This window comes from Embleya sp. L77 (assembly GCF_055557415.1).
In genome coordinates this window covers 172,798-226,647 of record NZ_CM145710.1, presented here as the reverse complement: position 1 = coordinate 226,647, position 53,850 = coordinate 172,798, and the positions used below count along the sequence as shown (strand labels likewise).

At 69.5% G+C, this 53,850-nt stretch carries 61 protein-coding genes and 6 pseudogenes; 29 read left to right on the top strand and 38 right to left on the bottom strand.

The genetic code is table 11. From position 1 onward, the window contains the following. The first annotated feature begins 439 nt into the window (after positions 1-439). From ACZOOI_RS30915 to ACZOOI_RS30905, 3 genes are all read left to right on the top strand, one after another. Positions 440-637, top strand: a complete 198-nt coding sequence (locus tag ACZOOI_RS30915; RefSeq protein ID WP_465282862.1) for a hypothetical protein — start codon at positions 440-442, stop codon at positions 635-637. A gap of 101 nt (positions 638-738) precedes the next feature. Then, positions 739-1,461, top strand: a complete 723-nt coding sequence (locus ACZOOI_RS30910) for a DUF2637 domain-containing protein (RefSeq protein ID WP_465282861.1) — start codon at positions 739-741, stop codon at positions 1,459-1,461. A gap of 265 nt (positions 1,462-1,726) precedes the next feature. Continuing rightward, complete coding sequence (locus ACZOOI_RS30905) at positions 1,727-1,966, top strand: hypothetical protein (protein ID WP_465282860.1); 240 nt, start codon at positions 1,727-1,729, stop codon at positions 1,964-1,966. 114 nt (positions 1,967-2,080) lie between these two features. Here the strand turns inward: ACZOOI_RS30905 and ACZOOI_RS30900 are convergent, their stop codons facing one another. Beyond that, positions 2,081-2,479 (bottom strand): hypothetical protein, encoded by a 399-nt coding sequence (locus ACZOOI_RS30900; protein WP_465282859.1) that lies wholly within the window; start codon positions 2,477-2,479, stop codon positions 2,081-2,083. A 646-nt stretch (positions 2,480-3,125) separates the two neighbouring features. Between ACZOOI_RS30900 and mihF the strand changes: the two genes are divergently transcribed. Continuing rightward, a complete protein-coding gene (mihF, locus tag ACZOOI_RS30895) occupies positions 3,126-3,479 on the top strand; it encodes an integration host factor, actinobacterial type (protein ID WP_465284184.1) in 354 nt (117 codons plus the stop codon). Positions 3,480-4,163: 684 nt separating this feature from the next. Here the strand turns inward: mihF and ACZOOI_RS30890 are convergent. Beyond that, entirely contained in the window at positions 4,164-4,700 is a 537-nt protein-coding gene (locus tag ACZOOI_RS30890) for an isoprenylcysteine carboxyl methyltransferase family protein (protein ID WP_465282858.1), read from the bottom strand. Positions 4,701-4,909: 209 nt separating this feature from the next. Here ACZOOI_RS30890 and ACZOOI_RS30885 point away from each other — a divergent pair, with 209 nt between their 5' ends. From ACZOOI_RS30885 to ACZOOI_RS30860, 6 genes are all read left to right on the top strand, one after another. Further along, positions 4,910-5,836 carry an acyl-ACP desaturase gene (locus ACZOOI_RS30885; protein ID WP_465282857.1) on the top strand — a complete coding sequence of 309 codons (927 nt, stop codon included), beginning with the start codon at positions 4,910-4,912 and terminating at the stop codon, positions 5,834-5,836. A 50-nt stretch (positions 5,837-5,886) separates the two neighbouring features. After that, entirely contained in the window at positions 5,887-6,171 is a 285-nt protein-coding gene (locus ACZOOI_RS30880) for a phosphopantetheine-binding protein (protein ID WP_465282856.1), read from the top strand. Beyond that, on the top strand, positions 6,158-7,381 hold the full coding sequence (locus ACZOOI_RS30875) for a beta-ketoacyl-[acyl-carrier-protein] synthase family protein (RefSeq protein WP_465282855.1): 1,224 nt from the start codon (positions 6,158-6,160) through the stop codon (positions 7,379-7,381). Before ACZOOI_RS30880 ends, ACZOOI_RS30875 begins: the two co-directional genes overlap by 14 nt. A 280-nt stretch (positions 7,382-7,661) precedes the next feature. Further along, positions 7,662-8,747, top strand: a complete 1,086-nt coding sequence (locus tag ACZOOI_RS30870; RefSeq protein ID WP_465282854.1) for a type III polyketide synthase — start codon at positions 7,662-7,664, stop codon at positions 8,745-8,747. Positions 8,748-8,953: 206 nt separating this feature from the next. Continuing rightward, the gene (locus ACZOOI_RS30865; RefSeq protein ID WP_465282853.1) at positions 8,954-9,478 is read left to right on the top strand and encodes a hypothetical protein; all 525 of its coding nucleotides are present in this window, start codon (positions 8,954-8,956) and stop codon (positions 9,476-9,478) included. Between the two features lie 422 nt (positions 9,479-9,900). Beyond that, positions 9,901-10,260: an SDR family NAD(P)-dependent oxidoreductase gene (locus ACZOOI_RS30860; protein WP_465282852.1), complete on the top strand. Its 360-nt coding sequence runs from the start codon at positions 9,901-9,903 to the stop codon at positions 10,258-10,260. Between the two features lie 390 nt (positions 10,261-10,650). Here the strand turns inward: ACZOOI_RS30860 and ACZOOI_RS30855 are convergent, their stop codons facing one another. From ACZOOI_RS30855 to ACZOOI_RS30845, 3 genes are all read right to left on the bottom strand, one after another. Then, a complete protein-coding gene (locus ACZOOI_RS30855; RefSeq protein ID WP_465282851.1) occupies positions 10,651-10,974 on the bottom strand; it encodes a transcriptional regulator in 324 nt (107 codons plus the stop codon). After that, on the bottom strand, positions 10,971-11,432 hold the full coding sequence (locus ACZOOI_RS30850; protein ID WP_465282850.1) for a hypothetical protein: 462 nt from the start codon (positions 11,430-11,432) through the stop codon (positions 10,971-10,973). The genes ACZOOI_RS30855 and ACZOOI_RS30850 overlap by 4 nt, the downstream gene beginning before the upstream one ends. 212 nt (positions 11,433-11,644) lie before the next feature. After that, positions 11,645-12,448: an MBL fold metallo-hydrolase gene (locus ACZOOI_RS30845; RefSeq protein ID WP_465282849.1), complete on the bottom strand. Its 804-nt coding sequence runs from the start codon at positions 12,446-12,448 to the stop codon at positions 11,645-11,647. Between the two features lie 647 nt (positions 12,449-13,095). Here ACZOOI_RS30845 and ACZOOI_RS30840 point away from each other — a divergent pair. The 3 genes from ACZOOI_RS30840 to ACZOOI_RS30830 are packed head-to-tail and all read left to right on the top strand — an operon-like array spanning position 13,096 to position 15,729. After that, positions 13,096-13,716: a helix-turn-helix domain-containing protein gene (locus tag ACZOOI_RS30840; RefSeq protein ID WP_465282848.1), complete on the top strand. Its 621-nt coding sequence runs from the start codon at positions 13,096-13,098 to the stop codon at positions 13,714-13,716. Then, entirely contained in the window at positions 13,709-15,127 is a 1,419-nt protein-coding gene (locus tag ACZOOI_RS30835) for a pyridoxal phosphate-dependent decarboxylase family protein (protein WP_465282847.1), read from the top strand. Before ACZOOI_RS30840 ends, ACZOOI_RS30835 begins: the two co-directional genes overlap by 8 nt. Further along, positions 15,124-15,729: an HAD-IA family hydrolase gene (locus ACZOOI_RS30830; protein ID WP_465282846.1), complete on the top strand. Its 606-nt coding sequence runs from the start codon at positions 15,124-15,126 to the stop codon at positions 15,727-15,729. The genes ACZOOI_RS30835 and ACZOOI_RS30830 overlap by 4 nt, the downstream gene beginning before the upstream one ends. 711 nt (positions 15,730-16,440) lie before the next feature. Here the strand turns inward: ACZOOI_RS30830 and ACZOOI_RS30825 are convergent. Further along, positions 16,441-17,040, bottom strand: a complete 600-nt coding sequence (locus tag ACZOOI_RS30825; protein ID WP_465282845.1) for a TetR/AcrR family transcriptional regulator — start codon at positions 17,038-17,040, stop codon at positions 16,441-16,443. A 70-nt stretch (positions 17,041-17,110) separates the two neighbouring features. Between ACZOOI_RS30825 and ACZOOI_RS30820 the strand changes: the two genes are divergently transcribed. Beyond that, positions 17,111-17,953, top strand: coding sequence for an MBL fold metallo-hydrolase (locus ACZOOI_RS30820; protein WP_465282844.1), 843 nt, complete (start codon positions 17,111-17,113; stop codon positions 17,951-17,953). 610 nt (positions 17,954-18,563) lie between these two features. Here the strand turns inward: ACZOOI_RS30820 and ACZOOI_RS30815 are convergent. The 4 genes and pseudogenes from ACZOOI_RS30815 to ACZOOI_RS30800 form a co-directional block, all read right to left on the bottom strand. Then, positions 18,564-18,779: pseudogene (locus ACZOOI_RS30815) on the bottom strand (integrase core domain-containing protein); the annotation flags it as partial. A 227-nt stretch (positions 18,780-19,006) separates the two neighbouring features. Next, on the bottom strand, positions 19,007-19,138 hold the full coding sequence (locus ACZOOI_RS30810) for an integrase core domain-containing protein (protein ID WP_465282843.1): 132 nt from the start codon (positions 19,136-19,138) through the stop codon (positions 19,007-19,009). Further along, a complete protein-coding gene (locus tag ACZOOI_RS30805; RefSeq protein WP_465284183.1) occupies positions 19,138-19,968 on the bottom strand; it encodes an IS3 family transposase in 831 nt (276 codons plus the stop codon). The genes ACZOOI_RS30810 and ACZOOI_RS30805 overlap by 1 nt, the downstream gene beginning before the upstream one ends. Further along, a complete protein-coding gene (locus ACZOOI_RS30800; protein WP_465284182.1) occupies positions 19,851-20,165 on the bottom strand; it encodes a transposase in 315 nt (104 codons plus the stop codon). The genes ACZOOI_RS30805 and ACZOOI_RS30800 overlap by 118 nt, the downstream gene beginning before the upstream one ends. A 262-nt stretch (positions 20,166-20,427) precedes the next feature. Between ACZOOI_RS30800 and ACZOOI_RS30795 the strand changes: the two genes are divergently transcribed. Together ACZOOI_RS30795 and ACZOOI_RS30790 are read left to right on the top strand one after the other, a co-directional pair. After that, complete coding sequence (locus ACZOOI_RS30795; RefSeq protein ID WP_465282842.1) at positions 20,428-20,721, top strand: hypothetical protein; 294 nt, start codon at positions 20,428-20,430, stop codon at positions 20,719-20,721. Positions 20,722-20,898: 177 nt separating this feature from the next. Continuing rightward, positions 20,899-21,174 carry a DUF6225 family protein gene (locus ACZOOI_RS30790; RefSeq protein ID WP_465282841.1) on the top strand — a complete coding sequence of 92 codons (276 nt, stop codon included), beginning with the start codon at positions 20,899-20,901 and terminating at the stop codon, positions 21,172-21,174. A gap of 3 nt (positions 21,175-21,177) precedes the next feature. Here the strand turns inward: ACZOOI_RS30790 and ACZOOI_RS30785 are convergent. The 14 genes and pseudogenes from ACZOOI_RS30785 to ACZOOI_RS30720 all read right to left on the bottom strand — a co-directional run. Next, positions 21,178-21,258 (bottom strand): annotated as a pseudogene (locus ACZOOI_RS30785) (transposase); the annotation flags it as partial. A 22-nt stretch (positions 21,259-21,280) separates the two neighbouring features. After that, positions 21,281-21,562: pseudogene (locus ACZOOI_RS30780) on the bottom strand (tetratricopeptide repeat protein); the annotation flags it as partial. Beyond that, positions 21,531-21,836: a tetratricopeptide repeat protein gene (locus tag ACZOOI_RS30775; RefSeq protein ID WP_465284181.1), complete on the bottom strand. Its 306-nt coding sequence runs from the start codon at positions 21,834-21,836 to the stop codon at positions 21,531-21,533. The gene ACZOOI_RS30775 and the pseudogene ACZOOI_RS30780, both read right to left, overlap by 32 nt. Next, positions 21,767-22,402, bottom strand: coding sequence for a tetratricopeptide repeat protein (locus tag ACZOOI_RS30770; protein ID WP_465282840.1), 636 nt, complete (start codon positions 22,400-22,402; stop codon positions 21,767-21,769). Before ACZOOI_RS30770 ends, ACZOOI_RS30775 begins: the two co-directional genes overlap by 70 nt. A 151-nt stretch (positions 22,403-22,553) precedes the next feature. After that, positions 22,554-23,450 (bottom strand): AAA family ATPase, encoded by an 897-nt coding sequence (locus ACZOOI_RS30765; RefSeq protein ID WP_465282839.1) that lies wholly within the window; start codon positions 23,448-23,450, stop codon positions 22,554-22,556. Continuing rightward, the gene (locus ACZOOI_RS30760; RefSeq protein WP_465282838.1) at positions 23,447-23,887 is read right to left on the bottom strand and encodes a hypothetical protein; all 441 of its coding nucleotides are present in this window, start codon (positions 23,885-23,887) and stop codon (positions 23,447-23,449) included. The genes ACZOOI_RS30765 and ACZOOI_RS30760 overlap by 4 nt, the downstream gene beginning before the upstream one ends. 215 nt (positions 23,888-24,102) lie before the next feature. Continuing rightward, positions 24,103-25,292, bottom strand: a protein-coding gene (locus tag ACZOOI_RS30755) for an IS3 family transposase (protein WP_465282837.1) whose coding sequence is annotated in 2 segments (ribosomal slippage) — positions 24,103-24,380 and positions 24,380-25,292 — 1,191 coding nt in all. Because the reading frame shifts where the segments join, the coding sequence is not laid out codon by codon here. Between the two features lie 161 nt (positions 25,293-25,453). Further along, complete coding sequence (locus ACZOOI_RS30750) at positions 25,454-26,098, bottom strand: aspartate/glutamate racemase family protein (RefSeq protein ID WP_465282836.1); 645 nt, start codon at positions 26,096-26,098, stop codon at positions 25,454-25,456. A gap of 406 nt (positions 26,099-26,504) precedes the next feature. After that, positions 26,505-26,882 (bottom strand): nuclear transport factor 2 family protein, encoded by a 378-nt coding sequence (locus ACZOOI_RS30745; protein ID WP_465282835.1) that lies wholly within the window; start codon positions 26,880-26,882, stop codon positions 26,505-26,507. Positions 26,883-26,948: 66 nt separating this feature from the next. Beyond that, on the bottom strand, positions 26,949-28,151 hold the full coding sequence (locus ACZOOI_RS30740; RefSeq protein WP_465282834.1) for a site-specific integrase: 1,203 nt from the start codon (positions 28,149-28,151) through the stop codon (positions 26,949-26,951). Between the two features lie 928 nt (positions 28,152-29,079). Continuing rightward, entirely contained in the window at positions 29,080-30,213 is a 1,134-nt protein-coding gene (locus ACZOOI_RS30735) for a tyrosine-type recombinase/integrase (protein ID WP_465282833.1), read from the bottom strand. Between the two features lie 27 nt (positions 30,214-30,240). Continuing rightward, the gene (locus ACZOOI_RS30730) at positions 30,241-30,507 is read right to left on the bottom strand and encodes a hypothetical protein (RefSeq protein ID WP_465284180.1); all 267 of its coding nucleotides are present in this window, start codon (positions 30,505-30,507) and stop codon (positions 30,241-30,243) included. 38 nt (positions 30,508-30,545) lie between these two features. Then, positions 30,546-30,791, bottom strand: coding sequence for a hypothetical protein (locus tag ACZOOI_RS30725; protein WP_465282832.1), 246 nt, complete (start codon positions 30,789-30,791; stop codon positions 30,546-30,548). Between the two features lie 41 nt (positions 30,792-30,832). Continuing rightward, positions 30,833-31,030, bottom strand: a complete 198-nt coding sequence (locus ACZOOI_RS30720) for a hypothetical protein (protein ID WP_465282831.1) — start codon at positions 31,028-31,030, stop codon at positions 30,833-30,835. A 36-nt stretch (positions 31,031-31,066) separates the two neighbouring features. Here ACZOOI_RS30720 and ACZOOI_RS30715 point away from each other — a divergent pair, with 36 nt between their 5' ends. Then, positions 31,067-31,414, top strand: a complete 348-nt coding sequence (locus ACZOOI_RS30715; RefSeq protein ID WP_465282830.1) for a hypothetical protein — start codon at positions 31,067-31,069, stop codon at positions 31,412-31,414. Positions 31,415-31,491: 77 nt separating this feature from the next. Next, complete coding sequence (locus ACZOOI_RS30710; RefSeq protein ID WP_465282829.1) at positions 31,492-31,908, top strand: VOC family protein; 417 nt, start codon at positions 31,492-31,494, stop codon at positions 31,906-31,908. Positions 31,909-32,080: 172 nt separating this feature from the next. Here the strand turns inward: ACZOOI_RS30710 and ACZOOI_RS30705 are convergent, their stop codons facing one another. From ACZOOI_RS30705 to ACZOOI_RS30690, 4 genes and pseudogenes are all read right to left on the bottom strand, one after another. After that, positions 32,081-32,866, bottom strand: a complete 786-nt coding sequence (locus ACZOOI_RS30705) for a DUF2071 domain-containing protein (protein ID WP_465282828.1) — start codon at positions 32,864-32,866, stop codon at positions 32,081-32,083. Further along, positions 32,863-33,201, bottom strand: coding sequence for a metalloregulator ArsR/SmtB family transcription factor (locus ACZOOI_RS30700; protein WP_465284179.1), 339 nt, complete (start codon positions 33,199-33,201; stop codon positions 32,863-32,865). The genes ACZOOI_RS30705 and ACZOOI_RS30700 overlap by 4 nt, the downstream gene beginning before the upstream one ends. Further along, positions 33,176-33,802: a hypothetical protein gene (locus ACZOOI_RS30695; protein ID WP_465284220.1), complete on the bottom strand. Its 627-nt coding sequence runs from the start codon at positions 33,800-33,802 to the stop codon at positions 33,176-33,178. The genes ACZOOI_RS30700 and ACZOOI_RS30695 overlap by 26 nt, the downstream gene beginning before the upstream one ends. Positions 33,803-33,980: 178 nt before the next feature. Further along, positions 33,981-34,442 (bottom strand): annotated as a pseudogene (locus tag ACZOOI_RS30690) (TnsA-like heteromeric transposase endonuclease subunit); the annotation flags it as partial. A gap of 234 nt (positions 34,443-34,676) precedes the next feature. Here ACZOOI_RS30690 and ACZOOI_RS30685 point away from each other — a divergent pair. Further along, positions 34,677-35,816 (top strand): Fic family protein, encoded by a 1,140-nt coding sequence (locus tag ACZOOI_RS30685; RefSeq protein WP_465282827.1) that lies wholly within the window; start codon positions 34,677-34,679, stop codon positions 35,814-35,816. A 250-nt stretch (positions 35,817-36,066) separates the two neighbouring features. Then, positions 36,067-36,477: a hypothetical protein gene (locus tag ACZOOI_RS30680; RefSeq protein ID WP_465282826.1), complete on the top strand. Its 411-nt coding sequence runs from the start codon at positions 36,067-36,069 to the stop codon at positions 36,475-36,477. Here the strand turns inward: ACZOOI_RS30680 and ACZOOI_RS30675 are convergent. Next, the gene (locus ACZOOI_RS30675) at positions 36,471-37,382 is read right to left on the bottom strand and encodes a helix-turn-helix domain-containing protein (RefSeq protein WP_465282825.1); all 912 of its coding nucleotides are present in this window, start codon (positions 37,380-37,382) and stop codon (positions 36,471-36,473) included. The genes ACZOOI_RS30680 and ACZOOI_RS30675 overlap by 7 nt on opposite strands. A gap of 94 nt (positions 37,383-37,476) precedes the next feature. On the opposite strand from ACZOOI_RS30675, the gene ACZOOI_RS30670 reads away from it, so the two are divergent. Next, a complete protein-coding gene (locus ACZOOI_RS30670; RefSeq protein WP_465282824.1) occupies positions 37,477-38,988 on the top strand; it encodes an alpha/beta hydrolase family protein in 1,512 nt (503 codons plus the stop codon). A 105-nt stretch (positions 38,989-39,093) separates the two neighbouring features. Here the strand turns inward: ACZOOI_RS30670 and ACZOOI_RS30665 are convergent, their stop codons facing one another. From ACZOOI_RS30665 to ACZOOI_RS30655, 3 genes are all read right to left on the bottom strand, one after another. After that, the gene (locus tag ACZOOI_RS30665) at positions 39,094-39,660 is read right to left on the bottom strand and encodes an IS630 family transposase (RefSeq protein WP_465282823.1); all 567 of its coding nucleotides are present in this window, start codon (positions 39,658-39,660) and stop codon (positions 39,094-39,096) included. After that, a complete protein-coding gene (locus ACZOOI_RS30660; protein WP_465282822.1) occupies positions 39,618-39,848 on the bottom strand; it encodes a helix-turn-helix domain-containing protein in 231 nt (76 codons plus the stop codon). Before ACZOOI_RS30660 ends, ACZOOI_RS30665 begins: the two co-directional genes overlap by 43 nt. Positions 39,849-40,127: 279 nt before the next feature. Then, entirely contained in the window at positions 40,128-40,739 is a 612-nt protein-coding gene (locus ACZOOI_RS30655; protein WP_465282821.1) for a GNAT family N-acetyltransferase, read from the bottom strand. Positions 40,740-40,920: 181 nt separating this feature from the next. On the opposite strand from ACZOOI_RS30655, the gene ACZOOI_RS30650 reads away from it, so the two are divergent. Further along, positions 40,921-41,871 carry a transposase gene (locus tag ACZOOI_RS30650; RefSeq protein ID WP_465282820.1) on the top strand — a complete coding sequence of 317 codons (951 nt, stop codon included), beginning with the start codon at positions 40,921-40,923 and terminating at the stop codon, positions 41,869-41,871. Here the strand turns inward: ACZOOI_RS30650 and ACZOOI_RS30645 are convergent. Beyond that, the gene (locus tag ACZOOI_RS30645) at positions 41,789-42,064 is read right to left on the bottom strand and encodes a hypothetical protein (protein ID WP_465282819.1); all 276 of its coding nucleotides are present in this window, start codon (positions 42,062-42,064) and stop codon (positions 41,789-41,791) included. The two genes, ACZOOI_RS30650 and ACZOOI_RS30645, sit on opposite strands and share 83 nt — an antisense overlap. A 136-nt stretch (positions 42,065-42,200) precedes the next feature. Between ACZOOI_RS30645 and ACZOOI_RS30640 the strand changes: the two genes are divergently transcribed. Continuing rightward, on the top strand, positions 42,201-42,641 hold the full coding sequence (locus tag ACZOOI_RS30640) for a TetR/AcrR family transcriptional regulator (RefSeq protein WP_465282818.1): 441 nt from the start codon (positions 42,201-42,203) through the stop codon (positions 42,639-42,641). Between the two features lie 223 nt (positions 42,642-42,864). Further along, positions 42,865-43,629 (top strand): SDR family oxidoreductase, encoded by a 765-nt coding sequence (locus ACZOOI_RS30635; RefSeq protein ID WP_465282817.1) that lies wholly within the window; start codon positions 42,865-42,867, stop codon positions 43,627-43,629. A gap of 311 nt (positions 43,630-43,940) precedes the next feature. Here ACZOOI_RS30635 and ACZOOI_RS30630 read toward each other — a convergent pair whose 3' ends face one another. Continuing rightward, a complete protein-coding gene (locus ACZOOI_RS30630) occupies positions 43,941-44,813 on the bottom strand; it encodes a LysR substrate-binding domain-containing protein (RefSeq protein WP_465282816.1) in 873 nt (290 codons plus the stop codon). Positions 44,814-44,839: 26 nt separating this feature from the next. On the opposite strand from ACZOOI_RS30630, the gene ACZOOI_RS30625 reads away from it, so the two are divergent. The 5 genes and pseudogenes from ACZOOI_RS30625 (at position 44,840) to ACZOOI_RS30605 (ending at position 47,187) form a co-directional block, all read left to right on the top strand. Then, on the top strand, positions 44,840-45,022 hold the full coding sequence (locus ACZOOI_RS30625) for a DUF6192 family protein (protein ID WP_465282815.1): 183 nt from the start codon (positions 44,840-44,842) through the stop codon (positions 45,020-45,022). Between the two features lie 12 nt (positions 45,023-45,034). Further along, a pseudogene (locus tag ACZOOI_RS30620) lies at positions 45,035-45,127 on the top strand (DUF6192 family protein); the annotation flags it as partial. A gap of 11 nt (positions 45,128-45,138) precedes the next feature. Beyond that, positions 45,139-45,249, top strand: a pseudogene (locus ACZOOI_RS30615) (DUF6192 family protein); the annotation flags it as partial. A 67-nt stretch (positions 45,250-45,316) separates the two neighbouring features. Continuing rightward, positions 45,317-45,664 (top strand): hypothetical protein, encoded by a 348-nt coding sequence (locus ACZOOI_RS30610; protein WP_465282814.1) that lies wholly within the window; start codon positions 45,317-45,319, stop codon positions 45,662-45,664. A 743-nt stretch (positions 45,665-46,407) separates the two neighbouring features. Next, positions 46,408-47,187, top strand: a complete 780-nt coding sequence (locus tag ACZOOI_RS30605; RefSeq protein WP_465282813.1) for a ferritin-like domain-containing protein — start codon at positions 46,408-46,410, stop codon at positions 47,185-47,187. A gap of 954 nt (positions 47,188-48,141) precedes the next feature. Here ACZOOI_RS30605 and ACZOOI_RS30600 read toward each other — a convergent pair. The 4 genes from ACZOOI_RS30600 to ACZOOI_RS30585 all read right to left on the bottom strand — a co-directional run bounded on the left by ACZOOI_RS30600 (position 48,142) and on the right by ACZOOI_RS30585 (position 53,628). Beyond that, positions 48,142-48,750, bottom strand: a complete 609-nt coding sequence (locus ACZOOI_RS30600) for a P-loop nucleotide/nucleoside kinase family protein (protein WP_465282812.1) — start codon at positions 48,748-48,750, stop codon at positions 48,142-48,144. 330 nt (positions 48,751-49,080) lie between these two features. Then, positions 49,081-49,440: an STAS domain-containing protein gene (locus ACZOOI_RS30595; RefSeq protein ID WP_465282811.1), complete on the bottom strand. Its 360-nt coding sequence runs from the start codon at positions 49,438-49,440 to the stop codon at positions 49,081-49,083. 1,612 nt (positions 49,441-51,052) lie between these two features. Then, positions 51,053-52,230 (bottom strand): IS3 family transposase gene (locus tag ACZOOI_RS30590; protein ID WP_465282810.1). Its coding sequence is split into 2 segments (ribosomal slippage): positions 51,053-51,966 and positions 51,966-52,230, totalling 1,179 coding nucleotides; the frame shifts between segments, so codons are not numbered across the junction. A gap of 441 nt (positions 52,231-52,671) precedes the next feature. Next, positions 52,672-53,628 carry an SCO6745 family protein gene (locus tag ACZOOI_RS30585; protein ID WP_465282809.1) on the bottom strand — a complete coding sequence of 319 codons (957 nt, stop codon included), beginning with the start codon at positions 53,626-53,628 and terminating at the stop codon, positions 52,672-52,674. Positions 53,629-53,850 lie beyond the last annotated feature (222 nt).

The window sequence follows — 53,850 nt, the reverse complement described above, 5'->3', positions numbered from 1 at the left end:
GTGCCGATGGTGTCGAGGATCCGGCGTTCGCGGGCCCGCGCGGTGTCGGTCCGGGGTGACGAGGTGTGCACTCGAATATATGCAGGGCAGAGGATGGGCCGTTCACGAATATGTGCCGGGCCGGAGGATGGGGCCGTGGTTGGCGGGTGTCCCGAATCTTTGCCGACCCGTGAGTTGTTCATGGTGCGGGTAAAGGGCGCCTCGGGTGAACGGTGCCACTTCCTTGTGCGGGCGCGGAATTCGCGTTCCGGCGGCGCGGGTTCCGTCGTGCCGGTGTTCGGAAATGTGCGATGTGTGGTCGGAAAGGATGCGCATTCGGGTCGTCGTTCACCGGTTCGGACCAGCTTCATCGGGGTGGGCGTGTCGTTACCCGGGCGTGACTCCCCGAGCTTCCGTTTCCGCCGCGGCTTCTCCCGCTCTTGCCCAACGTGCCTTTCCCATGGGGGATTGGGTGCTCACCCCTCGCGCGGTGACGTTCCGCAAACGGTCTCCGCACGCGTTCATCGAGCGTGCGGGACATCGCGTCGCGCTTCGTCATTGGTCCGCCGACATGGAGCAGTTCGCCCTGGCGATGGTGTTGATCGCCGCGGAGTACTCGCGCCGACTCGACGACGTCCTGGACGATCCCCGTTCGTGAGTTCCGGGACCGACCGCCCGCCGACCGTCGAAAATGTGTAATCGGCATAGAAATTTGTATCGGTGCCCCGCAGCACCCGATCCCTTGAACGAATCAGGTCCATGTACGAAGGTTATGGATACGACCCGTATCCCCCGTCCGGCATGCAATTCCCCCCGAACGCGGCGTCGTTCCCCCCGGTGGTGGAGTGGCCGCCGCCGGCCGCGGTCGCGCCGCCGGATGGGCTGTCCTCCTCGTTCGCGGTGGTGGGGGACCCGCAGTTCGAGGCCGGCCTCGCCCGGCTGCTGGCCGGCCCGGCCGAGGACGTTCCCCCCACCGTCGAACTCCCGGCCCCGGTCCGGGGGCCGGGTGGTCATCGCCGGCGACCGCCGCAGGCGGTCCGCCCGGTCACGGGCGGGCGGCGGCTGGACCGGCTCAGCCGCACGTTGGTGGTGGTCAGCGTCGTGGTGGTCGCCGCGATCGGCGTGCTCGCCGCGGTGATCACCCTCGCGCCGCTGCGGCACACCGCCAGCGCGACCTCGGGCCCGGCCCGGTGGTGGCCCGTCCTGGTCCAGGGGCCGTGGATCGTGGCCTCGCTGTCGATCCTGCGCTCCAGCCTGCACCGCCGTCGGGCACTGCATTCGTGGATCGTGGTCACTGCCTTCGCCGGCCTGTCCATGGCGCTCTCCCTCACCCACGCCCCGATGACCGTCCAGGGCGTCGTCGTCGCCGTCCTGCCCGCGGTGGCGACCACGGTCTGCCTGCACCAGCTCGTACGCCAGATCACCCTCACCCGACCACCCCGACGATCCATTCCCGGCCCACGCCGCGAACCCCCGCCCTGAACCACGCCCGTCCGCGCGCCGCAAGGCACCACGTCCGAACGCCGGTATGCGGGGCGGCCGTTGCCGCGGGCCGTCGGCCATGCCTTGCGCACGTGGGCGCATCGTGTCCCGGCCGGGGACGGGCGACGACGGCCGGTCGTCCCCGTCCGGGCTCGCCCTCGGGCTGCGTTGCGCCGTTCGGGTGGTGGGGAAACGACCGCCGCGCGGGTTGCCGAAATCCGTGGTCGTCTGTGAGGCGGCCTCTTCGGTCGTGGAAGGAGGACTCGTGTCCGATGCACTCGGTTCGGATGTCGCCGCCTCGCCGGCGGCGGGGGACTCGCGGTTGACCGTGACCGTGTACCGGGTCGGTCCGCACGGCACCCGGCTGCTGCGCGCCTCCCGTGTCCACTGCGGGACTTCGCCGCCGTTCGTCGTCTTCCCCGGGGAACCGCCCTGTCGGTGTTCGACCGCATGTCGATACCCGGCAGACGAGTGCCCGGACGACCTCGGCCCGGCCGGCGACTGACCCGGCCTTCGCCGGACGAGGGGGAATCGACCCCGTACGGGCCGCTCGTCCGTGTGAGCCCTGCGCGGCCTGCGTCGCCCGGACGAGAGGGCCGGCAACGCCCTGCCGACCCCGCTACGTCGGCCCGATCACCAGGAGCTCCAGGAGTCGGCGCGGCGCGCGCAGGGAGCGGTCGCCGTGGTCGACGAGTGCGAGCAGGCGGGGGAGGGGTTCGACGATGCGGATCAGGCGTCCGGAGCGCACATGGCTGCCGGCGTCGCGCAGGGCCCGGTCCACGACGCTTCGCGTCCAGGCCGCCGCGAGCAGGTTCCGTGCCCGGTGGAGTTCGTCGCGGTGGGGGAGCCACCGGCCGGCTCGGTGGTCCCTGCCGAGTGTGGTGACGTCACGTTCGAGGAACGCCCAGGTCCAGTCGTCGGCGACGAGTTCGCCGCTCTCGCGGCCGGGCCGAGTGTTGCGGCAGCGCGCGCACAGCCGTACCCGCCGGGGTGACCCGAGGGTGGGTCTCAGGATCACGGGCGGTCCGTCGTCGGCCGGGGCCTGGTCGTCGCACAAATGGCAGAGGGCGAGGGCGAGGGCGACGGTCGGGCGTGGGCGGGGCGAGGATGTGGTCACGCGGGTTCAACGACGTTGTCGGCTCCGGGTCGCGTGTCGGGGCCTGCCGTTGCGGTGCCGGGGAGGGAAAACCCGGCGGACGTGTGTGCGCCTTTGCCATCGGGCGTGCACTTTCCGCGCACCCTTCACACATCTTCGGTGCACCTTCGCCGCGAGGCCGTATTTCAGGGGGTGGTCGGGCCCCGGACGGGCCTGCGTTCGCCGCCTGGCGTGGGATGGCGTGGACCTCGCGCTCCCGGCCGGTGCTGTGGTGTGGCGAGTGTGTGGATCCCGCGAAGGGCGCCGGCCCGCACTTGTGCCCATCCGGATCGCGGCGTGGGCGGTTCATCGGACGAGCGACGAACACGCGCGCTGGGGCGGACGCGCCGGCCGTTCGAAGCCGGCGGGCCGGTTGCCGGTGTCTGACGCCCCTACCCGGGGGGCGGGTTGTGCGGTCGACCGCCATGTCCGGGCGACCACGCGTCCTCGAGGGCGTCGGCCGCCCGAGTGCTGAGGACATCGTCATCATCCGTAAGGCGCTGGTCGATGCCCCGAACGTGCGGCCATGATGATCCCGTTTCGGACACAACGCGAGGAGATTTCGATGACCGCGCCTCCACCGCTCAGTCCCGAGCAGCGCCAAGCCGCGCTCGACAAGGCCGCTGCCGTCCGCAGGGAGCGGGCCGAGGTGCGAGAGGGTCTCAAACGCGGCACGCTGTCGTTGCGCGAGGTGTTGGCCATCGACTCCCCGGCCGTCGGCAGGATGCCGGTGCGATCCCTTCTCGAGGCTCTTCCCTACGTCGGGAAGGTACGTGCCGACAGACTCCTCGCCGAACTGGGAATCTCCGAGAGCCGCCGGATCCGCGGCCTCGGTGTTCAACAGCGCGATCGTCTCCGGCAACGTTTCACTCCGCAGGGTTGACCGGCGGCCGCCTTCCCACCGCGACCGTGCCGAACCGCACACATCGGGACTTGCTCCCGTCCGACCGCGCGGCGCCGGCCACGTTGCTCCGGATTCGAGCCGACTCCAGGCGACGACGAGTGGCATTCCGTCCGTTCATCCGGAATCTCGAACGTACCGTGCGTGGACGGTGGGCGTCGGTGGCGGGAGCCGTGGCTACTGTGTGCGGGTCCGAGTCCACGGGGGATTCATGCGTCGATACCGGAAGCCCGCAGTGGTCCACTTCCGGCTCCGCCGGAAAGGGAATTACACCGGGCCCTCATTCCCGAAGGGTCGCGGCGTGGGCTCCCGGTCGGATCATCAGGGCCGTCAACGGGCGGGTTCGGGTGGGCTGGACGACTTCGAGCCAGGCCTTTCTACGGGGGCGGGTGCGGGATGGCCGGAGTGGCCGTGCCACTTCCAGCCGATCCACCAGCGTGCCGGCGCCTGGCGAGGCGTCGCGGGGTGGGCAGGCGCCGGCCGGGGCGACGTCGTCGAGGTCTGTTCCGAGGGCGAGCAGGTGGGCCGGGCCCGCACTCGTCGATCGGACGCGACGCTGCCGCCTCGGCGGCGAGAGTCGCGCGGCCGATCGCGATGTTGCCGTCACCCGGTTCGCCTGGGCCGGCGAGTCGGGCGGTCGTTGCCGGCTACTCGCTTGGCTACCGGTTACGCGGCGAGGCGGAGTGCGGCGTTCTCCGTCCGGAGCCGAACGGTGAGCACTGCTGCGTTGGCGGCCGTGAAGAGCACAGCGGTCACCCAGGCGCCGAATACGAGTGGGAGCGCGACGCCCTCGACGGCGACGATGAGGTAGTTGGGGTGACGGAGCCGGCGGTACGGGCCCCGGCGGATCAGGGGGAGGCCCGGGACGACGATGACGCGGGTGTTCCAGTGGGGGCCGAGGGAGTGCACGCACCACCAGCGGCCGGCGTGGACGAGCGCTTGCAGGCACAGCGCCGGCCCGCCTACGGCCGGGACGAAGTGCCGGTGGCCGAGGGTTGCTTCGGCCAGGATGCCGATGAACAGCCCGACGTGTGCGGCGACCATGAACGGGAAGTGCCGCTGCCCGAACTCCAGCCCGCCGACGGACTTCGCCCATCGCGCGTGTCTCCGGGACAGCCACAGTTCGGTGAGACGCTCGCAGACGACGGCGCAAAGCAGCAGTAGCAGCCCCCCGGGGAAGGCGAAGGAACCCGCGTGGATCACCTGCTGTCCTTTCTCACGGGATCGGCACAGCCGTAGCCGCTCGGCACGGACCCGTCCCGGCCGTGCGGGAGACAACGATCACCGCTTCGGCCGGGTTGCGGGCCTCCTCCCGTCCGCAGCCCCCCGAACGAGTGAGAGATCGTTTCCCTAGTGCTTTCCGTGCGTTCGCCTGATGACGGGTTGTTGTGCCGACACGGGGGGTGGGTAGTGTGTCCGACGCTGCGGCGGAAGCTGTGCTGCGGGAGCTGGAGCCGTCGGTCGGACGGCTGCTGGAGCGGCACTTGGCCACCGCACGGGACTGGCTGCCGCACCAGTTCGTGCCCTGGAGCCAGGCACGGGACTTCGACGGGCCGCTGGACGGCGAGGCCTGGGAGCCGGAGCAGTCGGCGTTGCCGCGGGCCGTGCAGGACGCGCTGGTCATCAACCTTCTCACCGAGGACAACCTGCCCAGCTACCACTTCGAGATCGCGACCCGGTTGGGGCGGGACGGTGCCTGGGGGACGTGGGTCCACCGGTGGACGGCTGAGGAGGATCGTCACTCGGCCGTGCTGCGGGCCTTCGTCCACGCCCGTCGGGCGGTGGATCCTGTCGCCCTCGAACGCCTTCGGTTGAGCCATGTGGCGACCGGATGGTCGGTTCGGTGGGTCACTCCGCTGCACTGTCTCGCGTATGTGACCATCCAGGAGTTGGCGACCAGGCAGGCGCACCGCAATACCGGCGTGCTGTGCGCGGACGTGGTGGGCGAGTCGTTGATGGCCAGGATCGCGGCCGACGAGAACCTGCACATGCTGTTCTACCGGGGGTTGTACGCAGACGCGTTGCAAGCGTTTCCCGACGATGCGATGGCGGCCCTGGCGGATGTGCTGTGCGGCTTCGAGATGCCCGGGACGGGGATCGCCGGGTTCCGGGCGCGAGCCGCGCGCGTGGCGGCGGCGGGCATCTTCAACCTGGACATCCATCACGAACACGTGGTCCTGCCACTGCTGCGAGCGCTCGGAGTATGGACGATCTCCGGCCTCGGCCCGGCTGGACAGCGGGCGCAGCAACGGATCGGCCTGCATGTGGAGCGGCTGAAGCTGCAGGCGGCCCGCGCGCGCGACCTCTATGCCCGAATGAACGCCGACTCGACGCGTTGATGAAACGGACGGGCGCTCCGGCCCGCCGCGACAAGACAGGAAACCCTCGAATGACACATGCAGTCGAACCGGCTGTGGCCCCGTCGGCGGAGCAGCTCGCGCTGCCCGAACAGCTCGTCACCCTGCTGACCAAACATCTCAAGGTACGGATCTCTCCCGACGAACTCCTCCCCACCACGACGTTCGAGGACATCGGAATGGACTCGTTGTCCCTGATGGAACTCGTCGTGGCGGCGGAGGAGGTGTTCGGGATCATCCTCCCCGAGGAGGCGCTGGACCTTTCCCCGTCCGCGACTCTCGGCGACGCGGCGCGGGGCTTTCATGCTGCGCACTGAGATCGCGGTCACCGGACTCGGGCTGGTGACTCCGGCGGGGCTGACCGCGGAGACGAACTGGGCCACCGTCTGCCGGGGCCGCTCGGTGGCAGCTACGGATCCCGTTCTGGAAGGACTGCCCGTCGACTTCTCCTGTCGGGTCGCGGACTTCGACGCCGAGGCAGAGCTCGGCCGGCCCACGCGGCGCCTGGACGACTTCGTCCGGTTCGCCTTGCTGGCCGCCCGGCGGGCCGTCTCCGACGCCGCTCTCGACCCGCACCAGTGGCGGGCGGAGCGGGTCGGTGTCGTCCTGGGCGTCGGAGCAACCAGCCTCGGTTCCTACGACAACGCCTTCAACCATCTCGAGACGGGCCACCCCGAGCGCGTCTCCCCGCTCACGATCCCGCGCAGCATCCCCAACATGGCAGCAGGTGAGGTCGCGATCGATCTGGGGGCGCGGGGCCCGAACTTCACCACTTCCACCGCCTGCGCCTCCGGCGCTACCGCGATCGGTGTCGCACGGGACCTGCTGCGATCGGGGACGTGCGACATCGTGCTGGCCGGCGGCGCCGAGTCCGCCCGATCCCGGATGACGGCCACGTGTTTCGCGCGGATGCGGGCACTCTCGAGGCGTCGGGATCACCCCGGCCTCGCCAGCCGGCCGTTCGACGCGGCGCGCGACGGATTCGTCCTCGGTGAGGGTGCCGCCGTGCTCGTCCTTGAACCTCTCCCGGCCGCACGGGCCCGCGGTGCGTCGGTCCAAGCCCTGCTGCGCGGTTACGGAGCCAGCGCCGACGCACACCACCCCATTGCCCCGCACCCCGAAGGCCGAGGCGTGATCCAGGCGATCACCGCGGCGCTGGAGGACGCAGGGTGCCGGCCGCGGGACATCGGCCACGTCAACGCCCACGGAACCTCCACCCCCACCAACGACGCGTTGGAGGCGGCTGCGCTGCACCGGATCTTCGGTGACCAGCTACCGCCGGTCACCGCCCCCAAGGGCGTGATCGGACACTCCCTCGGTGCGGCCGGGGCGATCGAGGCGGCATACACCGTTCTGGCCTTGCGCCACGCGACCGTCCCGCCGGTCGCGAACTTCGGGGGACAGGACGGGGATCACAAGCTCGACATCGTGACCGAGCACCCGCGCCCTCTGACCACCGGTACGGGGATCAGCTGTTCGTTCGGCTTCGGCGGGCAGAACGCCGTTTTGCTGTTCACGGCTCCCTAGCGGGGCGGACCGACAGCGAGAGATGTGAAATGGGGCCGACGCACGGGCGGACACGCGCCGGCGGGCTCGGTTGGCGGTGGTGCGTGCGGTGCCGGCGACGGTATGCCCCGGGGCCCGGGCGGCGTACGCGTACCCGCCGTGATGACGGCCGTGGGCCCCGCCGATTGACGGACGCCGGGCCACGCCCGCACCCCGCTGTGGAAGACCGCACCTGCAAGGACCGCCCTCGCCGAGCAAGACAAGGACTGAACCCGTGAGACAGACGACAGGAAGCGGCGGAATGGATCCGGTGACGTGCGCCCCGCAAGTGGCGGCCGTCGAAACCGTCTTTCCTCCCTACTGCTACCCGCAGGCGGAAATCACAGCCGCACTGACGGCCCGGGCACCCGTGAAGTCGGCGACGCGAACCCTCGTGGCGCACAAGGTGCAGTCCAACGCCGGAGTGACCACCCGCCACCTTTCCCTGCCTCTCGACAAACTCCTCGAACTCACCGAACGCGGCGACTTCACCGAAACGAACCGCTCATGGCTCGACACGGCCCTGGAACTGGGCGAGCGGGCAATGACCGCTGCGCTACGGGCGGCAGGGGTGGAACCGCAAGAGGTCGACGCGGTGTTCAGCACGACCGTCACGGGACTCGCCGTGCCGTCGCTGGAAGCCCGGCTGGCCCACCGGGTCGGGCTGCGGCAGGACGTCAAACGCATCCCGCTGTTCGGCAACGGTTGCGCCGGAGGAGCCGTCGGTCTGGCCCGGCTCCACGACTACCTGCGGGCCCACCCGGGCCATGCGGCCGTGCTACTCGCGGTCGAACTGTGCTCGCTGGTGTACCGGCCGAACGACACCTCCATGGCGAACATCGTCGCCGGCGGTCTGTTCGGAGACGGCGCGGCCGCAGTCGTGGCCGTCGGCGCGAACCGGGCCGACAAGGCAGTCGGTCCCGAACTGTCGGACACCCATAGCTGTCTCCTGCCGGACACCGAGGACGCCCTCGGATGGGGAATCGGTTCGTACGGCTTCCAAATCCTCCTCGCCCCCGAAGTGCCGGCACTCACCGAGGAGCACCTGCCCAAGGCCGTCCAGGGCTTCCTGTGTCGCCACGGCCTGACACCCACCCGGATCGGCAGCTGGATCGTCCACGGCGGCGGACCCAAGGTCCTCACCGCCGTCGAACGAGCCCTCGGCCTGCCCCCACAAGCACTGGACCTCACCCGGCAGTCGCTGGCGGCCCGGGGCAACCTCTCCTCCGTCTCCGTCCTGGACGTGCTGCACACGGCACTGAAGACGCCCCCACCTGCAGACACCTTCGGCCTGGTCGCCGCCATGGGCCCCGGCTTCGCCATCGAACAGGTTCTGCTCCGCTGGTGAAACGGGCCAGGGCGAGCCGTGAGCCGCCGGCCGCGCTCGCAGCGCCGGCGGCCGTCGGGACTCGTTCGCGCCGGACGAGCAGGACGGCGGGCTCCTGCCGCCGGACACGTGTCCTTTCCAGGGTGCACTCGTTCCATAGGCGGGCGGCCGGCCGTGCCGCCCGGCACCCATGCCTGCATTACCCTCGTCAAGGAGCATCTGCCAACATGTCCAAGTTCTGTACCGTCCAGCGCGCCGTTCTCACCGCAGCGGTGATGTTCACCTCCGTTCTGATGACCGGCGCCTCCGCCACTCAGGCAGACGCGGTGCCTTCCGCGTGTGTCGAGACCGTGACCAAGACGTTCGACAAGTTCCCCGTCGTGCACTACACGGTCCCCAGCGAAGTCAAGAACGCTTTGCTGAACGGGGCCGGCAGCTTGAGCGAAGCCGAACAGCAGAAGTTCACCGAGGCCGCGTGCTCGGCGTTGAACACCTGGTTCACCAATCACGGCGCGGCCGTGGCGAAGGACCTGGACGCACGCTACCTGGCCGCCGCCGGCCCGGTGTGCAACAAGTTCACCACCGCGACCATCGCAGTGGCAAAGAAGAACGTGCCCAACCTCCCCACCGCGACCAGGGAACTGGAGCCCGTGATCAAGAAGATCTGGCAGAACGCCATGCAGGCGCTCTCCGTCGATTCCCCCGACACCGGCTGCCGCCCGGCATACACCGCCGCAAAGGCCGGTTGGTAGCGCACCCGGATATCAGCCCGTGCCCTCCGCCTACCGCCGCAGGAGGGACGTAGGGCGCGATCGCCACCCAGCGGCACCGTGACGTCGGGGAGGCCGGCCGCGTACACGTCGGCCTATCCAACGGGGCTACGGCATGCCGGCGCGCCTTACCATTGCCGGCTCAGACGCGACCGAGGCCCCCGCGCGGACAGGCGACATGATCCCGTGGCCCGCCGGTGACGCGTGAGGCGCGGCATCGGGTCGTTCTTCCCCGAGGACCCGGTGCCGCGCCCACCAGGTTTCCTTCTCGCGCCTGGCCCTGTACGGGCCATCCGTCCGGGTGCTCTTGTGGGCCGCGGCAACTGCCCAGGAAAGGGCCGGTCAACCATTCTCTCAAGGCCCGGATCGTGGTTGTGCTGGTCACAGGGTTCTGAGCCGCGTCAGTGGTGCTGGGCGAAGGGGACAGGATCATCACCGTCGGCTCGGTCCTCGGCGCCCGATCCGGATTCCTGGGGGTGGCCGACTACGCGGCGACCAAGGCGGCGATCGTGGGGTACGGCAAAGGAGCGGCACGCGACCTCGGGCGCCGGAACATCACCGTCAATGTGGTCCAGCCGGGTGCCGTCGACACCGACATGAACCCGTCGGACGGCGAGAGCGCGAACGCCCGACGCGCCGCGAATCCGATGGGCCGGTACGGCCGACCGGAGGAGATCGCGGCGGCCGTCGTCCTCCTCGCGAACCCCGCCGTCTCATTGGTCAACGGCGCGGTCCTCGACGTCGACGGTGGCTACCTGGCGTAGCGCGCGACCCGCGCGTCGCGAACCCACACCGTGGACCCGCGGAGCGCAGCAACGGCAGGCCGGCGCGGCCGCATATGACCACCATGTGCCCGCGCCGACCTGCAAAGTCGAGTCGACCCCCAGCCACGAGGCGTCACCGACCCGAACGAGCCGAGCGGGCGCCGCCGATCGGTGCCGTCGGTCGCGCTTGTCGTCGCGCCGAGAAGCCGGAACCCGAGTTTCGGAGGCGGTTCGGGTCGGTGATTACAGGCTGCGCCGTCGGCACTTGCGTGACATGTCGCGGCGTACGCCCTGTGCACGGCCGCCGGACTCGGGTACGCGTACGCCCGGAGCCGTTCGACGGGGCGTGCGCCGGGTGCGTGGTGCGCCGGCTACGCGGCCGTGCACGCGTCAGGAGCGGGTGGCGGGACTCTCGGTGGGCCTTGTGGCGCCGGCGACGATGGCCTGCAGCGCCGCGACATGCCCGTCGAAGGCGTTCCGGCCGGCATCGGTCAGGCGGGCCCGCACCTTGCGGCGACCGCTGCTGAGGCGGCGCTCGGTGGTTACGTACCCGGCCTCTTCGAGGGTGGCGAGTTGCTTGGACAGCGCCGATTCGGAGAGCCCCAGTCGGTCTTTGAGGTAGGCGAACTCCGCCCAGTCGGCGGCGGCCAGCGTCGCCACCAGCGTCAACCGGGTGCTGGGGTGGATCAGTTCGTCGAACCGCGGCGCCGTCATGCCCGTGCCCACCGGCGCAGAACGCTCAGAATGTCCGGACCGCCGAAGCCGACGACGGCGGCGACCAGCACCGCAGCCCAGATGCCGGCGTGCTCCGCGCCGTCGGCGTCCAGTGCGAGCGCGGCGGCGATGGTGGCGCCGACGAGCACGACCAGCATGCCGATTACCACCAGTGGGGTGCGGCGCCCGGCGACGGCCGTGCTCACCTGCACTCGGCCGGTGCGTCGGCGCCCGCCGAGCAGGCGCGTCGCGACGATCGCGTGACCGGTGCCGAAGGCCGCGGCTGCGATTCCGCCCAGCCACGGCCATACGCTGCCGAGCACGCCCAGCACGATCCAGGCGGCGGCCATCGCCCACCAGTAGCCGCGGGGCAGGCCGACTTCGTCGGCCACGTGGCGCTGGGCACGGTCGACGGCGTCCAGCGCGGCGCGGGCCTGCTCCGGAGCGGTGTCGGTCATGATGGAACCCCCATCATCGCCCTCCGAGGTCGCAGGACCGGATCACTCGCGTCGGCCCTTGACTTTCCTGGTGGGAAAGCAGGCTGGATTCTGTCCCGTACCGGGTGCAGCGCACGTTCGAAAGGCGTCCGCCTTCGCGTTCGCCCGTGGCCGGGCTCGGCCGGCCGTGTCGCACTTGCCGTGACGCCCTGGTCCGAATACCCCTTACGCGGTCATCCCGTCGAGCGCGCCGTGGTGGGCGTGGACGAACCGATCGTGAAGGTGGCCCCGGGGGCGGCGTACTCTACGGGCCCGTCGAACCGGGCCGATGCACGTGCCACCGCCTGGTGTGGAGTGAGGAAGCGGCCGACATGCGTGACGATCAAGCGGCTCGCGGCGGCCGCGCCGGCGGTGTCTCCGGCGTCCTCCGGCGTGTGATGCACCGGCCGACCATCGGTCACTGTATGTGCACTATCGGCCTCACACAGCAGGACGTCGCACCTCGTTGCCAGATCCGTCAGGCTCGAACACGGCGCGGAATCCCCGGAATACACCAATGACCCGCCGGCCGTCTCGATGCGCACTGCGAACGCCGCGACGTCGTGTGCCACCTCTCGGGTGGTCAACTGCAGGGAGCCGATGGTCACTTGGTGGCCGTCGTGCAACTCGGAGACTGCGAAGGCGGATTCGATCGGACTGCGATCCGGCGTGTGGGTGAGAAAGGCGGCGAGTCGGTCGGCGATCCCCGGCGGACCGTAGAGGGGAATCGGGGCCGCCAGGCGAATATCCGCGTACAGCGCTCCGTAGTAGGCGGTGAGCAGGTCCGCGCTGTGATCGGCGTGCAGATGGGAGATCCAGATCGCGTCGAGTTCGTCCAGACGTACGTGTCGCTGTAGCGGACCCAACGTCCCGCTTCCCGCGTCCACCCAGATCCGGGTACCGTCGCCCGACACCAGGTAGCCCGAGCAGGGATTGTCCACGGTCGGATAGGGCGTCGCGGAACCCAAAACCGTAAGGCGCAAAGGCTCGTCACTCACAACCAGGATCCTAGTACTCCAGCAGAACTTCGACGTTTTGCCTGCTCACAGGTGGCGCGTGGCGACTGTGGTCGGCCGGTGGGCCGCCGGCAGCGGTCTTCACGGGCCCGCCCTTCGATCCTGTGCGGTCGACGCTGGTGGTGGCAGCGTCATGGCAGCCTCTCAACGTGATCAACGAGCCCGCAATGGAGACTTGGAACGACGGAGTCCCGATCGTCGATGGCGCAGGCTTCGTCAGGAAGGTCATCCTCTCTGCACGAGTGCGACGCCGGTTCTCCGGTACTGCCGGCCGCATCGAAGACCGTCCGGTGATCTTCGGGCGGGGTTCGCGCCGTTGGAGGGCGGAACAGTGGTGAAGTGCAGGGCCTGACGGCCGGCGAGGTTCAAGCCCACCTCGCCCAGGGTCTACGGAGCCGACGTATCGCGGCAGACGATCTGCACGAGTACCGGCAAGGTCCTTGCGGCACGGCCGTCGCGGAATCGGCCACTCGACCGCGTCCACCCGGAAGGGTTCCATCGGGATCCCCGTCTCTGGATCGAGCCGCGTCGCCCTTTGCGGGTCTTGACGCCAACCATCCCACCCGGGCGGTGGTCACCGCGATGCCCGATCCACTCGATAATGGATGGCATTCGCTATAGTGGAGAACATGAGTGACGGCAACGCCTTCTCCAGCGGCCTGTCCATTGCCGAGCTGGGGGCCAGGATCCGAGGCGAGCGACGGGCCCGGAGCATCACTTTGGCACGGCTTGCCACGCTGAGCGGCGTGAGCCAGAGCATGGTGTCCGAGGTGGAACGCGGCGCGAAGACGCCAAGCGTGCTGGTTCTCGACCGCCTGGCGACCGCACTGGGCACCTCGATTGCTCGACTGCTGGACGAACCGGCGCGCCCAGGCGTCGTGGTTCTGACCGGTGACCGGCAGCACGTGGTACGGGACCCGGCCGGGTGGGAACGGCGTATCCTTTCCCCGGTCCTGCCGGGTGTCGAATTCGAGTTCATGCGCACCACCCTGGAACCGGGCGTGGACGCAGGAGAGTTCTCCCCACACGCGCCGGGATCGCACGAGTACGTGGCAGTGGAACAAGGGTGTCTACGCCTGACCATCGACGGTGTGACCCATCGACTTCGGGCCGGGGACGCGGCCTATTTCCCCGGCAACCGCCGGCATGCCTTCGCCAACGACCTTGCCGAAGCATGCGTGTACTACCTGGCCATGGCACTGGCCCCGGCAGTCCAGCTCCACCGCCTGTCGGGAGGACACGATGCATGACCTGCGGCAAGCAGCCCGTTCGGCGGCGGAGCTCGCGGCCGATTACCTGACGGGCGTGGCCGCAGGGCCGGTGTGGCGGCCGGTGTCCGAGGCGGACCACACGTGGCTCACCCGCCAGCCACTGCCCGCCGACGGCCGCCCGTTGGCCGACCTCCTGGACGAGGTGCGCGACCGGATCCTGCCCTATCCCATGGGCAACGGGCATCCCCGGTTCTTCGGCTGGGTCAATTCCCCGCCGTCTCCCGCCGGCGTCCTGGTGGCAACCCTGGCGGCGGCCATGAACCCCAGCTGCGCGGGTGGAGACCACACCGGCGTTCTGCTGGAGCGCACCGCCGTGCGGTGGCTGGCGGAGCTGGTGGGATTCCCCCACCCCCCGGGGGCCGGGCTGCTGACCAGCGGAGCCTCCATGGCCACCATCGCGGCACTGGCCACGGCCCGCCACCAGGCGTTCCGCGAGCAGGGCCACGACGTGCGCGAGACCGGCCTGTACGGGCATCGCCCGATGGCGCTCTACGTGTCCGCCGAGGCGCACAGCTGCCTGCGCAAAGCGGCGGAACTTCTCGGCCTGGGCACCCGGTACCTCCGCACCGTCCCGGTCGACTCGGCTTTCCGCATGAACACCGGCGAGCTGCGACGTCTGATCGCTACCGACCAGCGAGCGGGGGTGCGGCCGTTCTTCGTCGCCGCCAGCGCGGGAACGGTCAACACCGGAGCCGTCGACCCTCTGGACGGCATCGCCGCGATCGCCCGCGAGCACGGACTGTGGTTCCACATCGACGGCGCATACGGCGCGCTCGGCATCCTCGCCGACGACGCCGCCCCCGGCTATGCCGGACTGGAACGGGCGGACTCTCTGGCTCTGGACCCGCACAAGTGGCTCGGCGTCCCCATCGATGCCGGCTGCATCCTCTTCCGTGAACCGGCCGGCCCGCGCGAGGCCTTCAGCCTGGTGCCCCCCTACCTGCGCGACGAGGACGCCGGCGAACTGGGCTGGTTCTCCGAGTACGGCCCCGAACAGACCCGCCCGTTCCGCGCGCTGCGCGTGTGGGCCACGATCGCCCACCTCGGCCGGGACGGCATCACTCACCTGGTACAGCGCACCACCAGGCTCGCGCACACGCTCGCCGAGTCGATCGAAGCTTCCGACGACTTCGAACTGCTCGCCCCGGCGGTCACATCCATCACCGCGTTCCGCCACCGCCCTCCGGGCCTCGACACAGACCGCACGGAAGCACTGAACGAGGCGATCCCGGCCGCCGTGCAGCGCCGTGGGCACGCCTTCCTCACCGGCACGCGGATCTCGGGTGCCGCGGCCCTGCGCGCCTGCGTCCTCCACCCCGGCACCACGAAGGACGACCTGACCGTCCTGCTCGACGAAATCCGAGCCGCGGCGCGGGAGGTCACCACGTGAATCATCAATACCTGGTCGTCGACCTCGGCGGCGTGCTGTTCCACTTCGACCACGCCCATCGCCTGCAACGCCTGGCCGATGTCTTTGCGCTCCCCGCAGATCGAATCGACGTGTTGCTGTGGCGGTCCGGGTTCAGCACCGACTGCGATTCGGGCAAGTACCGACACGCGGCGCGGATTCGGGACCGTATTCGGGCTGTCACCGGCTTCACCGGCAGCGACGATGACCTCGACGCTGCCTGGTGCAGCGCCTTCCGGCCCGACTACGCCGTTCGGGAGACACTGGAACGCCACCGCGGCTCCCGAACATTGGCGCTGTTCACCAACAACGGCCCGCTGGAGCAGGAGGCGCTGCTTCGGCTGTACCCCACGATGTTCGACTGCTTCGACCACCTGCTGTTCAGCCACCGCCTCGGCCACCGAAAGCCCGCCCTGGTCGCCTTCGCCGCCGCCGCGAAACGACTGGGCGCCTACCCGGGCGACATCCTCTTCATCGACGACAGTGCAGCCAACATCGACGCAGCACGCGCCGCAGGCTGGACCGCCCGCCACTTCCGGAGCAGAGAGACCCTCGAACAAGCCCTGCGCCCCCGAATCCGGTAACGCCATTGCACAAGGATGTTGATCATCGAGAGCTCCGGCGCCACCGTTTTCTGTTCGATCCGGCAGGTGCAGCCGCTTCCGGACGACGACTCCGCCGATCTCCTCGCCCCGTCCGGCCGTCGGACGGGCGATCTTGTGGGATACGGGCGAGGAGGGCGGCGTCGGCCGACGTGGGTATCCACATGTGCGCGAGGGCCGATTCCTCCTTGCATGGGGCAACGGACCCTCGCCACCGGCCTCCGGCCGTGAGGACGGTACCGGGTCTAGCGGCGTCGCCGCTGCCGCCTCGGCCGGTGTCTGCTTGGCGGCGGTGCCGGAGCACGAAGACGACGATGAGCGCGATGACGCCCAGCATGACGACCGGAAGCACCCACGGGTTCTTGTCCGCGTCGTTGTCCTGAGCGGTGGTGTTCGCGCCGTCGGTCGTGGTCGACGGTCTCGCCAACGATGTGGCGGACGTGCCGCCGCTCGTAGCGGGCGATGCGGCGGTGGAGGGCGTCGCCGGCAGGCCCGCATTCTCGCCTCGGAATCCGACGGGCAATACGCCTCCTGCGTGCGGTCGCCGCCGTCACCCACCTTCGACGTCGTCACGGTGCACCGGATCGTGAGGCAATCGACCGCGCCGAAGCGTGTCGGCAGGTTGGCGGATCGTCGCGGACCCACCGCCCGATGTCGAACCGCGTTCGCCCGCTTCCTCGACGGCGACGACGGTCACGGACGCACGAGCCGGCGGACGGCACGACGGGCGCGTGCCGGGGCGTTCGGATCCTCGAACATCCGGATGGCTTGGTGGGCGGCAAGAGCGATGCCGTTGAGCTCGAAGGCCAGTTGATCGATGTCGGTGCCGGTGGGTAGCTCTTCCGCCTCGACGGCCGCCCGCAGTTCACCGACGACGTATGTCGCCCAACGCGAGAGGGCGGCGTGGATGGCATCGCGCACGGGGCCGGGGCGGCCGTCGAACTCGACGGCGACGGATGTGAGGAAACACCCGCCGTGGCCTTCCGCGTCCGCCATGTAGGCGATCCATTCACCGAAGGCCCTTTCCAGGCGCCGGGTTCCGGGTTCGGCACCGACGAGCCGAGCGGGCACGCGGGCGCGGAACTTCTCCACTGCGGCGTCGATGGTGGCGAGTTGCAGTCCCTCCTTGGACCCGAAGTGGCGGATGACCCCTGCCTTGCTCATCCCGAGATCGGTGGCCAGCCGGCCGATGGTCACACCTTCGAGACCCTCGTCACCGGCGAGCGCGAACGCCCGCTCGATGATCCGGGTGCGGGTTGCGGCAGCTTCGACGGCGGACTTGCGCGGACTCATGAGAGAAGCTTAACGTACCGATCGTTCGCCAAATACAAACGATCGTTCGCTATCCAAGGAGCGCGCCCCCGTGAAGATCCACCACCTCAACTGCGGATCGATGCGCGAGATCGACCCCGGAGGCGCCGGCAACCCGCCCCTGACCCCGACGCGGGCCCTGAACCACTGCCTGCTCGTCGAGACGGACCAAGCGGGCCTCGTCCTGATCGAGTCGGGCTTCGGCACACAGGACGTCCTGCGCCGCGAAGGCACCCTCGGCCAGACCTTCCTCGATCGCACCCAGGCCGTCCTCGCGACGGAGGAGACGGCCCTGCACCAGATAAAGCAGCTGGGTCACTCTCCCGACGACGTACGCCACATCGTCCTCACCCACCTCGACCTCGACCACTCCGGCGGTCTCTCGGACTTCCCACAGGCCACGGTCCACGTCCACGAGGCCGAACTCCGCGCCGCCATGGCCCCCTCCGACCCCCACCCCGAGCACACGCTGCGATACCGCCCGGCGCACTGGGCCCACCACCCACACTGGAACCCGTACGCCTCGACGAAGGGAAACACCTGGTTCGGCTTCGACGCCCTCGAACTCGAAGGACTGCCATCGGAGATCATGCTGATCCCGCTCGCCGGACACACCCGAGGCCACTGCGCCGTCGCGGTCCGCGACGCCGACCGCTGGCTCATGCACGCGGGCGACGCCTACTACCACCAGGGACAGATCGACCCGACCAACCGCTGGTCCATCCCCCTGTGGGAAATGCTCGAGGAAATCACCGAGATCGACCGACCACTGCGCATCGGAAACCACGCCCGCCTGCGCGAACTCCTGCGCGACCACGGCGACGAGGTGGAGGTCTTCTCCGCCCACGACCCCTGGGCCTTCCGACGCTTCCGGCGGGCGACCCCGACCGACTGATCCGAGATTCCGACAGCCCAACAGATCGGCAGCCGGGCTGCGGGTCGCTCACGGCAGGACGGATGTCCCCACGCCGGCATCCGCCCCGAGGATCAAAGGTTGACGTACTCGTATGCGCCACCGTGTGGGTGGGCTCGACAGGTGGCGCCGGCCGCGATCCCCTCCTCGACCGCGCTGGCCGGGGCGGCGACCGCGGGGATGGCCGACACGCCGCCGACACGTTGCGCCGCTTCGTCCGGTCCGCTCGACAGCCACCGTGTCCCGGTCGCCCGGGTCGCCGAGGAACCCGAGCACCACCGGCCCCGCCGGGATCACGAGCAGGCGTGGCTCGACGCCCACATGTACGGCGACCACGATCCCGGGCCGGCGCCGGTGTGCCTTTCACCTGCTGGTTCCCGGGCAGGCAGAGTCGGCCGATCGGCGAGATTCGTGCCTGGAACTCGACCGCGGGCACTTGGCCGTCACCCACCGGGGCCAGCGGCGAGGGTAGTTCCGCCGCGAGGCGGTGCGGCGGCACTTCGAACCCGGCAGAGTCCGAGCGCTGTTCCGGAAGGGCGACCGGGGCCGTCGATGCGGGTGCGGGGGGAAAGACCTGCGATGGGGAGGCCATGTTCAGGGACTGATGAAGGCGCGAGTGATTGTAGGCGTGGACCGATGCGTCGATCGCGGCCTGGGCCGCGTTCTGGTCGGCGAACGGTTCGACGTGGTCCAGGAGTTCGCGTCGCAACGACTTGTGAAACCTCTCGATCTTCCCCGTCGTCGTCGGTGAACGGGGCCTGGTGAGGCGGGCGGTGATGCCGTTCTCCCGGCAGACGCGTTCGAACATGACCTCGGCGGGGACGGGCTTGGTGAACCGGCCGGTGAACTGCTTGCCGTCACCGGTAACGAGACCGTGGGTGGCACGCTCGACGTCGCGGGCAACGTCGATGCCCGGCAGGATCTCACCGTCGGCGGCAGGCTGACGCTCGGGGATCTGTGGGTTTCCCGTGATGCGCACGTCGGCGGTTGACGAGTCGGGCGGCTATTCCCCGGCCAGCCGCTGCGCCGCAGATCTCACCGTGGGAGGCGGGTGTGGTTGTACCAGTCGATCCACTCGGCGGTGGCGAGTTCGACGGCGGCCGGGGTGTGCCACGGGCCTCGGGGTTTGATCGACTCGGTCTTGTAGAGGCCGATGGTGGATTCCATCAGGGCGTTGTCGAGGGCGTCGCCGACGGTGCCGATGGATCCGGCGGTGCCCTTGCGCGCGCGAGGTGGGCGGCGAGGCGGAACGAGGTATATTGCGAGCCGGCGTCGCTGTGATGGATCAACTCTGCGTGCAGGATGGGGTGTTGCGTGCGGTCGCGCTGCCACAGGCCCATTTCGAACGCGGAGAGTACGAGGTCGGTCCGCTTGTTGCCGGCGGCCGACCAGCCGACGACGCGGCGGGAGAAGGTGTCCACGACGAACGCGACGTAGACGGTGCCGGCCCATGCGGCGACGTGGGGGAAGTCGGCCACCCACACGCGGTTCGGCTCCGTCGCGACGAAGTCGCGTCGCAACAGGTCCGGCGCCCGCGTGGCGGTCGGGTCCGGTTCGGTGGCGCAGACCTTCCGGCCGCGGACGGCGCCGGAGAGCCCGGCGTTCTTCATCAGTCGGGCGAAGGTGCAGCGGGCGACGTCGGTGTGGCCGCGGCGCTTCAACTCGGCCCAGACCTTGCGAACGCCGTAAACGCCGTGGTTGGTTTCGTGGACGGTCGCGATCAGGGCGGTCGGTTCCGCGCCGCGAACGGATCGTGCCGAGGGAGTGCGCGTCTTGTATGCGTGATAGGTGCTCGGGTGGATGCCGCAGTCGTGTGCGGTGAGCACGGTGCAGATCGGTTCGACTCCGCCGAAGCGGCCCCGGTGCTCGTCGACGAACGCTACGAGCGCGTGTGTGGCCGGTCGAGCTCGGCCGCGAAGAACGCCGCCGCCTTGAGGATTTCGTTCGCGCGCTTGAGTTCGGCGTTCTCCTTTTTCAACGCCTTGAGTTGCGCGGATTCCTCCGTCGTGGTCCCGGGTCGGTGACCGGCGTCGACCTCCGCCTGACGCACCCAATGGCGAAGCGACTCGGGTCCCACATCGAGCTTGGCGGCGATCGATCGGATCGCCGCGTGCTCGGACTTGTACTGATCACGGGACTCCAGCACCAGGCGCACGGCCCGCTCCTTGAGGTCCCTTGGATATTGCTTCGGCACGATTCGTCCGATTCTCTGAAGAACGAGAGTCTCGATCAAACTCGGAGCGGTTCAACTACCCAGACAAGGCCGCTCTGGTACCACTCACCGGCAAGGGTCGTCATGGAAGCAGATTGAATACGAGCCGCAGGTCTCAAGTCCTCTTGTCAGAAGTGCTGTTGCCGATCTGGGACCAAGGCTGCCAGTCGATCTGAACGCGCCGGCGGAGCGCGGAGGCGAACTTCTGAACAAGGATCGCGTCGGAGCACTACGGTGAGGCACCGTGACTGAAGAGTTTTGGTACCGCTGCGATGACTGCCAGGGTGAGAAAACCGTGATGGTTGGGGCGCTCGATCAGTCCGTTCAGTGCCCCGAGTGTGAGGGCCAGGGCACGGTCGACGAGGCAGGCATCGAAGCCTGCGATGCCTGCGAGGGCGCAGGGGAAGTGGACTTCCCCACAATCAGTGGCGGCGACGTTATTCTTGAATCGGGGACATGCCCCGGTTGCAACGGCCTCGGCGCCTGGGAAGGCGAGGAGGGTGACGAAGCGCACGGATCGGTTCGAGTGCCAAACTGAAGTATGAAGGTGCGCCAGCGCGCTGCCCAAGCGGCCCTCAGTACCTGAGGCGACCTTCCTACGTGGGCGGCTACGCCGCCCCAGAGAGCTAGTGCCGCATCAGACAACCTTTGCCCCACCCGTGCAAGCCAGGCGATGGGGCAGAGGTTGCCTTGGCCTGGGGCATATCCTGCGCTTATGGATGGTGATCAGGAGCTGGAGCGGTACCGTCACGAGGTCCGGGAGTGGACGGTGGGCGAGCTTCGCCGGGCGCTCGACGGGCTCCCCGACGAAATGTGGCTGCGCATCGACGTCCCGGTGGTGCCACGGTCCAACGATGTACCGGAAGCGGATCGTGAACTCGTTCTCGGTGGTGTCTTCGTGGACGACGCCGACCACCTCCCGCAGGACGAACTGGTTCTCCAGGCCGACTTCAGCACGGACTGGTACATGCGACGTCGAGCTCAGTCTTGAATGTCAGGCGACGTTTGCCCTGGCCACGATCTTGCGTAGGCGTTCATCGGCGGCGTGCTTGTTCCGCCAGATGATGTAGCGGCGAGATCAACGTGTGCGGGTGGCCGCCACCCAGCACCCGCACACGGCTGCGCAGGGTGCGTTCGTACAGCAGGATCGCCCGGCCACGGTCGCCGGTCGATTCGTAAGCGCCTGCGAGGTTGTCGCTGGAGGTGAGCGTGTTTGGGTGGTCGCCGCCGTGGATGCGTTCGCTGTCGCTCAGGGTGCGTTCGTACAGCGGGATCGCCCGACCCAGATCCCCCGTTGACTCGTACGCCCCTGCGAGGTTGTAACCGGAGTCCAGCGTGTGTGGGTGGTCACCGTCCAGCACCCGTTCCCGGTCTCGCAGGGTGCGCTCGTGGAGTGGGATCGCACGGGCCGACGTCGCCTGCCTCGATGTACGCGCCCGCGAGGTTGCTGCGCGAGGACAGCGTGTCGGGATCGTCGTCTGCCAGTACGCGTTCCCGCTTCCGCAGGGTGCGCTCGTAGAGGAAGATCGCACGGTTGAGGTCGCCGGCCGACGTGTACGCGCCCGCCAGGTTGTTGCGCCAGGTCAGAGTCTCGGGGTGGTCGTTGCCCAGTACGCGTCTGCTGTCCTGCAGGTTGCGTTCGAGAAGGGGGATCGCGCGGCCCGGGTCCCCGCAGACTCGTACGCCCCGGCGAGGTGGCCACGGGTGGCCATTGTGTGCGGGTGATCGTCTCCCAGTACCCGCCCCCGTGCTCTCAGGGTGCGTTCGAGAATGGGGACTGCGCGGGTGAGGTCGCCCATCGATGCGTACGCGTTCGCGAGATGGCCGTGAGAGGCCAGCGTGGCGGGATGCTCCCGACCCAGCAGCCGTTCGCGGGTCGCGAGGACGCGTCGGAAGGCGGGGATGGCGAGGGACACCGAGCCCTGTCCCAGCCGGTAGATGGCGGTGAGTTCCAAGGCACGGGCGGTGTGCGCGGTGTCCTGCTCGACGGGCTGGCGGATGAGGGTCTCGATGTGTGGGACGAGGCTCCGGCAACGCGGCCAGGCAGCGGGGTGGTTGATGTCGTCGGGGGCGGTGAATGCGAGGAGAGCTGTCGCCTGTTTGTGTGCGTGCTCGACGTCATCGGGGTTGCGGTGGGGATCGTGCGGGTCGGGGGTGCGGGCGAGGGCCTGGACGAGGTGGTGGACGCTCAGGGTGCCGTCGTGATTGTCGGTGATCATGCTGTAGGCGACGAGTCGGCCGATCGCGGTGGCGAGTTCGGGGGTTCGGCGAGACCGTCCAGGAGGTCGCGTGGGATGTCGTCGGGGGCGTACCAGGCCAGGATTCGCAGAATGTCCCCGGCGAGGGGAGTATCGGCCAGACGGTTCAGCGTCAGGTTCCAGATGCGGGCGACGGTGCGCGCGGAGTCGTCGCCCTCGGCGCCGGCGGCGAACAGCGCGGCGGGCCATCGGCTGAGCATGGCGAGGTAGGTACGCGCGGTGGTGCCGGTTTCGGCGCAATACGCCGCGGCCTGTTCCACAGCCAGGGCCAGGTGCCCAAGTTCCGCGCACAGCTCCTCCGTTCCGGTGGTGTCGCGGGGATCGTGGTGAGTGAGGACGCGGGTGAACAGGTCGAGGCGTCGGCGGGTCGGAGGGTGTCGAGTCGGATGGCGGTGGCGTGGTGATGCCAGCCGGTGGCGCGGCGGCTGGTGATCAGGACCCGGCCGCCGGGCAACCGGTCCAGGAGGGGGCGGATGTGGGCGGGGTCCTCGACGTTGTCCAGGACCAGCAGCCATCCGTCGTGTTCGGCCAGCCATCGGATCGCGCGTTCGGTCTGCGACTCGGCGGGCAGCGCGGCGAGCGCGGGTTGCAGGGCCCGCGCGAGCGCGGCCAGCCCCGCGTCGACTCCGGCCGCGTTGTTGGCGGTGACCCACCATCGCGGATTCTCCTGCCGCTGGGCCGCCCATTGGGCGGCGAGGGCCGACTTGCCGACGCCGCCGAGCCCGTGCACCGCGTGCACGACGACCCGACCGGGCCGGGTGAACGCCGCCTCCAACGCCGCGAGTTCGTCCACGCGGCCGACGAACAGGCCGGACCCCACGTTCGAGACCCCGCCGGCCGCGGCGTCGCGCGGGATCGGCCCGCACGCCTGCGCGGGCAGGACGAACGCCTGCTCGGCGCGGATGTACTGCGTCGACGACGCGATCACGTCGCCGCCCGCGACGATCGCGCCCTCGCTCCCGCAGAGGCTGGCGCCCGACGGCGCCCCGGCCTCCGGCTTCCCGGTCACGGGCGCTGGTCGGTGTGCGAGTCGTCGACATTCCCGCCCGCGACGATCGCCCCGTCGCCGCCCGCTACCCCCGGCCCGCCCCCGGGCGCCGGTGCCACGGGGACGCCGGTAGGCGTCGACCCGGTGTATCGGGTCGAGGACCTGGTCACGCTGCCCCCTGCCACGATCGCCCCCCGCATACCCGTCACCGGACCGGACACCGGAACCGGGACGGGCGGCACCGACGGACCACCCGACGGCCCGGGACCCGGGACCGGCACGCGCAGTTGCCACAGCGACACCCCGACCGCGACCACCCCGACCGCAGACCCGACGACGCCCCACGCCTGGGCCGCACCCTCCGGATGCGCGGCCGTCACCCACACCAGCAAACCCACCGTCACACAGGCCCCCGACAGCGCGAGACCCCACCAACACACCCGCAGCCAGCTCGTCATACCCACCATGGTGACCCCGAAGACATGATCAAGTCCGCCCGTCCCGAACGCCATCCCGGCTTCCGATCGCACCATTCCGAGGCACCGGCGACGACGAACCGAAGGACGACGATGGCGAGCTGCTCCGCGCGTGCCGGGTTGCTCCGTCCCGGCTGGTTTGAAAGATCTTGTCGATTGATCATGTGAGGTTTCCCCCGGAAGGTGGACACGGGGTTCTATGCGGCGAGTGACACCATATCCGCCTTGGCCGCTTGTGCCTCGAAGGCGGCCGGGCTGACGTAGCGCAGAAGGCTGTGTCGCCTGCGGTGGTTGTAGAACGCAATCCAGCGGAAGACGTCGATTCGTGCCTGATGCTCGGTCAACCACCCTCCTCCGTGGAGGACTTCGCGTTTGCAGGTCGCGAAGAAGCTCTCCGCGGCGGCGTTGTCGTAACTCGATCCGACCTTCCCCATCGACCGCCGGATCCCGTGCCGTTCGCAGGCTTTCGCGAATCCGCAGACGTGTATTGGGTCCCTCGGTCCGAGTGGAAGACCACCCCGGTCACACTCCCGCCCCGCATCCGGATCGCCGCCTCGATCGCGTCGACGACCAAGGAGGCCCGCATGTGGTCGGCGATCGACCAGCCGATCAACCGCCGCGAGTGCAGGTCGATCACCGTCGCGAGGTAGAGCCACCCGTCGCCGACCGGGAGATACGTGATGTCACCCACCCACTTCACGTCCCGGGCGGACGCGGTGAAGTCCCGCTCCACCAGGTCCGGCGCCGGCACGGCGGCCCGCTCACGCACGGTGGTCCGCACGCGTCGCCGCAGGTGACGGCCCACGATGCCCACCTCACGCATCAACCGGGCAGTGCGTTTGCGGTTCACCCCGTGTCCCTCCGCACGCAATTCCGCGGTGACCCTGGGGACCCCGTAGGTTTCGTGCGACGCGGCGTGCACGACCCGGATGCGTTCGGTGAGTTCCGCGTCCGCCGCCGCGCGGGCCCGCCGGGCCGGCGCGCCCGCCTCGTGGGCGTGGAACGAGGACCTGGACACACCCAGGACCCGACACAACCGCTTGACGCCGAACTCGGCGCGATGGGTGGAGACGAAGTCCCAGCGGCGGGTCCTCACTTCATCTCCCGTGCGAAATACGCGGCCGCCCGACGCAGGATCTCGCGTTTCTGGTGCCACTCGCGTTCGGCCTTGCGCAGGCGGGCCGAGCTCCTCGCGCCCGGCGGTGCTCAGCCGGTCGTCGCGCTCGCCCGCGTCCGCCTCGGCCCGGCGCACCCAGGCCCGCAACGTCTCCGCGTTGACTCCCAACTCGGTCGCCACCGAGCTGAACGTGCGGCTCCCGCCCGAAAGGCGATACAACGCGACCGCGTCGCGCTTGAACTCATCCGTGAACTTCGACGGACGTCCCACGTGGACTTCCCTTCCTGGACCCAACGATCCAAGTGTCAGGGTGTCCACGATCAAGGGGAAACCTCAAACGCGCCCCCACCCAGTTACAGGACCTCATGAACTCGGTGGGAGCAGGCCAGGGCTTGCACCTCTATCTCCCGAACCAACAAACCACCGGTAGGTCAGATGACGATCGGTCCACCGCGCCAGGTGGGCATCGGTCGCGATCCCATCGCCACCTCGAACGCCGCTCGGGAGAGCAACCGGGTGGAGTCGAGAACGGGAAGCGGGGAGACTTCCGGCGTCACCAGCAGGGGAATCTCCGTACACACGAGGGCGACCGCATCGCACCCGCGCTCCGCCAATTTCTCGATGATGCGAACGTACTCGCCACGAGAGCTGCCGGTCAGCACACCGTTCACGAGTTCCCCGAAAATGATGTCGTGGATGATACGACGATCGTCCGCGTCCGGGACCTCGGCGGCAATCCCGCGAGTCGCGAAAACCCCCGGATAGACGGGGCTGTCCATCAGGTATCGGGTCCCCAGCACGCCGACACATTGACGACCGTCCCGCGCGGCTTGCTCGGCTACCACTTCGGCGATGTGCAGGCCCGGCAGGGCCAACTCGTCACCAGGCATCGCAAGCGCCATGTGGGCCGTGTTGTCGGGGCACACGAAGAAGTCCGCGCCCGAGCCCGCGAGCCGCCGAGCGCTCTCGGCAAGGGTCCTCCTGATCGAGACGTATTCGCCCGCGTCCCACGCCGGCATGCTGCGCGCCATGGCGATGCAGTCCAGGGTGACGTCCGGATGGTCGTCGGGGCCCAACTCGCGGAACCCCTCCTGACAGAAAGCTCGGAAGCACAACGCCGCGCCTTCCGTGCTGTGCGCGAGGATGCCCAGGTGTTTCATGTCGGCTTCTCCTAACGGTTGGTTTGTTGACGGCGGCTCTGATCAGCGTTACTTCGTGAGGTAGCAGTATTCGTGGGCCCGTTCGTGGGTTGGGGCTCCAACGATCTTGGTGGGTCCCTGATGAACGCGGGCTGCCGGTGGCAGGGGGTTGGGGTTTGGGGCCCGTACGGGTAGGGGGTATCCGCTGCTCTGCCGGGTTCTTCCACGATTTCGGTTCCGGTTGGGCATTGGCGGGCGAGGTCACGTGATCGGTGGGATTCGGCGGACGGGCGGCTGCCTCCCGGTTGGACACCGGTGACAGCCCGCCTGCTCCGCATTCCGGTCACAGCCCGGTCGGCACCTTGTCCAGGAAGCCGTGCACGTTGCTCACCCGGCCGTCCTCGGTCAGCACCAGGACGTCGAAGCCGACCACGATGGCCTCCTCGCCGGCCGGGCCGAGGTTCCAGGTGAAACGCGCCAGGTTATGGTGAGCGTCGACCGGGCTGCCCAGGGAGAAGACGAGGCCCGCGAACTGGCCCTGCACCGCGTCCAGCGTCGCGTCGATCGCGTCGTGACCCGCTGCGACGGCCAGCGGGTCGACGTAGGTGCCGTCCTGGGTGTAGAGCGCCTCGACGAGCTTGCGGCGGGCGGCCGGGTCGGTCTCGTTCCAGGTGGCGATGTAGCGCTCGGCGATGGCGGTGAAGTCGATGTCGGCGGTCATCATTGCCGTCCTTCCGGGTGTCCTGTGGGCTTCCGGTTTGTTCCGGCCGCTCCGTTGGACATGAACTTACGGACTCCCACACGGACGGGAATCGGTCACGCATAGGTACTTTGGCAGGGTCAGGTAAGTGACGGGCGCCGACTGCACATGTTGTACGAACGAGACTCCGAGCTGAAAACCGGTCGCGGTCCGCAGCTTCGCGGCCGCTGTCGGCAGGGCGGGGAGGTCGCGGGTGGCGATCGTGCGGACTCCGGCGTTCTCGGCGGTCAGTGCCAGTGCGGCGCGTTGGGCGCCGGTCGGTCGGTAGCCGTAGCGGGCGGTGAAGCGGTCCAGGGTCTTGCGCCGGCGTTCGGCGAGGGTCTCGTAGAGCCGTTCGGGTATGCGGATTGCGGCGTCGTGGTTGCCGACCTTGGTCTGGTCGTGCCAGAACATCGCCAGGCCGCCGTAGCGGCCGATGCAGTCCCAGCGGACCTTGATCACCTCGCCGATGCGGCGGCCGGTGGTGACGGTGGTCTCCCAGATGTCGCGGACGCCGTTGTCGTGGGCGTCGTAGGTGGCGGCGAGTTCGGCCGGATTCGCCTCGTCGGCCAGGGCCAGGGCGACTTCGTCGGGGAAGGGACGGCGCGCGGTCCGGCCGGTGGTGGCGCCGGCTGTCGGGAACGCGATGATGAACTCCCTTTTCAGGCCGAGCCGTTCCGCGGCGCCGGTGTCGAGTGCCTCGCGCATCAGCTTGCGCACGGCGTTGAACACGACCGACCGGGTGACGGTGGTGACGACGCTCGCGGTCCCGTCCGGCCGCTTGATGGCCAGCGAAGGGAGCCCTTCGCGCTCGAGGTGGCGCTGGTCGGCGACGAAACGCTGGGCGTGTTCTTCCCTCGGAACCGCAGGGTCGTGGCCACCGCCGGGCGCCTCGACTTCCAGGAAGGCTCCGAGCTCGACGGAGGCCCGGCGAAGGTCGTCGACCGGGCCGGCCGAGCGGGGACAGCGCGGTGACCGCAACAGGTCCGCCGTGTGGTCCCAGGTCAGATCCCGCAGCCGGCGCTGCGGGATGCCGGTCAGGTCGATGTGGCTCATCCGGTGCGGGAACAGCACCCCGAAGTGCTCGGTCTCGAGGAAGCCGGCGTCCTTGGCCTCCTGCGGGGTGAAGTAGACCAATCGCAGCTCGTGCAGGATCTCCTTGGCGATCGCCCCGGTGAACGCGGCCGAACCGCCGGTCCCGAACTCGAAGTCGACCAGCGAGTTCACTTCCAGCGTGCGGCATGTGGTCACCAGCGACCGGATCCAGCCCGGATCCCACCGACTGTGCCGGGCTCGGCGGCCCGAACAGACCCCACTGGATCTCGGCTCGCACCAGGGGCCGCAGCCCGCGCAGATTGATCTGCCCCGGCCAGTGATGTGCCGGAACGGCAACACACCAGCGCCGGAACGCCGCCCGGTCGCCGTACTCGATCGGGACCGGCTTTCCGAACTTCTCGTATCGCGGCCACCAGTTGCTCGGCATCGCGGCCTTGCCGGGCCTGCCGTCACGGCGGTAGCGGCTGCCGTGCCATGAGCACAGCCCCAGCGGGGAGTCGGCCGGACTCGGGCAGACGACCGCGCCGCAGGGCCCGTAGCCGGGATACGCCTGTTTGCCAGACACCCACGAGGCGAACGCCGCGCTGTCGGCGCCCCGCTCTTCCACGAGCTCGGATGCCATTGACACAGGCGCAGTTCACTGCATGCCGCAGGCCGCTCAGGGCAGATCCGGCAAGCCATTTCCTCTGCCCCGACATGTCGGTCCAACCCCTGGGCGGCGGCCACGAAAGCGGCCCTGCCCACGCCGCGCTCACCGTTGGGGGTCCACTGCCGCTGATGCTCCGAGCACAGGTCCGACCCGCCCGTCCGGGTGCGTTCACAACCGGCGACGACGCACTCCCACCGGTAGATCGCGTGGCCTCGTGGGATCTCGATGATGTCGGGCCGGTAGACCGGGTCGAAGGACGGCCCGCCGATCAGCGCGGTCAGGATCTCCAGCCGGTCGCGGCCGACCCGGTCCGGACGCTCGGCGAACAGTGGCCGAAGGTACTCCTGCCGCCGCATCACGCCTCACCCCAGACCGCACGCAGAGCGGAGTCGAACGCCGGGTCGTGGATGTCGACGTGCCCGTAGACCTCGTCGACCATCGCGGCCGAAGCCCAGCCGCCGGCGTCCCGGGCGATCAGGGTGTTGCCGTTCGCGGCGTCGAGAACCGCCGAGGCAAAGGTGTGTCGGAAGGCATGGGTTTCACCAGCCCCAGGCCGGCGCGTTTCCCGGCCCGGCCGAGCATCCGGCGGGCACCGACCGGTGCCCACGGCCGGCCGGCATCGGCGCCGTGCAACTGGACCAGGAGCATGCCGTGCCCGGCCCCGCGCGGGTACTCGCTGGTGACGTACTCGAAGTAGGAGTGCACCATCGCCGGGCTGACCCGCTTGATCAGCCCACCGGTCACGATGCCGTGCTCGACCCGCCAGGGATGTTTGGTCTTGGCCTCGGCCCGGTTCGGGTTGCCCGGGCGGTGGCAGACGTGCAGGTGAGGGGTGCGGCACTCGCCGCAGGCCGCGTTCTCGCGCAGGTGCAGGTCGACCAAGTGCAACCCACAGAGCTCACCGATTCGCAGGCCGCCGTCCGCGAGCCAGTCGACGACCAGCCGGTCCCGGGCGGCGTTCACCGTGGCCGGCAGCTTCTCCCTCGCGCCGTCCGGGAGCATCTTCGGATGCCGACGGTGCGGCCCCGAAGGCGCGAGCGGATTGGTCGGCAGCGATGACTTCACGTGCCCGAAGAAAGAACGACGCCGGTCCAGCCGCGACGGCAGCCGGGACGCATCGAGTTTCCTGCCGAGTTCTCCGTTTACGCCGCGGGAGGCTTGATGCAGGTAGAAGCCCTTCAGGCAAGCCGCAGCGGTCGACAGCGCGGACCGTCCGTAGGGACGCTTGCCCACTCGCCACGGCTCGCCGAGCGACATGCGGACCGCGGCTCCCATGATGCCCATGTACCGCTCAAGATCCCGCAGTTGGACCGTGCCGAACGCCAGGCACTCGCGCTCCAGCCACCGAAGGTGGTCCACCAGGTAGTACGCGTAGGTTTTCTGCGTGCCCGAGCCCTCGTGCTCACGCAGGAACCGGTCCGCCTCCGCATGCAGTGTTCCCTCGGGCCAGACGATCGTCCACGACCGCTGCCCGTCCTCCCGTTCGCTCTTCTGGACCCTCAAGTCCCCGACCACGACGTGCCGTACCACGTGTCCTCCGTACCGACTCCAGAACATGACAGACGTCCCGGACAAGGTCGGTAAACAAGCCCGGGACGTGCTGGTCACAGTCCCAGACGGACATCGCGGGCAGGACTACCCGCGGTCGGTAAAGTCGATGAGGACCAGGCGGACACCGGCCCGGCCGTAGGTGTGGCAGACGGCTTCTGTGATCTGGGCGTGCGTCATGCGGGTGGTGATGGGGATGCCGAGGTGGCGGGCGAACTCGGCGGCCAATGCCTTCGCGGTCGCGCCGGGCGGTACGAGGACGTACGCCACCGGCACCCACCCCTCCACCCCTGCACCCCCCGCGCCGCCTCGGGTGGCCTCCGCAAGGTGGCAGGCGCGTCCGGCGCGGTCCAGCGCGGTGGTCTTCCCGGCCGCGGCGGGCCCGGTGACGATCAGCGCCGGTCGGGCGGTGGTCTGTTGCTGGCGTCCCGGGCCCGGGACGCCGGCGTGCGTACGTTGGTGGCGAGGGTGTCGATGGTCGGGGTGCGGACGGTGACGAACGCGGAGTGGTAGGCCAGGCGTTCCTCCCGACTGCGTGGCGGGGCATCGGGCTGGGGCGGTGTCGGGGCCGGCGCGGCCACGAAGTTCCGCCCACCCTGCCAGGTGGTGACCGGCCGGGATTGTTCCGTCGCGTCCATACCCTCGCCACTTGGGCCGTCGCCCGACTGCTCACCGGGGCTCACCATTTCAGGGCCTCCTCGTGTGCGTCGTAGAGCCCGTACCCCGTGTGCGGCGGTGCGGGGGAATCGGGGTCGTCTTCGTCGGCGTCCCATCCCGGCAATGGTGACTCGTCGGGGCCGTCGTCGAGTTCGTCGAGGCCGTCCTCGCCCGTCCCCGGGGCGCTGTCGCCGAGGTCCTGCCCCCGCCCTTCGTGCACGGGGCGTGCCGGCGGGGGAATCCGGGTGGCGCGGTCATGACCACGACCGTCCCCGACGAGGGCGATCCCGACGACGCGTTCGCCGAGGCCTGCGTCCGCGGGATCGACTTCTCGGGAATCCCGGTCGTGGTGCGGTTGGACCGCGTCCGTACCCGATTCGTGCCCGGCCGGGCCGAGTCGGCGGCGGCCCTCGTGCACATGGACGTCCTGCCGCCCGACCGCGCCCGACCGCTCGCCGCCGCCTTCGGCTGTTTCCGGCTCGGCGAACTCGACGCCATGACGGGCATACGGAGGTGTTCACGCACGCTCCGGCCGGTGCTCCGGTCGGACGCTGCCCGATCTCTGTCCCGTCTCGTCACCGGAGATGAATCGTCGGGACGCTAACCCTTCCGCTCCGCCTCCACCACCGCGGCTGGATCACCGACGATCAAGAGGCCGACCGGGTCTTCCACGAGGACGTCATGGGCCTGCCCCCGGTGGCCGCGTGGAACGAGAGCGACGTGCTGTTCGTGGCCGAGCGCGTCTACGGCCACGCCTTCCACGGTCCGGCCGACGCAGGCGCGTTGGCGTTCTTCCGGTTCGCCGACCCGAAGGACCGGGAGGAGTTCGGGACCGACATCCATTTCACCGCCTGGCGCCGCATCGCCTTCGGGGTCGACCGGGAAACGAGGGACGCCGTCCGCGGACGCCTGGCCGCGGCCGGCTGTCCGAAGGAGGACGCCTGTGTGATCGACCACGGATACCGCCTGTCGCTGTACGTCAAGGATCCGAACGGGGCTACACCCGGAATTCCCCCTCGACCTCCCCGGCACGGAAAAGATCGAAACGGACCGGCGGACGACGGCGCATGCCGTTCCGGCCCGCCGGCTCGGTGGTGACCACGGTGGCAACGATCGATGGCACTGACGTCCACCCACCCCCGCGGACACGATCGGGACCGGAGCCGCGTCCACCTCGCGCGTCCTCTCGACGCCGCGCGCGAGGACCTCGGCTCCGCGGACGACGCCGACGCCGACCGGGTGTACGGAGTGCCCGCCGCATCCGCGACCACTACCTCACCGGTCCCGACTCGGACCGCCCCGAGGGGCTGTCAAGGACGCCGACACGCCCTCGCCTGAGAGTGATGGCGGGCAGGGAGTGCCAGCGGGCCTGTGTGTCGTGCATGATCAAGGCGCCGTCGAGTTCGGCGGTGCCGGGTGGGAACCGTCGGGGATCGTCGAAGAAGGAGGATCCGGCCGCGGTGACGCGCAACGGTTCGAGGAGCCATGTGTCGGTCCGCAGTTCCACCCCGTCCAGCCGACGGCCGCGGCGGGTGGCGGAGTAGCCGATCGGCCCGGTGCGGAAGAATTCCGAGGCGTCGGACAGGTCCGTGAACAGTGCGCCCGGGGGGAGTCGCGTTGTCGTGTGGGCGTCGACGCTCGCGTGGGTGCTCTCGTCGCGGCTGCGGAAGGCGAGACGGTGGAATCCCGCGCCCTCGCGTACGTCGAAGGTCGCGAGTGCGTGGTCGCCGGGGAACAGTCGGCCGCCGGCGACGGCGGTGAGGGTGGAATCGCTGTCCCGGCGCGGAATGTACACACCGAGGCGTTCGCCTCGCGGTGTGTGCCACCGGACGGCGATGCGGTGTGCGGCGTTCTCGCTGCGCAGTCCGGAGCCCCACGGCGCCCGGTGGGGGCGGAGTCTCCCGAGGCGGATGAAACAGATCCCTCCGACCGCGTGGCCGCGGACGACGAGGGGTTCGAGGGGCGGCGGGAGCAGGCGCGCGGCGATGTCGGGGTCGAGACGGTAGTTGACCAGGAGTCGACGCTCGATGACCGAGGCCATGGTCGGTGCCCTCATGAACGCCGGCCCTCGTCGGTGGTCCTGCGCCGCCTGTGTCGTATCACGAACTGTTCGGGGCACACGGCGCCGAGGAATCGTCCGACGGTCAGGGAGAGCCGTTCCTCCACCAGGGCGTAGTGGATGTGATTCGCCTGCCGTCGTTCGCGAATGAGACCCGCGGCCTTGAGAACGGACAGGTGCCGCGAGACCGATGGTCCGCTGATGGTGAACCGCGACGCGATCTCACCCGCCGTGAGTTCGCCGGGCCGTAGGTCCTCCAGGATCTGCCGTCGCGTCGCGTCCGCCAGCGCGCGGAAGACACTCGCCTCACGCTCTGCCTCGTTTTCGTCCATATGCATGTTTAGCATATGAGCTAGATAGCGAAATAGACGGGTGACCGGTCCCAGGCTCGTCGCTGCGCCCGGTCGCGTTCGCGCCGCGTGTGGCGCGGTGGTCGACCAAACCCCACAGGCCCTGCCGCCGATACCGGCCGCGCATGCGCTGCATGCGCTGCACCGTCGTCCGCGACACCCGCCCGAAGCCCGACCCCGTCAACTCCTGGGCCTTGGCCCGTTCCCGCTCGGCCGGCGTGAACCGGGCCGGGTCGTACTCCGGCCGCATCGCCCCGCCGCCGTCGGGCCCGCCCGCACGACCACATTCCACCTCGCGGATGTGCCGCTGCCAGGCCGACGCCCTCTCCCGCGCCGCGGCCGGGGCGGTCTCGAACAGCCCCCACCGCGGCACCCCCTGCGGCTGCCCGACCTCCGCGTCCGGGACCGCGAAGTCCGGATCGGCGAACAGGTGCCAGACCAACACCACCTCCTCCGCCCCGCCCTCGCCGACCGGATGGATTCGCGCTCCGGCCATGCCGACGACCTGCCACCACCCACCGCGAAAACAGACATACGCGCCGACCGCCACCACCGGCCGGCCACCCCGCCGCGCCTCGCTCACCCTTCGTCTCCACCACGACGGGCATCCGCGTCTTCGCCGCCGACGTCGTCCTCGTCTTCCCGGCCACCACGAACATCGTGTCCGCCGAAGGAAGGGTCACCGGTCCTGTCCAGGCCGGCACCCGCTCGTGCAACGGCTCGTCCGGGGATGCCGTCGACCGCCCGTGCCACAGGGCGTGGAAGGCGCAGGGCAGGACTTCGATCGGGTCACCCACCACCTCGACGCCCTCGATCAGCGGCCGCGGCCGTGTGAACGCCTCGAGCACCGAGGCCATCAGCCCCGGGCGACCCCGGCTGCGGGGGTGTCGATACCCGGCCGGCCAGTGCAGGTTCGCCGCCGACACCGGATGGGGCGGCCCCAACCGCCGATACGACCAACCGACCCGCGCACACGCCTCGGCCATCACCGCCGCGGCCCGCAACGCCCGCACCCCGGCCGCACCGGGCGAACCCGGGCGGTCGGCCGCCGGCGCGGTGCCGTCCGCGTACCGGCGGACACGTGCGGAACACCACGACCGCACCCGTCTGTCCGCCGCGTCGCGCCACAGCAGCCGCACGGGCCGCCGCCATGTCCCCACCCGCGGATCACGGCCGGCACCGTCAACCGCGCGCGCATTGCGTTCGACCCCGCGGACACACATGCCGCCCCGTGGTCGACGACCGTCACAGCCCCCGCCCCACCGCCCCTCCCGATCACGGTCGGGGTTCCCGGGTTCCCGGGCGATGGCAGCGAGAGCTTTGCGTCGGGGGCGAACCGCCGGTGTGCGGATGCGTGAGGTTCGCAAGCTTGCGTGAAGCCGCCTCCGGGACGCCGGGTGGCGACCTCGACCGAAACCCACAAGCACGGAATGATAGGAGACGGGTATCATTACCTCATGCTGTATGCGACTCCCCACCTCGAGCCCGTCGATCTGCAGGTCCTGGAACAGGTCGACACGATGCGTGATCAGCTGCGCCACGCCGTCCAGCAGGCCCCCATGAAATGGACCCTCGATCTGCGCAAGGCCCTGACGGCCAGCGCCATCGCGGCGTCGAACACGATCGAGGGCTACCGGGTCGACGCCAAGGACGTCGCGGACCTGATGGACGGGGAACGCGACGTCGAGGCGAGCGACGAGAACAAGGCGGAGACGCTGGCCTACCAGCAGGCCATGACGTACATCCAGTCGCTGCACGACGTCGCCGACTTCCGATACGGCAAGGAACTGCTGAACGCGCTCCACTGGATGTTGCAGGGGCATCATCATCCGCTGAAGACGGCGGGGCAGTGGCGAAAGACCGCCATCCGGATCACGGCCCCCGGCGACGAACTGGCGACGGACTACGAGGGGCCGGATCAGGAACAGGTCCCCACCCTGATGGGCGAACTCGTCGACTGGCTGAACGAGGGCGACCTCGACGACCACGTGCTGATCCGGGCCGCGATGGCGCACCTGAACCTGGTGAAGATCCATCCGTGGTCGGACGGCAACGGGCGGATGTCCCGCTCCCTGCAGACCCTGCTGATCGCCCGCGGCGGCGTCCTGGCCCCCGAGTTCTCCTCGATCGAGGAGTGGCTGGGAATGCCGGGCAACACCTGGGACTACTACAAGGTGCTCCGCGAGGTCGGCGGCCCCCTCTGGTCACCCGAGCGCGACACACTGCCGTGGATCAAGTTCAACCTCCTCGCCTACCACCAGCAGGCCCAGCGAGTGCAGCACCGTGTCCGCCGCTCCAACGAATGCTGGATGCGGCTCATGGAGGCCGCCGAAGCCGACGGCATCACCGAACGGCAGGTCACAGCCCTCCACGAAGTCGCCATGGTCGGCCGGGTGCGGCGCTCCCGCCACGAACGGGCCGAGGCGATCAACACCCAACAGGCGACACGCGACCTTCAAGCGCTGACGAAGGCAGGGGTACTCACCGCCGTGGGACAGACCAAGGGCCGCCACTACATCGCCGGCCCCCGCTTCCCACAGAACGTACTGGAGATCGCCAAACGACCCCACCACATCGTCAACCCGTACATCGAATGACATGCAAAGGATTCGTGCAGCCAGAGCTGGCACCGGCCGGCCGACCCCCGCTGCCGGAGCCGGCGGGTCGGACAGCCCTATGTCCTCGGCGGCTCCGACGGGCCATCGGAATACCCGCCCCTACCCCGTCGAGTTGATCCGTGCCATCACCCTGGCCTGACTGTTCGCCCGTCAACGCAGCGACGAGATCGCCCGGTTGCGGGTCGGCTGCATCCGATGGCAACACGACGGCCTGCCCATTCCCGGGGACTTGGGCGAGGTCCTCGCCCGCGACGCGGTCTGCCTGCTGGACGTGCCCACCTACAAGACCGGCACCGCGTTCACCAAACCCGTCGACCCGCTCCTCGGCCAGGCCATCGAGGCGTGGCAGGCCGTCAGACCCGTCCAGCCTGCGATGCTCGACCGCAAGACCAACGAGTACGCCGACTTCCTGTTCGCCCACCACGCCCGCCGGGTCGCCAAGCACTACATCAACACGGCGATCATCCCGATGCTCTGCCGCAAGGCCGGCGTTGCTGCCATTCAGGGTACGGTCCTGTTCGAGGTGACGGCCATCCTTCGCCGGATCGTGGCGTGGGCCGACTGCGGGTCCGGGGGCCCTGGCGTCACTTGCCCTGCCGCGCCCGTACACGGCACGGCGAGGCCGCGAGCGGGCTACTGAACGCAAGAGCCCAAAGCGGCCAGGAACCACGCGTCGGCCGCGCCGGGCGTGGGTGTGTCGGGGCCGAACACTTCTGCCGCGCACTCCCAGTACAGGTCGATCCGCGGCTCTCCGGCCAACCGAACCGCGAGCCGGCGTCGGAAGGACGGGGTGTCGCGCCGTCCCCGGGAAGCCGCGTGAGCGGCGACGAAACAGTCGACCGCTTCCCCCACCTGCGGCGGCCGGCCTGCTCTCAGGTGCGGCTCCACGAGCGTCTGGGCCTCACACAGCCCGTCGTAGAGCACATCCGGCCTGAAGCCTTTCCCGGGTCTGGCCGGCCCCCACTGGCAGCGCCCCGCGTCCGCCGCGTCGAAACAGGGGCCGGACACGAAGGCGTGCAGACGCGCGAAAGCCAGGACATCGTTCGCAGTCGGCTCCGCCGAGGGCTGCGGGACCGCACGGTCGATGACTGCGCTCACCACCCGTGGCGACAACCGCGGCGGCAACAGGCGACGCCAGAACCGAACAAGCGCCCCGGTGTCGGGCGGCACCACGGCACCCAGCAACCTCACACGCTCGGCGCGTTCCTTTTCGGGGCAGTCACGAACGAGCCGCAGCGCCACCTCGCGCCAACGCAACGCGGCCAGTTCCCCGTCGAGTACGCGCAACCGTGCCGCGACGACGTCCTCCAACGCGTCCCCCGCACCCAGCACCCGGACGATGTCCGCGATCGCGAGATCGAGCGAACGCAGCGACCGGATCAGCCGGAGCCGGTCGAGCGCCTGCGGGTCGTAGCGGCGATGCCCGCCCGCACTGCGCGTCGCCTCGGGCAAGAGACCACGCTCGGAGTAGAAACGAACTGCCTTGACGGTGACACCCGCGCGTTCGGCGAGCTCACCGATGCTCCACATCCCGTCCGGGGACACGACTTGAACCTCCCTCAGGGGGAGTTCCTACGGTAGCGGTCAGCGCGGACGGGCTGCCCAGCCGGTGCCGTGAAGCAAGCGCGAGGAGGCAAACATGACGGCGTTCGTGCTGGTGTCCGGCCCGTGGACCGGTGACTGGATCTGGGCCGACGTGGCCGATCGGCTGCGCGAGTCGGGATGCGAGGTGCGCGTGGCCGGCCTTGCCGGCGCCGGTGAGGACCCCGACCCGACCCGGACGGACACCGATCCGGACACCGACTCCGACGCGCGGATCACACATCTGCTGAGCCTGATCGACGCCATGACGGACCCGAACATCGTGATGGCCGGACACGGCCTCGGCATCCACGCGGTACTGGGAGCCGCCGACCTGCGACCGGACCGGATCACGCGCATCGTCCACGTCGACGCCGGTCTTCCCCAAAATGGCGAATCCGTACTCGACCTCGTACCCGATCCCGCGATCCGCGACGAACTGCTACGCCGGGCCGAGGACGACGGGCGGATCCGCCCTCCGACGGCCGACGAGTGGCCGGTGTGGGGCAGTACCGCCGGCGTGCCCGCCGACGACCTCGACCGCCTGATCCGGCTCGCCACACCGCAGCCGCCGAAGACGATGAACCGGCCACTGCGCCTGTCCGGGGCAGGCGCCGACATCCCCACGACCGCGATCCTGAGCACCGCCAACGGGTCGAGTATCGCCATGATCGAGACCATCATCGGCCTGGGGGACCCCCGGCTGAAGAAACTCACAGAGCCGCATACCACGTTCTTCGAACTCCCCACCGGGCACTGGTCGATGCTCTCCGCCGCCGACGAACTCGCCCTGGCCCTGCTCGGCGCCGCCGCCGGCGAAGGGCGCCGCCTGGCCCCGCGCACGGAGGAACCGCCCGCCCATCTGCGGCCTTTCCTCCTGAACGTGCCCGAAAGGCCCCGTGAGCGAGTCGGCCGGGTCGACCTCTACCTGCCCGACACCGACGAGCCGCGTCCGGCCGTGGTGTTCGTCCACGGCGGGCCGGTACCCGAGGGCGCGCGGCCGACACCGCGGGACTGGCCGGCATTCGTCGGATACGGCCGCTATCTGGCCCAGCTGGGATCGGTCGGCGTGACGGTCGATCACCGGCTGCACGGGTTGGGCGACCTCAACCGCGCCGCCGAGGACATCGCCGCGGCGGTGGAACTCGTACGAGCCCATCCCCGCGTCGACGGAGAACGCGTCGCGCTCTGGTTCTTCTCCGGTGGCGCGCTGCTGTCGGCCGACTGGCTCGCGGCTCCTCCGCCCTGGTTGCGCTGTGTGGCCGCGAACTACCCCGTCATGGCGCCGCCGCCGAGCTGGGGGTTGACCGCCTCGCGGTTCCGACCCGCGGTAGCGGTGCCCGGCGCGACGAAGTTGCCGATCGTCCTCACTCGAGTAGGCCTGGAGAACGCCGAGATCGCCGCCACCGTGGAGAACTTCCTGACCGCCGCGAGTGATCACCACGTCACCGTCGAGGTGATCGACATTCCACTCGGTCATCACACTTTCGAGACGATCGACCACACCGAGCAAGCCCGGCACGCCGTCGAACGGGCCGCCACATCGATTCTGGGGCACCTACGGAGCTGAGGTGCCCCCGGCCTTCCTCGCCGGACCACCACTCATCGGCTTCCTCGCCGACCACGTCACGGACGACCTTTACTGAGCTTTGCGAATTGGCTTGTTGTTTGTTTTTCATGTCAGGCCGGTTGCTGCGAGGAAGCCGTTGAGTAGTGCGGGGTGGTGCTGGATCTGCCGCAGGCCTTGGCGGGCGACTTCGACGAGTTCGTCGAGGGTGCGGGCGCCGAGGTTGGCCAGGGCCCCGCTCTTGAGGTGCGCCCAACTGCCTTCGACCGGGTTCAGGTCGGGGGTGTAGGGCGGCAGGAAGACCGGCGTCAGCCAGTCGACGCGGTCGGCGAAGGCGTGCATCCGGCGGCTGCGATGGCTGCCGAGGTTGTCCCACACCAGTACGATCGGGCGATCGAAAGTCCTGTGTATGTCGGGCAGTTGGCGAATCAGCTCCCGATCGGTGACCGAGCCCGGCACCATGCGATAGAGGAACTTCGGCAATCCGTCCGGCGGGTAACAGCACCAGCCGACCAACGAGGTCTTCGGCCGTTTCCCCATCCGCACCCGCAGGATCGGGGTTCGCCCCCGCGGAGCCCACGTCGCGCGGACCGGAGGCAGCAGCGACAGCGCGGTCTCGTCCGCGAACACGATCACCGCACCGGTCCGCCTCGCGATGGTTTTACCCGGGGCCACACCGTGCTCCTCCAGGTCGTCACCGCCTCCTCGTCCCGTTCCGACGCACGACGCGCCGGCCGCTGCCGCGACCAACCGTGCGCCCTCAACAACCGCCACACACGCGACGGCGACGCGTACACCACCGAGTTCCTCACCTCACCGGCTTCACCGACGAGTCTTCCTCGGTTCGCCACCCACGAGCGCATCGACCGGGACGTCCTCCAATCCCAGACAAGGCCGACCAAACCCGCAACCGCCGAGAAGCTCGGCTCCCGTGGCGGCCGGCCGCCACATTTCGACCCGGGCGACCACCTCCGGCGCCACGTGATCGACTGCGGGATCAACCGTCTCAGGCGCCATCGTGCCGTCTCCACGAAATACGACAAGCTCGCTGGGCTACGAAGCGGCCGTGTTGGTCGCCGCCATCGGCGAGTGGCTGTGACCAGCACTCGTGTCACGTGAGCGCAAAGACTGAGCGAAGGCCGTCACCGTTCCTGCATCGAATCGAGATCCAGGATCATGTCCAGCGACCGCACTCCGTCGGCCCCGGTGAACGAACCAGTCGCCTGAAAGCCGTTCTTCTGGTAATAGCGGATGGCGCGTGGGTTGTCGGCGAGAACGCCGCCCCACAAGATGATTCTCTTCCTGCCGAAGCGGCGTGCGATATCCGTCACGAGTGGGAGGACTTGCGTTCCCACCCCTTTCCCCTGGTAGTCGTCAGCCAGAGTGAGACCGAAGCGGCAATCGGTGGCTGCAAGGCGGATGTCGGCCTCGCGATAGCGCCTGATGTCCTCGGCATGGAGATCGAAACTGAATTCGAGTAGGCCGACGAGCTTGCCGGATGGTACTTCCTCAAGCACGAGCCGGAGCTTGTCGTAGCGCGCGATGGCATCACACAGCTCCGACGCAGTCGCGGGGTCGCACCCATCGAACGTACTCAGTCGCCTCGTCTCAGCTGACAGATCCCCCAAAAATCGCGCCAGGCGATCGGTGTCGGCGCGGACGAGAGGGCGAAACACCACATCCGAGCCGTCATCCAACGCCAGGTGACTTGTCAGAATCAACGGGTCGTCGCCGACCTCTGTCAACGTAAGCATCCCGGCACCCCACCATCTCAGATCCGGTGGCACGATCAAGCCAGCTGTGATGGTAGGTCGACTTTCACAACAGGCCCTAACCTTGACTCTGTCGGTGATCTTGGCAATCTAAGAAAACCGGGGCACCCTCCGACTATCTGGTGACACGCTGGTGACTTCCCATCACTCAGAGGTGTTCGCGATGTCGATGCAGTCCCGGCCCGGCCGTCACGTCCCAGAGTTGACCGCGCGGATCGCGCGTGCCAGCAATCCCCGGGGTACTCCGGCGATGTGGATCCCCGACCGGCTGGACGGACTGTGGGACGACCAGGACTCCGCCGAGTGGTATCCCCGGGACGGACGGCCCGGCATGTCACCGGCCCAGTTGGTCACCGTCTCGGTCCTGCAGTTCCTGCTGGACCTGTCCGACCGTCAGGCGGCCGAAGCAGTAAGGTGCCGCCTCGACTTCAAATACGCCCTGGCCATGGACCTGGACGATCCTGGCTTCCACCACAGCGTGCTGGCCGATTTCCGCGACAGGCTGGCCCAAGGCGACCGCGCCGACCGGCTGCTGGACCTGGCACTGGCCCGGCTCAAGCGCGCAACGCACCGACTCCACCCATGTCCTCGGCATGGTGCGGGAGTTGACCCGGCTGGAGCTGGTTACCGAGGCGGTGCGCGGCGCGCTGGAAGAAGTCGCCCGCACCGCCCCGCCCCGCACCTGCTGGAGGGCCTGGTCGACGAGGACTGGGGCAAGCGCTACGGCCGCCCCGTGCGCCTGGGCAAGAACCCCACCCATGAAATCCTCCGGCCGGCAACAGCCAGACTGGCGCCGTTCAGCGCAACGCCCGACCACCAGGCTCCGGGCGTCGGTGCAGAGGCAACTACGGAGCAACGGCAGCGACGTCGACCGTGCCGCGGCGGGTCCCAGCGTGCGTGGGTGAGCTTCGCTCGTAGCTCGTGCAGGCCGGGCTTTGCTGCTGTGTTGGGGGGGGTCCGCGCCTGCCGCGCGAGCTCCGGCCGCATCGTGGCGGCGGGGGTGCTCAGGGGGGCGGGACGGGTGAATCGCCTTATGTGGTGCGCGTGCTGGGTGTCGTGCAGTCCGTCGTCTTCGGCCCCGTGGGAAGGGCCGCGCTCAGGACGGGCGGGCTGACGTCGCAGACGTTGGCGTTGACGTGCTGGGCGGCGTTGCCGACGAGGCTGTCGGCCTCGGGGGGTGCGATGAAGGACCCCAGCGTGGCGTTGCCGCTGGTCGGCGGGCCGTCGTCGGCGACCGCGGCGGTGGTGCAGGCCAGGGCCGCGGAGACGGCGAGCAACGTGGAGGTCAGGACGCTTTTGGTGTTCACGAGAGGACCAACCTCCCGCCTCCGGGACGGGTTACGAGGCTGCACTCAAACGGCGGTCACAAACTGACGGCCGGTCTGGAGGCGGGCTTCGACGGCTTGGGGACAACCTTCGCGCAGCGCAGCCGCGGCTCACCCTGTGAGCAACAGTGCGGGCAGGCCGGCGCCCTCGGGGTCGATCTCGCGCAGCATCGAGCGGGCGTTCGTGCTCGCCGGCGACGAGGGTCTCGAGGGTGTGACCATCGGCCGTCTGGCCACCCATCTCGGGATGAGCAAGGCGGGGGTCGTCCGCCACTTCGGATCCAAGGAGGGACTGCAACTCGCCACCATCGACGCCGCCGTGGAGAAGTTCCGTGCCCGCGTGCCCGCACGGCTCGTCGGTGCCGCACCCGGAGTCCGGCACCTGGAGCGGGCCTTCGGCGAGTGGGTCGCCTACATGGCCGACGGGGAAGGCTACGGCCGGGTGTTTCCTCACCTCAGGAACAGGGCCGCCTGCTGCCACTCGGCTACGGCACCGCCGCGTATCGTCGCCCGCGCTACGGCAGGCGCTGCCGACCTCACCGCGGCCGAATACCGCTAAGGCGGCAAGGCGCTGCAGGCCGTACGGCGGCGGCGAGTTCGTCGCGGTTGCGGCGCTGGGTCACCGTTCCGGTTTCTGCGAGGGAGGCGGCACGGCCGGCTTCGGGGTCCTGCGGGGCGGCGCGGCGCGGGGGAAAGCCGTGGACTCGGAGGCGGTCGCGATTTAGCGTCGGGTGATCACGGGCGCCCGGACGGGCGCCGGATTTCGGAAGTGCGGGGAGAGCATGAGCGGCGGAAAGACGCAGGACACCGGGGCGGCTGCGGCGGACGACACCGGTTCGGCGCCGGTCACGTTCGTGACCGGCGGGTCGAGCGGCATCGGGGCCGAGACGGTGCGGCGGCTGCTGGCCGCCGGGCACCGGGTGGCGGCGACCGGGCGCAGCGAGGCGAAGCTGGCGGCGTTGGCCGATCAGGCGGAAAGGCAGGGCACCGGCGGCGATCTGCTGACATTCGCGGGCGACGCGGCGGATTGGGACGAGGTGTCTGCGGCAGTCGGGGAAACCGTGCGCGTGTTCGGCCGGTTGGACAACGCGATCGCGAACGCCGGGTTCGCGGTGGACGGGAACGTCGAGACGGGTGACCCCGCGCAGTGGCGGGACATGGTGCTGACGAACGTGCTGGGCCCGGCGCTGCTCGTGCGGGCGGCACTGCCCGCGTTGAAGGAGTCGCAAGGCCGGATCGTGCTGGTCGGCAGTGTGGCGGGGTTCAAGAACACGCCCGGGAACATGTACTCGGCGACGAAGTGGGCGGTCACCGGTCTCGCGGAGAACGTGCGCATGCTGGTGACCGGTTACGGCGTCGGCACGACGTTGATCGCGCCGGGGCGGGTACTGACGCCGTTCTGGGACGAGCGTCCGGGTGGGGCCGCGGCAGCCGGTCCGATGATCTCGGCGGAGCAGTTGGTGGACTCGGTGATGTGGGCGATCGGGCAGCCTGCGGGCGTGGACGTGAACACGTTGGTGGTACGGCCGATCGGCCAGCCGAACTGATCGAATCGAAGCTGGGACGTGTCTTCGAACTCGTGCCGGGCCACGAACCGTGGCGCGCAGACTCGCGGCGTTGCGGATCCTTGCACGGCCGAACCCAGGCCTACCGGCGGATTGTTGGACCGGGATGGGCTTGGTCGACCATGCCCGCCAGTAGCGTTGCACCGTGGTCCAGGGCGCCACCAGCCACGGACGGCCCGAATCACTCGGGGCCAGGAGGCCGTTCGGGGCTGGTGGAATGCGGGAGTTCTCCCTCTCCGGGTGGTGCAGTTCTGCAAAGGCCCCCAGTGGCCGCGTCCGACGATGCGTGCGTGCTACTGCGTCGCCGGGTCGGCAGCATCCGCGAACGCCTGGGCGAACCCACGGATGAGGGGCGAGTCGTTCGCGGTGCGCCAAACCAGGGCCCAGCGGCATACGGGCGCGTCCGTGATGGGGACGAAGGCGAGACTCGGCCATGCGTACAGATCGGCCAGCTCAGCCGTGACGCCGGCGGTGGTCTGGCCCGAAGAGACGGCGCTGAGGGCCTCCTGCCAGGTGGTGACCTTCGGGCCGCGGGGGATGGGGCGGCCGGATGGGGTGTGGCGAGGGTTGAAGACTTCCTCCATGGAGGGCGGGATCGACCGGCCTTGGACCACTGTGCAGTCGCCGAGATCTTCCAGGCGGATGGCCTCTCGCTTCGCGTAGGGATGGTCGGCGGAGGTCATCAGCAGCACTGCGGACATGCGCGAGGTCGCTCGCTCGGTCAGGTCGGGTTCGTCGATAGGCAACCACAGGTATGCCACGTCCAGTTCGCCGGACTTGAGCAGGTCCAGCGGTGAGGGGGGTTGGATTTCACGGCGCCTGATGCGGGCCTTGGGATGACGGGCCTGAAAAGATCGAGAGCGTCCTTGATATGCAGAGAGTACGGACCGAGCGTGCCGAGGGTCAGGGTGCCCGAAACGCCGTGGGCGGCGGCCTGGGCCGCCGCGATTCCTTGCATGATCTGCGGGTGTCCGCTGTGGAGCGCCCGGTACAGCTGCTCGCCGAGGGGGAGAGGCTGTCGGCGTACTGAGTCGTACGCCGACACGGGGTCGTGCAACGAATGAAAGCCAAGGTGGAGTCCCTCTTCGCCCACAGCGGCCAGGGGAACCACCACGACGCGACCCGGCTCCGGGTGACGGGCCCTCCACCGACCCCCATACGGCCATGGGCCGGCCCGGCGAACCGGGCCGCGATGGGCGACAGCGCCGCGAAGCGCATGGTCAACATCGTCCAGTTCCAGGACAGCGCGGCGGCCGCCGAGGTCGCCGCGGACCTGTTGCGCAGGCCGGAGGTCGCGGCCGGGGCGATGGGCGACACCGGTGCCCGGAAGGTCGTCAACAAGGTCCAGTTCGAGGACCCGGGGGCCGCAGCGTAGGTCGCTGCGGACGTGTTGCGCAGGCCGGCCGTCGCGCGGCGGGCGATGACCGACCCGGGTGCCCGTGACGCGGTCAACACCGCCCAGTTCGACAACTCCCGCCGGTCGACCAGGGCCTGCGCGAGCGGTTCCCGGCATTGGACCGGGTCGAGCGGACCGCACAGTTCATCGACCTGTTGAGCGCCTGCGTCGCGTTCGTCACCGGCGCCGGGCGGGCCGTCCCGGGCCTGCGGGGCACGAGTTCACCGCGGACGAGCGCGACGTGCTCTCGAGGCCCGGCCGGCGGGTCTGCACATGTCCCAGTTGGTCCTGGCCACGGAGTTGTCCCACCACCAGGTGCGACGCGGGATCGCCTATCTGCGCGACACCGCCGCCGAGCTCGCCCCGACCCCGCTGATCTGGGATCGCATGCACGGCTACCGGTTCACCTCGAATTCCGAGGACTGGATGGCCTATGAGCTGCGGGCCTTCCGCAAGGAGACGTCCGCGGTCAAGTGGCTGATCAGCGGCTGCGTGATCCCGCACTCGATGCACCGTCCCGACGACAAGGCCGTCCAACTGATGCTCGGGCAACTCAGTGGCATCGAGTCGGGATTCGAGTTCCTGATCATGCAGTTGGAAACCGTCCGCAGAACCGCCTGAACCTCCCCGCGAGGAAAGGGGGAAGGAGGGCCGGCCCGCTTCGCGGGCCGCGCCCTCGAACTGTCATGCGCAACAGACCCAGCCCCGCCGAGCCGGCCCGGATGCGCCGGCGGCGCTATTCGTCCGACACGACCGACGCCGGATGGGCCCTGCTGGAACCGCTGTTGCCGATCCCGGCATGGCGGGCGTCCGAACGGCGGCACCCGCTACCAGCCGTACTGGGCCAACCAGTTCCACGCGATCGGCCCCGAGACCGATGTCGCGGACAACCGTTTCCGCAGGTGGATGGCCGTCCCCACCTGCTCGGCCTGCGTCACCTGGCGCGTCCATTGCGACTTCAACCCGGTCGGGGAGCGCCGCGCAGGGCGCGTTGTTCGCCCGGCGCCCGTCACCGGCTGGGACCTGCCCGCCGAATACGCCCAAAGCTCGTTCCCGCGAACACAGGACCGGATCCGCTATCTCAACGGCAACGGCCAGTTCCTGCGCCACCCCGCGCCGGCCCGGCACAGCCGTTCATCCTTGGAGTGGCCGCCCTCGGTGAAGCTACCGGGCCGAACCGGCGTGAGGGGAATGATGGCGGAACCGGTGTCGGCGGTGATCGTGGCGAACGGCTGTGGATCGATCGTCCGGTTTCGCTTCACCGCGAGGTGGTATGCACGCTCATCCGACGATTGTTCCCGTACCTGGTCCGATGACCGAGTTCGGCGGCACGCGCAGTGCCTGCGGAGATGGAGGGCCCGGTCATGCTCAGCCCCCGCGGCATCCTTCGGGAGATCCACCGAGACGACGAGGCATTCCGCCTGTTCTGCAGCATCGCGGCAAAAGGCGAGAGCCAGGGCGGGTGGGAGAACGGGCGCATCGCCGCCCTGGTCCCCGACCCGGAACTCGCGCCCAAGATCGCGCGGCACGGCGCCGACGAGGACAAGCACGGACGCATCTTCAACGCCATGCTGCACCGCCGCGGGCTCGAGCCGGTCGAGGTCCCGCCCGAGACGGACTACTGCATGCTGCTCGAACGCCAAGGCTTCGGCCTCGCCCACGACCGGCTGCGCCGCGGCGAGCCGCTGACCGAGGCCGACATCGTCGAATACCTGGTGCACAGCCGTGTCACCGAACAGCGCGCCGCCGAGGACATGCGGATGTTGCGCCGATACCTCGGCGACGAGCCCGACATCGGCACAGGCATTCGGATGATCTGCGACGACGAGGAGAACCACCTCGCGTACTGCCACGAGGAACTGCTGCGTCTGTCCGCGCGCGCCGGTGCGACGGACATCCGGCGCGCCCTGCGCAGGACCGCCCGCGCCGAAATCAAGGTGAACCGCGACGTGAGCCTCGCAGTGACGGCCCGCATGGGTCACCTGCTCGGCTGGTCGCGCGCTCGACGACTGGTTCTGAAGATCGGCATCCACGCGACGTACGCCTACGACCGACTGTGGGGCACACGCCGCATGGTCGACCTGCGCCCCCCGAAGCGCGTCAACGCCATGGGCCCGAGACCCACCGAACCCCGGACCGCATAGCACCCCCACCCGCACCGTAGGTCGGGACACACCCGAGGGCCGGGAGGCGCTCGGCGCCCTGCCCCGTTCAGGAGCGGTTTCGCCTTCGGTTCCGGAATCGTCCCTGGTGATGTGGCCGTCCCGGAAAGCCGTCTCCCATATCGCCTCGACGTGGTCCTCATCGGGGTCTTCCTCCCGGAAGTCCGCTTCCAGCCGTCCCGATCCCCGTTCCATACCGGGTCCGGCCATGGATCAGACTCGTACGACGGACCGTAGTCCGAGCCTCCGGGCCCGTATTCCTCCGCGCGCCCCTGCGTCTATCGGTATTCCCACATCGAGGGTTTGCCGGCGTTCGAGGACGACGAAGCTCCGTTCCACCGGGGTGCGGAGTCTGGTGTATGCGGAGTTGGCGCGCTTCTCGTGTCCGTTGTGCCCTTTGCCCCGCGCCATTGTCAGGGCGGGAGTTGCCGTGCCTGCGGGTCGAAGCAGTCGAGGCGCGGCGACGAAGCAACTTCCGCTGCGTAGGCGGATGCCTCCTCGGCCATGCTCCAGCCCATGGGGAAGTAGATCAGCGGACCGCAGGCAGCGCCGATCAGCGGGCCCGCCGACCAGGGCGAGTCTTTGTCGTCGTTCTCCGTGGGATCAGGCCAGATCCGGCGCTTCGCACCCAGATCGATCGGCGGCCGACCGATCGGCTTTCTTCGTTGACGACCAGGATCCGCGGATTGCAGCGGGCGAGCGTCATATCCTTCACCGCCGAGCGCGAGAGACCGGTCACCGCCGCGATGGTGTCGGCCTCGGGCCGGTCAGCATGATCGTCGGGTGGGGTGGGCGTTCGCCGTCCCTTCCCCAGTGTGGGAACCGTGACGGCCCGAGCCGAGTCGGGGTCCAGTTACACCGTCGTGACCTCGTCGACGGCGCCGGCGGCCTTCCGGATCCGGACAGGCCGTGTGCGAGGTATCGGCGGTCCGGCGATCATTGTGCCGCCCGCGGGGCGGGCGGGCCATCCGTGCCCGCGGGGGCTGTGTCCGGAATGTTTGCCCGTACGAAGGCGGCGATGTCCCGGATGGTCGGGGTGTAGCCGTTGGAGGTGTCCACCGTGAGAGTGGGGACGTCGAGTGAGATCGGTACGAAGGAGTCCAGCGAGTGCCTTCCGGCGGCGATCGCGTCGAGCAGGTCGCGATCGCCGTGCGCGGCTCGGTGCGCGTTCTCCTCGGCGCGCCGGACGATGCGGTCGTGCGCGATCGTGGCAGGCGTGACGCAGCGGATAACCCGGATGTGGGCGACGTTCGCGAGCGGCTCCAGGTTCGGGCGCCACAGCCGGTCCTGGAAGGCGGCTTCGGCCACGGTCGTCACCCCGGCCTGGAGGAGCACCTTCAGTACGCCGAAGAACGCGTCCAGCGTCGGGCGGTTGAGCGGGTCGTCACCGCCGCTCCGGTAGCCGGGGGTGGACATGACCAGGCCCTGCTTGATCTCGTCCCGGATGATCACGGGGCACCCGAGTTCCCGGGCGAGGGCATGGGCGAGGGTGGTCTTGCCGGTGCCGGGGCCTCCGCTCACGACGGCCAGGGTGGGTGAGGTCATGGCGTGTTCTCGCAAGTCGTCACAGTGGGCTGCCCGTTCGTATCGGTTGTCGGTCGGGAGGCGGAACAACCGTACGGGGCGGTGTTCCTGCTGCACGGGATATCAGTCGCTCATCGACTCGAACCCTCCACAGCCGAGACCACCCACCGCGTTCCGGACTTTATCGGACGAGAATGCGATGCCCGGTCGAAGTCCTGGTGAACTCTCAGCAGCCGAACTCACATCCGAGATCATCACCGACAGGGTCGAGGTCGATCCGGTCGGATGGCGAGGACGCAGGCGGTGCCAGTGAAGACGACGGCGTGATCGGCGCCCATCGACCGTGGTGTCTCAGGGAGCCCGAAGTCCTCGATTACCGCGCGGGGTCGGCGCGTCGTCGATGACGAACGTCGCGCGCGTGTGTGAGATCCGCAGGAGCCTGGTCAGGCGGGCGGGGACGGCTCGCAGACGCAGGAGGTCGGTGCCGTGTTCGCGGGCGGTGTGTGCGGCGCCGAGCAGGGCGCTGAGGCCGGCGCAGTCGCAGAAGGTCACTTCGGACAGGTCCACGGCGACCCGCCGGTGGTCGGCGAGGGCTCGGGTGAGCGCGGCGCGCAGTCGCGGGGCGGTGGCCAGGTCCAACTCGCCCATCACGGCCACCTCGCACTCGCGGCCGTGCGCGCGCAGGTCGATACCGAACGTGTCGTCGTCCATCGTCACTCCCCCCCGGCATCGATCGGGGGATCCTTCGGGTTCTCCCAGCATGACCCGGCAATGCCCGACCGGCGAGGCCGCAGGACAGGGCACATGAGCCGACGGGCCCGGGCACGGCCCGACCGACGGCACTCCGCCGAGACCGGGTCACGGGCCGTCCCTACGAAAGATGTTTCATCCCGAGCCGGATTCACTCCGGAATCTCCACAACGACCGCCGGGCCGGCGGAGCCGAACGGGTGTGCAGGTCGGCGTGGAGATGACGGGCCTACCACGTGTGTGTTTCGCACATCCAACGTGAATCGGTCGTGATATCGGCGCGGGCTTGCCTGTGGCCGGCGTTCGCGGGACCGGCGCGCGGGTACCCGTCCGGTTGTCGGACCACGCCCCTTGGCAGGTGGTCGGGGACGCCGTCGTGAACCGCTGAGGGTGCCTGGCCGAAAAGCGTCGGTGTCCCGGTGTCACCCGATTCGGTCGGGAGGAACCCGACGGGAGTCGGGTCCGCCGGAAAGACGCCGGCACCGGAAGGCCCGGACGATGCGCCGTCCGGGCTTCCCGGATGAAGGCGGATGCGCAGACCGGGTGCGCCCGGATCGCCCACGATCAGGGCGCGCCGGTCGTGCCGGGCGACGTCGGACGTCGCCGTGTCACGTGTGCCGCAACCCCGCGTCAGGTGCCCGCCGTCTCGACGCTGGCCGGCGTGGTGGTGTCGCCTCCGGCCATGCCCCGGGCGATCGCGGACATGCAGGGGGACACAGGAGGTCGGTGAGGGTTTCGTCGGGTGCGCCGCCGGCCTCGGCGGGCAGCGCTAGGCCGCACAGGGCGATGTCTCGGCGGGCCGTTGCGTGCCACCACCGGGTCCGCTCGTTCTCCACCGCACGCAGGATGTGCATGTCGACCTCCCTGGCGTCGGACACCGGTCGCAGTCCATGCAACTACCGCCGTCTCCACGCCGCCCGGTGCCGTGGGGACATCGCGCCGACGCCGGGCACTGGATGGCGCGGAGGTTCTGCGGACCCGTTCGGCCGAATGGGGGGTGGGGTGCCCGCGAGGGCCGGGGGAGGTTCCGGCGTGGCCCGACGTCCAGCGCGCGGGACGCGGCGGGCGGGCCGCCGACAGTCGTGTCCGGCGCGGCCGATTCGCGTCGGGCCAACGGCGCGCGGTGGCGGTTGGTGCGGGGCGCGGGCCGGGTCTTTCATCCCCGAGGACCCGGTGCCGCGCCCGAGGGGTCTTGTGCCCGGGCGTCGGCGCGTTCACGGGTCGCCCGTTCCGGTGAACTCCGGTCGGGCCCTGTTCCCGTCGGACGTGCAGGCAGGCCCATGGCCGTGGCGGTGGCCACCCCGAACACCTGTCGGCGACACAGATACACCGATCGTCGTCCTGTCGGCGGGCGGTGCAACCGTCAACGGTCGGGTCGCTCCTCGGCCGTGGACACTTCGGCTCGTTGTGCGACCGGGCATCGGCGAGGGTCGACTTCCTCGGGTACCGGAGGTTCGTCGGGGCGCCTGATGCGTGCCTGACGGGGCCGGGGGGAGGTCGTCGCCCGCCGGGCGAAGTCGGCGTGGGCCTGTTTGAGGAGCCCCGCGTTTTCCGGACGGGTTGATTGCTGTGTTCTATGCCGCGAGGTTCAATCCCCGCTCTGGGTGCAGGACTTCGTGGGGTGTGCGATATCCGAGTCCGGAGTGCAGGCGTCGGCGGTTGTAGAAGCCCTCGATGTATCGGACGACTTCACCCCGTGCTTTCGCGTGCGTGGTGAAGACGTAGCGGTGGAGCCATTCGTTCTTCAAAGCCCCGAAGAACGACTCCGCCATGGCATTGTCCCAACAAACACCGGTGCGGCCGACGGACTGCCTCATCCGATGACCGGCGACCGACTTCGCGAACTCTTCGGACGTGTAATTGCTGCCGCGATCGGAATGAAAAACTGCATCCGGCTCGATGCGTATCCGCTCCGCGGCCATGTCCAGCGCCGACGATATCAGGGACGTCCTGAAGTGATCCGCCATGGCCCAACCCACGACCGCCTTGCTGTGACAGTCGATGACGGTGGCCAGGTAGAGAAAGCCTTCCCAGGTGGGGATGTAGGTGATGTCGCCGACGAGTTTGGCGCCGACCCGGTCGGCGCCGAAGTCGCGCGCGACCAGGTCCGGGATCCGCGGGTGGGACCCGTCGCCGAGTGTGGTCACCGGGCGCCACGGGCGTGGTTGGCAGGCCACCAGGTCGAGTTCGCGCATCAGGGTCCGCACCAACTCGGGCGAGACCGTCTCGCCCGACCGTGCCAGGACCGCGTGGATCCGGCGATATCCGTAGGTCTCGTGGTTCGCCGTGAAGATCTCGTGGATCATCGCTTTGAGGCGTGTTCGTCGATCGGCGGTCTCGGAGGCCGGGCGACCACGCCATTCGTAGAATCCGGATCGGGAGACTCCCAACCATCGGCACATGTCGGCGATCCGGAATTCGGCCTTCTCCGCTTCGACGAGCGCGTATCGTGCGCTCACTCCTGCTCGCGCGCCGCGAAGAAGGCCGCCGCTTTTTTCAGGAAGGCGTTCTCCTCGCGGAGTTTCCTCAGTTCGCGTTCCATCTGCCGTTCGCGGTCCGATTTCGGGCCGTCGTCGGATTCGGCTTTGCCCTCGAGGGAGAGGCGATATTGCTTCACCCAGCCCCTGAGCGTCGTTTCGTTGACCCCGAGCTCGGTGGCGACACGGGCGATCGGGCGCGGGCCCTCGATCACCAGGCGGACGGCCTCGTCCCTGAACTTCTGTGGATATCTAGGTGGCACGTTCTCTCTCATTTCCGAATCTCGGCAACCCTACGCGGGTCGCTGTCCGGAAGAAATAGAGCACCTCAGTTGGACGGCGCCGGGGTGACGCGGCCTTGTCGTGTTCGGCGAGCCCCGGGAATCCTTGCCGTCGCGGAACCATTGATGCGTACCGCCCGCGCCCGGCGCGGTGGACGTCGGGGTGCCCGAGGGCGAGCGCCCGGACGCGGCTGCCGTCCGCGGTCGGCCGGCGAGGTACCCGTTCACGGGGTGCTGTCGTGGCTGGGGCGCGCCCCCGGATCTCCTCGAAGGCATCGTATCCGGGGGTGTGTTGCCCGCCCACAGGCATGGACGTCACGTTCCGGCGCAGCCTTTTCGCCCCGGGCGCGGTGCCCGTATCGACCGCGGAGGTGGTCGACGTCCCGAACGTGCGGCCATGAGGGGCCCGTTCCGGTACACGACGTGAGGAGACGATCAGGTCGTGTTCTCGAGGATCTCGGCGGCGGTGTCGACGGTCAGTCCGGTGCCGAAGTGTGGTCCGCCGCCGACGTTGTACACCCCGGCGATGCGCTGGGGGTAGGAGCCTGCGTCGATGACGGCCTGGGACCAGGCGTCGAGGTGCTCCAGCAGTTCGTCCAGGTCGTCGCCGAGCGCGGCCAACAGCGGCCGTTCGAGTTCGTCGGTGCGGACCTCGATCTCTTCGCGGAACGCCCGGCCGGCGTCGGTGAGTTTCTCGTCCGCGGTCGTCAGTCCGCGTTGGCGCAGGCGGTCGAACCCGGCGTCCATGTCCGCGTCGGTCCATCCGCGGCTGGGCGTGTAGGCGCGAGCCGGCAGTCCCCACCATTGTTCGGTGAGCAGGAGGACCTCCACCGCATCGGCGCCGCCGACCGCCCAGGAGATGACGTGGCTGTCGCCGCGATGCTCGCGCACCAGGTCCGCGGCCCGCCACAGATCACCGATCGGGTCGCCGGGGAAGCCGAGCGAACGCAGTCCCGAGTGGACGCCTCGGGCGGGCCACGGCGCCGCGTCGGCCGCCCGCCGCAGCAGGTCGGTGACCCGCGCGAGGCCCTCGGGCCGCTCGCCGAGGACGCGCCGCAGCATCGCGGTCGCGCCCTTGTGCCGAGCCGCCAGGATCGTGTCCCGGTCGGTGATCCGCCATCCGGCGGCGACACCCGGCACGACGACCTTCGGGTTGAAGCAGCCGAACGCGGCGGCCACGACCTCCCCCGTGACCGTGCCCATGCACGCGCCGCGACTGGTGAAGTAGGACGTCATCTCCGGGCGGTCCACCCCGTCCTGGGCGACCGGGCTCGGGTCGAAGCCGAGCGCCTGGTACGCCGCGTGCGCCTCGGGGGCGAAGTACACGCCGGCCGCCACCGGCTCCACCGCGTTGCGCAGCCGCCGGGCATTTTCGTTGTAGTCGGTCGTCATGCGATGCTCCTCGGCCGCCACGCAGGGGTCCCGGTACCGCCTGCTCCTACTCCCCAGCATCCGTCCGTGGGATGGGCCCCGCATCATCCGCGTCGCGGGACCCGCCCCGGGTAGTGATGGCCGCGCATCGGCACACGTCGAGGGTGCGGCCGTCGACATCGGGGGTCGGTCGGCAGCCACGCGTTACGGCCGGGGCGCGGTGTGTCCCGGTTACGTTCATGG

Excerpts from the sequence above, each read along its gene's own strand:
- ACZOOI_RS30915 (WP_465282862.1), top strand. The coding sequence starts at position 440 with ATGGGGGATTGGGTGCTCACCCCTCGCGCGGTGACGTTCCGCAAACGG.
- ACZOOI_RS30910 (WP_465282861.1), top strand. The coding sequence starts at position 739 with ATGTACGAAGGTTATGGATACGACCCGTATCCCCCGTCCGGCATGCAA.
- mihF (WP_465284184.1), top strand. The coding sequence starts at position 3,126 with ATGATCCCGTTTCGGACACAACGCGAGGAGATTTCGATGACCGCGCCT.
- ACZOOI_RS30880 (WP_465282856.1), top strand. The coding sequence starts at position 5,887 with ATGACACATGCAGTCGAACCGGCTGTGGCCCCGTCGGCGGAGCAGCTC.
- ACZOOI_RS30875 (WP_465282855.1), top strand. The coding sequence starts at position 6,158 with ATGCTGCGCACTGAGATCGCGGTCACCGGACTCGGGCTGGTGACTCCG.
- ACZOOI_RS30870 (WP_465282854.1), top strand. The coding sequence starts at position 7,662 with ATGGATCCGGTGACGTGCGCCCCGCAAGTGGCGGCCGTCGAAACCGTC.
- ACZOOI_RS30865 (WP_465282853.1), top strand. The coding sequence starts at position 8,954 with ATGTCCAAGTTCTGTACCGTCCAGCGCGCCGTTCTCACCGCAGCGGTG.
- ACZOOI_RS30855 (WP_465282851.1), bottom strand. The coding sequence starts at position 10,974 with ATGACGGCGCCGCGGTTCGACGAACTGATCCACCCCAGCACCCGGTTG.
- ACZOOI_RS30850 (WP_465282850.1), bottom strand. The coding sequence starts at position 11,432 with ATGACCGACACCGCTCCGGAGCAGGCCCGCGCCGCGCTGGACGCCGTC.
- ACZOOI_RS30840 (WP_465282848.1), top strand. The coding sequence starts at position 13,096 with ATGAGTGACGGCAACGCCTTCTCCAGCGGCCTGTCCATTGCCGAGCTG.
- ACZOOI_RS30835 (WP_465282847.1), top strand. The coding sequence starts at position 13,709 with ATGCATGACCTGCGGCAAGCAGCCCGTTCGGCGGCGGAGCTCGCGGCC.
- ACZOOI_RS30825 (WP_465282845.1), bottom strand. The coding sequence starts at position 17,040 with ATGAGTCCGCGCAAGTCCGCCGTCGAAGCTGCCGCAACCCGCACCCGG.
- ACZOOI_RS30810 (WP_465282843.1), bottom strand. The coding sequence starts at position 19,138 with ATGGAATCCACCATCGGCCTCTACAAGACCGAGTCGATCAAACCCCGA.
- ACZOOI_RS30790 (WP_465282841.1), top strand. The coding sequence starts at position 20,899 with ATGGATGGTGATCAGGAGCTGGAGCGGTACCGTCACGAGGTCCGGGAG.
- ACZOOI_RS30770 (WP_465282840.1), bottom strand. The coding sequence starts at position 22,402 with ATGATCACCGACAATCACGACGGCACCCTGAGCGTCCACCACCTCGTC.
- ACZOOI_RS30760 (WP_465282838.1), bottom strand. The coding sequence starts at position 23,887 with ATGACGAGCTGGCTGCGGGTGTGTTGGTGGGGTCTCGCGCTGTCGGGG.
- ACZOOI_RS30745 (WP_465282835.1), bottom strand. The coding sequence starts at position 26,882 with ATGACCGCCGACATCGACTTCACCGCCATCGCCGAGCGCTACATCGCC.
- ACZOOI_RS30725 (WP_465282832.1), bottom strand. The coding sequence starts at position 30,791 with ATGGACGCGACGGAACAATCCCGGCCGGTCACCACCTGGCAGGGTGGG.
- ACZOOI_RS30715 (WP_465282830.1), top strand. The coding sequence starts at position 31,067 with ATGACCACGACCGTCCCCGACGAGGGCGATCCCGACGACGCGTTCGCC.
- ACZOOI_RS30710 (WP_465282829.1), top strand. The coding sequence starts at position 31,492 with ATGGGCCTGCCCCCGGTGGCCGCGTGGAACGAGAGCGACGTGCTGTTC.
- ACZOOI_RS30705 (WP_465282828.1), bottom strand. The coding sequence starts at position 32,866 with ATGAGGGCACCGACCATGGCCTCGGTCATCGAGCGTCGACTCCTGGTC.
- ACZOOI_RS30700 (WP_465284179.1), bottom strand. The coding sequence starts at position 33,201 with ATGGACGAAAACGAGGCAGAGCGTGAGGCGAGTGTCTTCCGCGCGCTG.
- ACZOOI_RS30685 (WP_465282827.1), top strand. The coding sequence starts at position 34,677 with ATGCTGTATGCGACTCCCCACCTCGAGCCCGTCGATCTGCAGGTCCTG.
- ACZOOI_RS30670 (WP_465282824.1), top strand. The coding sequence starts at position 37,477 with ATGACGGCGTTCGTGCTGGTGTCCGGCCCGTGGACCGGTGACTGGATC.
- ACZOOI_RS30660 (WP_465282822.1), bottom strand. The coding sequence starts at position 39,848 with ATGCGCTCGTGGGTGGCGAACCGAGGAAGACTCGTCGGTGAAGCCGGT.
- ACZOOI_RS30655 (WP_465282821.1), bottom strand. The coding sequence starts at position 40,739 with ATGCTTACGTTGACAGAGGTCGGCGACGACCCGTTGATTCTGACAAGT.
- ACZOOI_RS30650 (WP_465282820.1), top strand. The coding sequence starts at position 40,921 with ATGTCGATGCAGTCCCGGCCCGGCCGTCACGTCCCAGAGTTGACCGCG.
- ACZOOI_RS30635 (WP_465282817.1), top strand. The coding sequence starts at position 42,865 with ATGAGCGGCGGAAAGACGCAGGACACCGGGGCGGCTGCGGCGGACGAC.
- ACZOOI_RS30630 (WP_465282816.1), bottom strand. The coding sequence starts at position 44,813 with ATGGCCGTATGGGGGTCGGTGGAGGGCCCGTCACCCGGAGCCGGGTCG.
- ACZOOI_RS30625 (WP_465282815.1), top strand. The coding sequence starts at position 44,840 with ATGGGCGACAGCGCCGCGAAGCGCATGGTCAACATCGTCCAGTTCCAG.
- ACZOOI_RS30610 (WP_465282814.1), top strand. The coding sequence starts at position 45,317 with ATGTCCCAGTTGGTCCTGGCCACGGAGTTGTCCCACCACCAGGTGCGA.
- ACZOOI_RS30605 (WP_465282813.1), top strand. The coding sequence starts at position 46,408 with ATGCTCAGCCCCCGCGGCATCCTTCGGGAGATCCACCGAGACGACGAG.
- ACZOOI_RS30600 (WP_465282812.1), bottom strand. The coding sequence starts at position 48,750 with ATGACCTCACCCACCCTGGCCGTCGTGAGCGGAGGCCCCGGCACCGGC.
- ACZOOI_RS30595 (WP_465282811.1), bottom strand. The coding sequence starts at position 49,440 with ATGGACGACGACACGTTCGGTATCGACCTGCGCGCGCACGGCCGCGAG.
- ACZOOI_RS30585 (WP_465282809.1), bottom strand. The coding sequence starts at position 53,628 with ATGACGACCGACTACAACGAAAATGCCCGGCGGCTGCGCAACGCGGTG.